At 41.6% G+C, this 57,671-nt stretch carries 43 protein-coding genes (1 of these 43 only partly in view); 17 read left to right on the top strand and 26 right to left on the bottom strand.

Annotation, left to right across the window (positions count from 1 at the left end):
- The 4 genes in view from QYZ87_05490 to ispF are tightly spaced (at most 22 nt apart) and all read left to right on the top strand, a layout consistent with a single transcriptional unit that may run on beyond the window.
- A protein-coding gene (locus tag QYZ87_05490; protein MDN4753985.1) for a redox-sensing transcriptional repressor Rex crosses the window boundary here: on the top strand, positions 1 to 157 show its 3' portion. 491 nt of this gene lie to the left of the window's left edge; 157 of the gene's 648 nt are visible here — the last part of the coding sequence; its start codon lies beyond the left edge, outside the window; the stop codon is at positions 155 to 157.
- 4 nt (positions 158 to 161) lie between these two features.
- A complete protein-coding gene (locus QYZ87_05485) occupies positions 162 to 752 on the top strand; it encodes a hypothetical protein (protein ID MDN4753984.1) in 591 nt (196 codons plus the stop codon).
- Positions 753 to 774: 22 nt separating this feature from the next.
- Positions 775 to 1,941 carry a type IX secretion system outer membrane channel protein PorV gene (porV, locus tag QYZ87_05480; GenBank protein MDN4753983.1) on the top strand — a complete coding sequence of 389 codons (1,167 nt, stop codon included), beginning with the start codon at positions 775 to 777 and terminating at the stop codon, positions 1,939 to 1,941.
- A 22-nt stretch (positions 1,942 to 1,963) separates the two neighbouring features.
- Entirely contained in the window at positions 1,964 to 2,440 is a 477-nt protein-coding gene (gene ispF / locus QYZ87_05475) for a 2-C-methyl-D-erythritol 2,4-cyclodiphosphate synthase (protein MDN4753982.1), read from the top strand.
- A gap of 341 nt (positions 2,441 to 2,781) precedes the next feature.
- Here ispF and hemL read toward each other — a convergent pair whose 3' ends face one another.
- From hemL to QYZ87_05390, 17 genes are all read right to left on the bottom strand, one after another.
- Entirely contained in the window at positions 2,782 to 4,068 is a 1,287-nt protein-coding gene (gene hemL, locus QYZ87_05470; protein ID MDN4753981.1) for a glutamate-1-semialdehyde 2,1-aminomutase, read from the bottom strand.
- Positions 4,069 to 4,080: 12 nt separating this feature from the next.
- The gene (gene hemB / locus QYZ87_05465; protein MDN4753980.1) at positions 4,081 to 5,061 is read right to left on the bottom strand and encodes a porphobilinogen synthase; all 981 of its coding nucleotides are present in this window, start codon (positions 5,059 to 5,061) and stop codon (positions 4,081 to 4,083) included.
- Between the two features lie 26 nt (positions 5,062 to 5,087).
- On the bottom strand, positions 5,088 to 5,804 hold the full coding sequence (locus QYZ87_05460; protein MDN4753979.1) for a uroporphyrinogen-III synthase: 717 nt from the start codon (positions 5,802 to 5,804) through the stop codon (positions 5,088 to 5,090).
- 2 nt (positions 5,805 to 5,806) lie between these two features.
- Complete coding sequence (hemC, locus tag QYZ87_05455; protein MDN4753978.1) at positions 5,807 to 6,712, bottom strand: hydroxymethylbilane synthase; 906 nt, start codon at positions 6,710 to 6,712, stop codon at positions 5,807 to 5,809.
- Positions 6,709 to 7,989 (bottom strand): glutamyl-tRNA reductase, encoded by a 1,281-nt coding sequence (gene hemA, locus QYZ87_05450; protein MDN4753977.1) that lies wholly within the window; start codon positions 7,987 to 7,989, stop codon positions 6,709 to 6,711. Before hemA ends, hemC begins: the two co-directional genes overlap by 4 nt.
- Positions 7,990 to 8,108: 119 nt before the next feature.
- The gene (locus QYZ87_05445) at positions 8,109 to 8,834 is read right to left on the bottom strand and encodes a CDP-alcohol phosphatidyltransferase family protein (protein MDN4753976.1); all 726 of its coding nucleotides are present in this window, start codon (positions 8,832 to 8,834) and stop codon (positions 8,109 to 8,111) included.
- A gap of 18 nt (positions 8,835 to 8,852) precedes the next feature.
- Complete coding sequence (locus QYZ87_05440; protein ID MDN4753975.1) at positions 8,853 to 9,542, bottom strand: phosphatidylserine decarboxylase family protein; 690 nt, start codon at positions 9,540 to 9,542, stop codon at positions 8,853 to 8,855.
- Between the two features lie 35 nt (positions 9,543 to 9,577).
- Positions 9,578 to 10,294 (bottom strand): DUF5020 family protein, encoded by a 717-nt coding sequence (locus QYZ87_05435; GenBank protein MDN4753974.1) that lies wholly within the window; start codon positions 10,292 to 10,294, stop codon positions 9,578 to 9,580.
- 516 nt (positions 10,295 to 10,810) lie between these two features.
- Entirely contained in the window at positions 10,811 to 11,743 is a 933-nt protein-coding gene (gene cbiB, locus QYZ87_05430; GenBank protein MDN4753973.1) for an adenosylcobinamide-phosphate synthase CbiB, read from the bottom strand.
- Positions 11,728 to 12,744 carry an aminotransferase class I/II-fold pyridoxal phosphate-dependent enzyme gene (locus tag QYZ87_05425; GenBank protein ID MDN4753972.1) on the bottom strand — a complete coding sequence of 339 codons (1,017 nt, stop codon included), beginning with the start codon at positions 12,742 to 12,744 and terminating at the stop codon, positions 11,728 to 11,730. The genes cbiB and QYZ87_05425 overlap by 16 nt, the downstream gene beginning before the upstream one ends.
- Positions 12,737 to 13,606 (bottom strand): cobyric acid synthase, encoded by an 870-nt coding sequence (locus QYZ87_05420; GenBank protein ID MDN4753971.1) that lies wholly within the window; start codon positions 13,604 to 13,606, stop codon positions 12,737 to 12,739. The genes QYZ87_05425 and QYZ87_05420 overlap by 8 nt, the downstream gene beginning before the upstream one ends.
- A 26-nt stretch (positions 13,607 to 13,632) precedes the next feature.
- On the bottom strand, positions 13,633 to 15,483 hold the full coding sequence (locus tag QYZ87_05415) for a hypothetical protein (GenBank protein ID MDN4753970.1): 1,851 nt from the start codon (positions 15,481 to 15,483) through the stop codon (positions 13,633 to 13,635).
- A 26-nt stretch (positions 15,484 to 15,509) separates the two neighbouring features.
- Positions 15,510 to 18,509, bottom strand: coding sequence for a tetratricopeptide repeat protein (locus QYZ87_05410; protein MDN4753969.1), 3,000 nt, complete (start codon positions 18,507 to 18,509; stop codon positions 15,510 to 15,512).
- 64 nt (positions 18,510 to 18,573) lie between these two features.
- A complete protein-coding gene (locus tag QYZ87_05405) occupies positions 18,574 to 19,185 on the bottom strand; it encodes a Maf family nucleotide pyrophosphatase (GenBank protein MDN4753968.1) in 612 nt (203 codons plus the stop codon).
- A 28-nt stretch (positions 19,186 to 19,213) separates the two neighbouring features.
- Positions 19,214 to 19,738, bottom strand: coding sequence for an HAD hydrolase family protein (locus tag QYZ87_05400; GenBank protein MDN4753967.1), 525 nt, complete (start codon positions 19,736 to 19,738; stop codon positions 19,214 to 19,216).
- Entirely contained in the window at positions 19,738 to 20,520 is a 783-nt protein-coding gene (locus QYZ87_05395; protein MDN4753966.1) for a F420-dependent NADP oxidoreductase, read from the bottom strand. The genes QYZ87_05400 and QYZ87_05395 overlap by 1 nt, the downstream gene beginning before the upstream one ends.
- A complete protein-coding gene (locus tag QYZ87_05390) occupies positions 20,513 to 21,067 on the bottom strand; it encodes a nitroreductase family protein (protein MDN4753965.1) in 555 nt (184 codons plus the stop codon). The genes QYZ87_05395 and QYZ87_05390 overlap by 8 nt, the downstream gene beginning before the upstream one ends.
- A gap of 666 nt (positions 21,068 to 21,733) precedes the next feature.
- Between QYZ87_05390 and QYZ87_05385 the strand changes: the two genes are divergently transcribed.
- The 4 genes from QYZ87_05385 (at position 21,734) to QYZ87_05370 (ending at position 25,306) form a co-directional block, all read left to right on the top strand.
- The gene (locus QYZ87_05385; GenBank protein MDN4753964.1) at positions 21,734 to 23,170 is read left to right on the top strand and encodes a TlpA disulfide reductase family protein; all 1,437 of its coding nucleotides are present in this window, start codon (positions 21,734 to 21,736) and stop codon (positions 23,168 to 23,170) included.
- 293 nt (positions 23,171 to 23,463) lie between these two features.
- Entirely contained in the window at positions 23,464 to 24,579 is a 1,116-nt protein-coding gene (gene meaB / locus QYZ87_05380) for a methylmalonyl Co-A mutase-associated GTPase MeaB (protein ID MDN4753963.1), read from the top strand.
- Positions 24,572 to 24,898: a hypothetical protein gene (locus tag QYZ87_05375; protein MDN4753962.1), complete on the top strand. Its 327-nt coding sequence runs from the start codon at positions 24,572 to 24,574 to the stop codon at positions 24,896 to 24,898. The genes meaB and QYZ87_05375 overlap by 8 nt, the downstream gene beginning before the upstream one ends.
- A gap of 144 nt (positions 24,899 to 25,042) precedes the next feature.
- Positions 25,043 to 25,306, top strand: coding sequence for a DUF1294 domain-containing protein (locus QYZ87_05370; protein MDN4753961.1), 264 nt, complete (start codon positions 25,043 to 25,045; stop codon positions 25,304 to 25,306).
- A gap of 75 nt (positions 25,307 to 25,381) precedes the next feature.
- Here QYZ87_05370 and rfbC read toward each other — a convergent pair whose 3' ends face one another.
- The 6 genes from rfbC to gyrB form a co-directional block, all read right to left on the bottom strand.
- Positions 25,382 to 25,921, bottom strand: a complete 540-nt coding sequence (gene rfbC / locus QYZ87_05365; GenBank protein ID MDN4753960.1) for a dTDP-4-dehydrorhamnose 3,5-epimerase — start codon at positions 25,919 to 25,921, stop codon at positions 25,382 to 25,384.
- Positions 25,922 to 25,940: 19 nt separating this feature from the next.
- A complete protein-coding gene (ispG, locus tag QYZ87_05360) occupies positions 25,941 to 27,584 on the bottom strand; it encodes a (E)-4-hydroxy-3-methylbut-2-enyl-diphosphate synthase (protein ID MDN4753959.1) in 1,644 nt (547 codons plus the stop codon).
- 256 nt (positions 27,585 to 27,840) lie between these two features.
- Positions 27,841 to 29,322 carry an NADPH-dependent glutamate synthase gene (gene gltA, locus QYZ87_05355; GenBank protein ID MDN4753958.1) on the bottom strand — a complete coding sequence of 494 codons (1,482 nt, stop codon included), beginning with the start codon at positions 29,320 to 29,322 and terminating at the stop codon, positions 27,841 to 27,843.
- 11 nt (positions 29,323 to 29,333) lie between these two features.
- On the bottom strand, positions 29,334 to 30,134 hold the full coding sequence (locus QYZ87_05350) for a sulfide/dihydroorotate dehydrogenase-like FAD/NAD-binding protein (protein ID MDN4753957.1): 801 nt from the start codon (positions 30,132 to 30,134) through the stop codon (positions 29,334 to 29,336).
- A 49-nt stretch (positions 30,135 to 30,183) separates the two neighbouring features.
- On the bottom strand, positions 30,184 to 31,962 hold the full coding sequence (locus QYZ87_05345; protein ID MDN4753956.1) for a membrane dipeptidase: 1,779 nt from the start codon (positions 31,960 to 31,962) through the stop codon (positions 30,184 to 30,186).
- A 104-nt stretch (positions 31,963 to 32,066) separates the two neighbouring features.
- Positions 32,067 to 34,040, bottom strand: a complete 1,974-nt coding sequence (gyrB, locus tag QYZ87_05340) for a DNA topoisomerase (ATP-hydrolyzing) subunit B (protein MDN4753955.1) — start codon at positions 34,038 to 34,040, stop codon at positions 32,067 to 32,069.
- A 652-nt stretch (positions 34,041 to 34,692) separates the two neighbouring features.
- Between gyrB and QYZ87_05335 the strand changes: the two genes are divergently transcribed.
- The 7 genes from QYZ87_05335 (at position 34,693) to QYZ87_05305 (ending at position 48,581) form a co-directional block, all read left to right on the top strand.
- Positions 34,693 to 35,238: an FKBP-type peptidyl-prolyl cis-trans isomerase gene (locus QYZ87_05335; protein MDN4753954.1), complete on the top strand. Its 546-nt coding sequence runs from the start codon at positions 34,693 to 34,695 to the stop codon at positions 35,236 to 35,238.
- 297 nt (positions 35,239 to 35,535) lie between these two features.
- Positions 35,536 to 38,319: a TonB-dependent receptor gene (locus QYZ87_05330; GenBank protein MDN4753953.1), complete on the top strand. Its 2,784-nt coding sequence runs from the start codon at positions 35,536 to 35,538 to the stop codon at positions 38,317 to 38,319.
- 39 nt (positions 38,320 to 38,358) lie between these two features.
- A complete protein-coding gene (locus QYZ87_05325; protein ID MDN4753952.1) occupies positions 38,359 to 39,519 on the top strand; it encodes a hypothetical protein in 1,161 nt (386 codons plus the stop codon).
- Positions 39,520 to 39,716: 197 nt separating this feature from the next.
- Positions 39,717 to 41,384 carry an AMP-binding protein gene (locus tag QYZ87_05320; GenBank protein MDN4753951.1) on the top strand — a complete coding sequence of 556 codons (1,668 nt, stop codon included), beginning with the start codon at positions 39,717 to 39,719 and terminating at the stop codon, positions 41,382 to 41,384.
- A 222-nt stretch (positions 41,385 to 41,606) separates the two neighbouring features.
- Positions 41,607 to 43,274 carry an AMP-binding protein gene (locus QYZ87_05315; GenBank protein ID MDN4753950.1) on the top strand — a complete coding sequence of 556 codons (1,668 nt, stop codon included), beginning with the start codon at positions 41,607 to 41,609 and terminating at the stop codon, positions 43,272 to 43,274.
- Positions 43,275 to 43,754: 480 nt separating this feature from the next.
- A complete protein-coding gene (locus tag QYZ87_05310; protein ID MDN4753949.1) occupies positions 43,755 to 46,946 on the top strand; it encodes a TonB-dependent receptor in 3,192 nt (1,063 codons plus the stop codon).
- A 15-nt stretch (positions 46,947 to 46,961) separates the two neighbouring features.
- Positions 46,962 to 48,581 carry a RagB/SusD family nutrient uptake outer membrane protein gene (locus QYZ87_05305; GenBank protein MDN4753948.1) on the top strand — a complete coding sequence of 540 codons (1,620 nt, stop codon included), beginning with the start codon at positions 46,962 to 46,964 and terminating at the stop codon, positions 48,579 to 48,581.
- Positions 48,582 to 50,165: 1,584 nt separating this feature from the next.
- Here the strand turns inward: QYZ87_05305 and QYZ87_05300 are convergent.
- Complete coding sequence (locus tag QYZ87_05300) at positions 50,166 to 50,303, bottom strand: hypothetical protein (protein ID MDN4753947.1); 138 nt, start codon at positions 50,301 to 50,303, stop codon at positions 50,166 to 50,168.
- 183 nt (positions 50,304 to 50,486) lie between these two features.
- On the opposite strand from QYZ87_05300, the gene QYZ87_05295 reads away from it, so the two are divergent.
- Positions 50,487 to 51,629: an IS256 family transposase gene (locus QYZ87_05295; GenBank protein MDN4753946.1), complete on the top strand. Its 1,143-nt coding sequence runs from the start codon at positions 50,487 to 50,489 to the stop codon at positions 51,627 to 51,629.
- A gap of 95 nt (positions 51,630 to 51,724) precedes the next feature.
- Positions 51,725 to 52,867, top strand: coding sequence for an IS256 family transposase (locus tag QYZ87_05290; GenBank protein MDN4753945.1), 1,143 nt, complete (start codon positions 51,725 to 51,727; stop codon positions 52,865 to 52,867).
- 608 nt (positions 52,868 to 53,475) lie between these two features.
- Here the strand turns inward: QYZ87_05290 and scpA are convergent.
- Positions 53,476 to 55,623 (bottom strand): methylmalonyl-CoA mutase, encoded by a 2,148-nt coding sequence (scpA, locus tag QYZ87_05285; protein ID MDN4753944.1) that lies wholly within the window; start codon positions 55,621 to 55,623, stop codon positions 53,476 to 53,478.
- Between the two features lie 15 nt (positions 55,624 to 55,638).
- Positions 55,639 to 57,498, bottom strand: a complete 1,860-nt coding sequence (gene mutA / locus QYZ87_05280) for a methylmalonyl-CoA mutase small subunit (GenBank protein ID MDN4753943.1) — start codon at positions 57,496 to 57,498, stop codon at positions 55,639 to 55,641.
- Positions 57,499 to 57,671 lie beyond the last annotated feature (173 nt).

Genomic DNA, 57,671 nt, shown 5'->3' with positions numbered 1-57,671 from the left:
AGAGGTGACTGATAAAATAGTATCCGCTGGGATTGAGAATATCTGGAACTTTACTCCATTTAGGATTATTGTGCCTGATGACGTGGTAGTTCAGAATACTTCTATCTACTCACACTTGGCTGTGATGTTTCATAGGATCAGGGAAGCTAAGGAATAGGAGGATGAAGCTTTTTTTATTACCACCTCTCGGAGAAGATCACAATTTGTCCATTTCTGAGATAAGAGTGCTTCCTGATAATGTCATTATCAATTCGGGAAAGCAGTTATTTAAGCCTGAGTGGATACGTGACCTTTACTACACACCGGTTCTCTTGGTTAGAATGGAGAAGGTGGCGAAGTCGTTAGAGTCAAGGTTTGCAGGGCGATATTATGAGAAGGGAGCACTCGGTCTCTCGTTTATTGCTGACGCGGTCGATGAGGGTATTCCTGAGCAACTCATATACAGCTTTGATGATAGCATAGTGCGTGGGGATGACTGGCGTAATATAGGAGACCTCTCTCAGATGACTTTGAGTGTGGTTCAGGTGGAGGGTGCTACACCCCTTTCTGACAATGCTCTTCCACCACTGGAATTTCCCGATGTCCCAATGATAGAGGAAAGCATTTCGTATATCAGCAAGTACTTTATGCTTAAGATAGGTGATTTGATGGCTTTCCCACTGTGGTCTAGACGTGAACTGATCAGGCCTGAACAGGGCGTTTTTGTCACAGACTCGAATGAAAAAGAGCTCCTCTTCTGTGGAGTTAAATAAAGGATAGATCTATAGTGTTATTATGAAGAAGTTTAGACTATTATCATTTGTCTTGATGGTCGTTGTGATGATTATCCCACTTTATGCACAGTCAAATGATAATTCGTCCGCCAAAGGGCCTGAGTTTTTTAATCCTATAATTACGGGAGGGAACCTTTTTACCATCACGCCAGATGCTAGGTCGGCGGGGATGGGTGAGATTGGCTTGACTACTAGTGCTGATGCGTATTCGCAGTTTCATAATATCTCCAAGCTTCCTTTTATAGATAAGACATGGGGTGTCTCTATTAGTTATACCCCATGGATGAGTGAGATTACTAAGGATATTAATCTCTCATACCTTACGGGATATTATACATGGGGGGCAGATAATGGGCTTAAGCATGCAGTGTCAGCGTCTTTTAGGTATTTTAATATTGGAGAAGGTGTCGCTTTTTTCAACCATCTTTACGAACCGATTGCTATAAAGCCTTATGAGCTGTCTTTTGATTTAGGATATGCATTGCGATTTTATGAGCATTGGAGCGTAGGGCTAGGGATGAAGTATCTTCGTTCGGATTATAACTTTTCATCTCAAGGATTAAAGGGGGTGGTCAATGCTATTTTGTTTGATCTCTCATCCACTTATCAGACTAAGTTTGCTTGGGGGACAGATCGGATCGCTACCCTAAGGGCGGCTTTAGCACTTAATAACTTGGGAGGTAAGATGAGTTACGACGGGGGTAAGAGTTATTTGTACTCACCAGCTATCTTCAGATTAGGAGTCGGGGTGAGTAGCGAAGTGGAGCCTCTGCATAAGGTAGGTGTGCACTTCGAAATGAGTAAAATGATGGCTCCGACCTATCCCATGCGAGGAGAGGATGATTATGAGGAACACCTTAAGAAGTATAAGGAACAGAGTGCTTTATCAGGTATCTTCAACTCTTGGAGCGATGCACCTGGTGGTTTCTCAGAGGAGCTAAAGGAGATGATATTTTCGATAGGAGCTGAGTATATCTATGATGATAGGTTCTTTGCTCGTGCAGGTTATAGACATCAGGATAAAAGTAAGGGTACTGGGGCTGGATTTACTCTTGGAGCAGGATTGGAGTATAAGATGCTAACGTTTGATTTTTCATATTTTCTAGCTTCTCAGGCTAAGTCTCCACTGAATAATACGTTACGCTTCACATTAGGTATAGACTTCTAACCGATCGATGATGATGAGTAAAATACCAGTTAGAGTAGGATCGGGATATGATGTCCATCGTTTTGAGGAGGGTCGTGAGCTTTGGTTGGGTGGGATCCTTATCCCTTTTGAAAAGGGACTAAAGGGACACTCTGATGCTGATGTCCTTCTTCATGCCATAGCAGACGCTATGCTGGGAGCTCTCGCTCTTCGTGATATCGGCTATCACTTCCCAGATACTAGTGAAGACTTTCTGGGTATTGACTCTAAGGTGCTTCTAGGTAAAGTTAACGAGTTGATTGGAAAATCTGGCTATCGGATTGGCAACATAGATGCTACTATCGTAGCTGAACGGCCTAAAATCAATCCTCATATCCCTAAGATGCAACAAACTATTGCTGAGGTGTTGGCTATTGAGCCAGATCAAGTATCCATAAAAGCGACTACCAATGAGAGGATGGGGGCTATCGGAAGGGAAGAAGGAATCATGGCACTTGCGACGGTACTGCTGTATGCCTAATGAGTTTTTGCTGAAAACGATATCATATAGACTCACGTTTGATAGAATTTCCTTAAATTGCATTTGTGTAAGTCTCATCTTCTTGTTTATCTTTTGTGTTTCAACTTTTCAAAGATAACATTCTTGGGACTTACACACTTTTTCGGGACAGTATCTAATTTATAATCACACTGAAATATTAAATTATTTATGAAAAATGACATGTTGATTAATTTAGTTGCATGCGATCCTAAAATTGGAATAGAGAATATTGATGAATTAGAAATTATTGGTGTCCGATAAATATAAAAAGAGGTTCTGCCTAATAGAGCAGAACCTCTTCGCTTGTTATTAGAGCTAGTTTAGAAAAGGGTCTTAAGAGTCTTTTCTAATGCCGTAAATGTTTTGTCAAAATCCTCTTTTGTGTGTGCCGCAGAGACGAAGATAGCTTCGAACTGTGATGGAGGAAGGTAAATTCCTTCCTGAATCATGGCACGGAAGTACTTAGCGTAAAGCTCTGTATTGCATGCACGAGAGCTTTCCGCATCTGTTACAGGCTTATTGGTAAAGAAGATTGTTGATAGTGTCCCAGATATGTTGTATTGGATATGCTCACTGTATGGAGCTACTATCTCTTTGACTCCGTCGGAAAAGTATTGTCCATTCCTTTCAATCATTGGGTAAGTCTCTGGCCGCTCTAGCATTTTTAGCATTGCTAATCCTGCTGAGAGTGCTAGTGGATTGCCTGAGAGTGTCCCAGCTTGATAGACAGCACCTATTGGGGATAGCTTAGACATAATCTCACGCTTCCCACCAAAGGCTCCCACTGGTAATCCTCCGCCAATAATCTTGCCCAGGCATGTTAGGTCAGGATCGATACCATAATATTTTTGGGCCCCACCCTTGGATAGTCTTAATCCTGTGATGACTTCATCAAATATCAGTAAAGCTCCTTCTTTTGTACACAGTTCTCTTAATTCCTTTAGGAAACCATCCTTTGGAAGGATGACTCCCATGTTGCCCATGACAGGCTCTAGGATGACGGCGGCTATTTTCTCTGGGTGAGCTTCGAACAGAGCCTTTACACTATCAATATCATTGTAGTTAGCGATGAGCGTCTCACTAACCGCACTCTTAGTCACTCCATTATTTTGGACTGACGCAAATGTTTGGACCCCACTACCGGCCTGAACGAGGAATGCGTCAGAGTGCCCGTGATAGCAACCATCAAACTTAATTATCAGAGGTCGTTCAGTATATCCGCGAGCTAGACGGACGGCACTCATGGTCGCTTCTGTTCCAGAGTTCACCATTCTGACCATATCCATGGAAGGGAAAAACCTCTTGATAGTCTCCGCCATTTCAATCTCAAGGGGGATGCAAGCCCCAAAGCTAGTACCCTTGGATGCTGTAGTATTTATAGCCTCAATGATTTCTGGCTTTGCATGACCCAAGATATGTGGTCCCCATGAGGAAACGAAATCAATAAATTCGTTACCATCAACATCAAAGATATGACCTTCCTCTCCTCTCTCAATATATAGAGGTGACATTCCTACGGACTTAAATGCACGTACAGGGCTATTGACTCCACCAGGAATATGCTTCTCTGCTTCAGAAAAAAGATTTTGAGATTTATTAAAGTTCATCTTCATAATTGATTAGAATTTTCCTTCGTTCAATAGTTTGGCAGCCTCCTTAGCGTGATAGGTTAGAATCATTTTCGCGCCCGCACGACGAATGGATAGCAAGCTTTCCATCATTACACGATCGTGGTCTATCCAGCCCTTAGCTGCTGCAGCCTTAATCATAGAGTACTCACCACTAACATGGTAGGCAGCTAATGGTAGATCACATCTCTGAGACGCTTCATGAAGGATATCTAAGTAAGCCATGGCGGGCTTCACCATAATGATGTCTGCACCCTCGATTATATCTTGCTCGATCTCCCTCATGGCTTCACGTCCATTTGCTGGGTCCATTTGGTAGCCTCTTCTATCACCAAAGGATGGAGCTGAGTCTGCAGCATCACGGAAAGGTCCGTAGAATGAAGAACTAAACTTAGCGGCGTAGGACATGATCGGAATGTTCGTAAATCCTGCTTCGTCCAGCCCCTGACGAATAGCAGCTACACGGCCATCCATCATATCTGATGGAGCGACCATCTTAGCTCCTGCTTGAGCCATGCTCACTGACTGTTTTACCAAATATTCGAGAGTAGCATCGTTATTAACCTCGTGCCCGTTCAAGATTCCACAGTGTCCATGGTCGGTGTACTCACACATACAGATGTCTGCAATTGTCACGAGATCAGGTAACTCTTCATTAAGAGCCCTCATCGCTTGCTGTACGATTCCATGCTCATCAAGAGCCTCGCTACCTATAGCGTCCTTATGATCAGGGATGCCGAATAGTATGACACTCTTTACCCCTTCAGCATAGATTTCCTTACACTCCTCTACCAGCTTATCGACAGATAGATGATACTGTCCTGGCATGGATGGAATTTCTTTCTTGTACCCCTCGCCATGGACCACAAATAGTGGGTGAATGAAATCAACAGGTCTCAAATGTGTTTCGCGAACCATATCCCGTAGGTTTTCGGTTGCTCTAAGTCGTCTAAGTCTTTGTTCTGGAAACATAGTCTTTATCTCTTTATATTTAGTTTTTATATTATATAGTTCTTTGTTATCGTCCTGATAATATCTATCTCATGTGGGCTGTCGCTTTCATGTATCTCGATCCAACCTTCTTTCTCCAGTTCTTTCGTTGTCACAGGTCCTATACTAAATGCTAGTGGCCTTGAAGAGGAGACCTCAGACCATGCACGTACGCCGCTCGGGCTATAAAAGAGAACCCACTCCGGAGGAGTCTCAAGTAGCGATAATTGACGCTTCAGTTCAGGGTTAGACTGTACCTCATAGGTGACTAGTCGGGTATATTCGAAGCCCTTCTCCTTGAAGAAGTCATACAGGTAATGCCCGGCAATATTGCTACTTGGCTGTATGATATGAAATTGTTGGGTCTGAACCGTGATGTACTGTAAAAGCTCTGGTGCCATCCCCCTTGCGTTTTCTATAGGACTTGTAAAGTGAGGCTCATGACCAATGTCGCATAAGGCTTTAGTGGTCGCAAATCCGATAGAGGCAATCAATGCCTCCTTAGGTAGTGTTGCTTTTTTGAAGAAGATCTCCACATTCCTAGGGGATGTGAAGAGATAGAGCGGAGTCTTTCTGGGAGTTGGGAGTTCAAAGGGAACCTCTATAGTAGTAATAAAAGGAATGCATCGCACTTCAAGACTATGAAATGTGGCAGAAAGTTGATCTCTTATCTGCTTACTTCTCATTAATTCACGACCTATTATGGCGAACTTTCCTTTACTCATAATTATTTGATACTTGCTTTAAGTTTTTCCGAAAAAGACCTCAACTCCTCATGTAAGTTATCTATCTCGCATATGGTCTCAAGGCGACTAGCTCTATTAAGATCTTGGCTAGCAAAAACAGCTGATAGCTTAATCTTCTCCTCATTAATTACCTCGCATAAAGCACCTAGAGGGAGTGCACACCCACCACCTAGTGCTAGGAGTAGTTGTCTCTCTGTGCTGGTCTCCAACATTGATTTCTCGTCATTGATGAGGGACGCATAATGGCAGGCCACCTCATTAGATGTAGCACACTGTACAGCTACGGATGCTTGCCCTGGTGCCGGAAGCATACTATCAAGTGGCAGGTACATAGCGACTTCGTCTTGGAGTCCAAGTCGCTCAATACCAGCAGCAGCCATTATGAGGCTATCATAATCCCCATCCCTAAGTTTTTTTATTCGGGTCTTAACATTGCCTCTAATAGGTTGATACTTAGTAGAGTCATCTAATAAACTCTTCAACTGAGCCACACGTCTAGGGCTAGAAGTGCCGATGAGGTGTCCAGAGAGGTCTGATAACTTCTCTATCTTATGATTGGATAGAACTACGTCTCGAGGGTCCGCACGCTTAAGGACGGCACTTAGGGTTAGTCCCTCCTCCATATCTACTGGTAAATCTTTGAGACTATGCACAGCAAAGTCTATTTCTCCTGAGCGAAGATCTCGTTCTAGCTCTTCAGTAAATAGTCCTTTCGATAGATTATTAGAGTGCAGAGCAATCTCCAGCCGTTCATCTCCACGAGTAGAGATTATTTTGACCTCCACTTCCTTGTCGCATACAGCCAATAACGCATCACGAACGGTGTAAGCCTGCCATAACGCCAGTTCGCTACCCCTTGTCCCTATGATTAATTTATTGTCGATCATGTGGTTAGAATTTTCTTAAGAGCATCTGCATACATGGTATCTTTCGTCTCATCTACCACATGGCGTAGTCTCGCAATCATGGTTGATGAATATGCTTTGAGTAGCTGCTTATTGTATGATTTGAGTGCTGACATAGTCTCTTCATCTAGTCCACTCACTTTATTATATTCATTATCTAGGAAGCTCTCAATGTCATCTTTGATAATGCTATAGACATCCCTTATTTGTTGAGTTTTGAGCCAAGTTAGGTACTCCTCAGTTGTTTCATTAACCAGAGTGACCACCTCTTCGGGTATGATATTAGACACAGGGTTGTCTTTATCATCGAGGTCATCAAGGCAGTATAGCTGAACGCCCTTCACGGTTCCGACATCTTCCGATACATTACGTGGGAGGCCGAGGTCGAAGATAGAGAGATCCTTAATCGTTTCTACTAGAGTAGTCCTTGTTATGATAGGAGATGAAGCACTTGTAGCGACCCATATATAATCAATTCCAGTCATCGCTTCATTAAGCTCATCTTCACTGTAAATGTCCGTGATACCATAGGCTTCTCCAAATTTCTCAGCACGTTCGGGGGTCCTATTGTAGAGGCGGACCTCATTAATCTTCATGGCACGAAGGGATTGTATCAGGGTCACTGCCATCTGACCAGCACCAAGGATTAGATGCTTACGACTTTGAAGTGTTTCGACACCATGCTTGTCTGCTAATAGCGTTACGGCTGCACTTCCCGCAGACTTATTCACAGCAAAGATCTGTTGTGAACTCCTTACCTTCTTTGCTACCTCATACGCTTTATCAAATAACCTAAGGAGGCTATTTGTACTATTCCCACTCGTTCTCGCTATTTGTACCGCTTCCTTGATTTGTCCCAAGATCTGGGTCTCCCCACGAACCATACTAAGATAGCCAGATGCTAGATAGAATAGATGGTGAATCGCTTCTTCATGTGAAGTGAATTCAAAGTACTTATTATGAGTATTTGGCAGTCTCTTGTATTCAAGCACAAAACGACCTAGATGCTCTTTAAGTTCATGTGGTGCTAGTGAGCTTTCTACAAAAAGAGACATCCTATTACAGGTTGAAAGCAATACACCGCCCTTGATTAGACCTATAGAGCGTGTACGTTTCAGAAAGTCGCTTGCCTCGCTTGGCTCAAAGGCCAACGCCTCTCTAATATTTATCGGAGCGGTAGTGTGGTTAACCGTTAGAGTAGCTATCGTTAGTTGTTCTGATTGTTCTGATGTATTATCTATCTCGATATTTGAATTCATCCTATCTATTTATATTTGAGCTATATCCAATAATATGACTGTTACAGAAGTGTTGCAACAAAATTAATAAAAATAATGGCCATCCCTATCACTATGATTAGTGAAAAAGCTTATCTAGCCTATGGAATGCGTTTTTTCAAGAAGCTGAATAGGTTGATCAATAGATACGCTAAGATTGCGATGGCAAAACCTGTGAATCGCCACAAAATTACTGATACGAGACCTATCACAATGACAGCACCAACTTTTATTAATTGTTTCTTCTTAGCCGATGGATCCTTATCCGAACTCCCTTTTAGTGAAAACATCGGGACTTCGCTGATAAGTAAGTAGCTCATCAATAGTAATGTCACCACGTACATGGGATAGACCTTATACTCTGTCATGATGGGGAGGTGCATGATCTGCGAAGAGTGCGAGAAGGTCCAGTATGCCAATCCCGCAAAAAACAGTGCATTTGCTGGGGTTGGGAGTCCAATGAAGGAGGTCGTCTGTCTAGAGTCGTTATTGAACTTAGCTAGGCGGTACACCGAAGCTGGAACGATGATAAATGCAATTTGCGGTACGTGAAATCCTATCGCCGCCAAAGCCACGGACATCATCGCTGCTGGTGCCATCCCGAATGAGATAACATCAGCCAGGGAGTCAATATCCTTTCCTAATGGTGAATAGACTTTCATCGCTCGTGCTGTAAAGCCATCAAAGAAGTCAAAGATGGCACTTGCTAGCATAAAGTAGATGGCTAATGGAATATTGCTATCAACAAGAGCATAATAGGTGGCTATACTTCCGCACAGGGCGTTGAGTAAGCTGATTAGATTGGGTATATGCTTTTTGAGTTTCATTACAATATCGAAATATATTTATAATCTAGCAATCACATCTCTATTGCCTCTGACTTGGTTGTCCAGATGGACTAAAACCTCACTACTTAGAGGGAGGTACAGATCTACACGCGAACCAAATTTGATGAACCCTAAGGGGTCCCCGATTTCGCAATCGTCACCTACCTCAGCGTATGTGACGATTCTTCGAGCTACCGCACCAGCCACTTGACGGATCAGGATTTCATCCCCTTCGGGAGTCTCGAATACTACGCTAGAGCGTTCGTTCTCTACACTACTTTTAGGCAGATATGCCGACATGAATCGACCTTCGTGATGCTTTAGGTAGGTGATCTTCCCCTTTACTGGTACCCATTGTGCATGAACGTTAAATATAGTCATAAAGATGGATACCTGTATGCATTCTCGCTTTAGCACCTCCGGTTCGTAAACCTTCTCAATGACCACAACCCTACCGTCCGTTGGGCAGATTACAAACCCTTTTGGGTCTAGTGGAAATCGCCTGTTCGGAAATCGAAAAAAGTTGATGCTGAGCCCTATTAATACTATGGTAATGGGCATCCATATCCAAAAAGCAACTTTGCTCTCAAATGCATAGTAGAGGTAGGCATCTGAGATGAAGAAAAGGATGATAATGCTCACTAAGAAGCTAGTCCCCTCCTCGTGCATCTTAAGACGCTTGTATCTTCTTCTAGAAGGTTTCGACATCTCTATCTCTGTCTTTATTATGAATGCTGTAGGGCTTACTTAAAGGTCCACTTAAGTGCTAATGTAGGACGTACCAGGAACTTATCGGGTGATAAGAAGTTGTATGAGACCTTGATCTCGCTACCAATGCTGAGGTTGAAGTCATCGTGAACGCCTTGGAACTGATTGAGGTTCATCCATATTTGAGGCTCAGAGAGGAGTACTACGCCACTCTTGATGCCCTCAATTCGTTGGGTCCAGAGGTCAAGGAATCCTGATAGAGTCCAAACTTTATTCCAACTGGTCCAGCACCAATTAGTAGTCAGTTGCATGTTGTGTGGACGTTCATGCTTCTGATCGTGACGATAGGACATGGTTACACCCAGATTGAACTGCTTTTCTAGATTGACATAGCTCCAATTTACCCCGACTAAGTAAGCATGGTTCATAATGAAGCTTTGGTTTAGTCCCCCATTGTATTCAAAATGTAGAGCTATTGGTTCCTCCCAAAATTTAAGGTTCCGAAAGATCTCAAAATAGGCCTCGGACATATTATTACCCCCCATCAGGAAGTCAACAAAGAAGAGGTTGTTTCCCCATGGGTCAGCCGAAAAGTGCTGAACCGTTATGAGAGAGCCCGGATCATTTTTCCTATCTTCGTAAAGGTGTTTGCCGAAATTATAGTGGTACTCGACAGATGTTTGGCCCATAACTTTACTTACCAAACAAGTCAATACCAATGCTAGTATCGTAATAGTCAGCTTTCTTTTCATTTCTTTATTTGTTGTTTGTTTAAAATTTTCCAAATGTGAGGTTTTTCAATAAATGTCCGATAGACATCCACAAACTTAATAAATTTAGCTCATTTCTTCTATCATTAAGAGGACTATTCTACAGAGACTCTTTCTGCACTCTCTTGTGATAGGTAGTATTTGCTCTTGGACTAGTGTTACTGGCGAATTTTATTTGTGTTTTTTATGACTTAGGAATGTGTCTCCTTTAGTGCCGATTTTGATGGACAGAAGCAAGGCGAAATTTTAGTTATATAAAAAGAGAAACGTTTCCTATAGGAAGAATATTTTCTTCTCATAGGACGAAGAACGGTATCCTATAGGAAAAAAATCTACGTGATATTTAGACCGCACATCCTGAAGAGTATTCTTTATTTCGATAACTATAAGTCAAAGCTTTTAGCTTTACTAAAAAAAGAGTACGAGATTGTTAATGGTAATTCAGGGATGCCCTTTCTTTACTTTTCTCTAGTAGGGTAGATACGTTTGGTTAGACTCTTAGAAAAGATAAAGTATGAGTAGGGTTAGCGAGAGTATGAGGACAGCATACTCTTCAGCTCGGCGATTAGTACGGATCGCGAAGAGAAGATCGTTGTAGGTTAAAGGACGTGGATTATATCCAATTGTCGGCTTTTCTACTATCTTTCCGAAGTAATTGTGTGCTCCACCAAATTGACAGTCCAGCAACAGGGCTAGAGCAGCCTCTGGGTAACCAGAGCATGGGCTTAGGTGCTTACGTCCCTCCTCAAATACAGCTTTGCGTAAATCTAACCGATTATTTGCCATGAGCATAAGGAATGCAGTAATACGGGCTGGGATGTAATTAGCTAGGTCATCCAGCTTCGCAGCATAGTAGCCAAACTCTGCATACCGTTCATTCTTATACCCTATCATGGAGTCGAAGGTGTTGATGATTTTGTACATCACGATTCCTGGAATACCTAATACTCCAAGCCAAAACAAGGGGGCTATGACGCCATCAGATAGGTTCTCCGCTAGGGTCTCTAAGGCTGCTGTTTTGCATTCCTGAGCAGAGAGACTCTGGGTGTCCCTCCCTACGATTCTTGCTACTTGATTTCGTCCTGCTTCGAGTGATACCTCTAGTGCTTTGAAGACTGCTCGAACTTCCTTAATGAGAGTAGTACCTGCAAGGCAGTAAAATATCAATAGACTACCTAGTATTATCTTGGGGATGAGAGATAGACTACCCATCAATAGATAAGTGAGGTAGGGGATACCAGCGACCATTAGGATGACGAGCAAGAGCCCTTTTTCTCTTCGCTGATCTCCCTTATTAAGTTTCTTTTCGCCAAAAGAGATGAGTTTGCCAAACCCAACAATCAGATGTGGCATATTTGGTGGATCTCCAACTATCCTATCTGCAATCCAAGCGATCAGTAGGGAGATGAGTAATATTATATTTGAGTCCATTTGATAAGTGAACTAATGAGTCGATTATTGTCTTCTGGCGATTGAATGGCAATCCTGAAGTGATGAGGGGTTAGGGTAGGGAAGTTATCAGCATTCCGAATCAAGATCGCTTCATGGAGGACCAGCCAATCCTTTAGCTCCTGAGCTGTAGCTCCTGTTGGTGGCAACTGAGCTAGGAAATAGTGAGTATCAGTGGGATGTATCTGGATATTGGTGTGGGCTTCTATCTCCGAGGTCACCCGAAGGCGTTCGTCTAAAAGATCATTCAGCTTCCAAAACGTATCACGATGGAGTAGAAAATGGCCCGCTTCGATAGCCAGAGCATTGACGCTCCACGGCATCCTTAATCTCCTAATTTCTTGGGCAATTCTCTTCGAGGTAACTAAGTACCCTAGCCTCAGTCCCGGTAGAGCATATTTTTTTGTAAGCGAAAAGATTGCGATGACGTTTGGCCGAGCGGTTACTTCCTGATGACTTATCACTTCCTTGGGAGTAAAGGAGTGATAGGACTGATCGTAAATGAATGTCGTCTCGGGGGCGGAGTCCACGGTCTCGATTAGCTTTTGGTGCTCCCATGTAGTACCTGTAGGGTTATTGGGATTGCAGCACCATATCGCATCCAGATCCCCACTCGTCTCATATGGACTCTTGAGTATCTGAATACGATGCTGATAGAGCATAGCCGCATCCATATATTCAGAAAATGTTGGTTGTACTATTCCGGAGTTTTTGCCCTTTAGCAAGTGGGCTACTAGGAAAATAGCCTCAGTGGCTCCGTTAGTTACGAGCACGCACTGAGGATCTATATCATACTTCTTAGCAATCTCAGCCTCTAGTGTGTATGGCTCTGGCTCCGGGTACCTACTGATGATATCCTGATGCTCATTGAGATGAGCCCAAAGCGCTGAATGGTCAGGATGAGCAGGTACATTGGAGCTAAAGTCATATCGTATGTTTATTTCTGGATATAAGTGTCGATCGTCACCGTGTCCGCTAGTCATTTTGTGTTAGAATAGAATAGAACTTATCCATATCTAAATGATCTCTGAAGTGTGCTGCTACTTGGTCAAATGCCTCGTCGTATCCGCTGAGATCATCGATGGTGTAACTTACCTTAGAGGGGCCTTTGTCGCTGAGTGTATCTTCGCTAGGAAAATCGACTTGATCAAGGTACGGTATAACCCCTAGTACAGGTACTCCACAAAGCTCCTCTATCATCTCTCTTGCAGGAGTGAATAGATCTATGTCTCCTCTGAACTTATTGATGATCACCCCTTTGATCAGCTTGCGGTGTTCAGGTTTTTGGAGCATGATAGATCCATAAATGGATGCGAATACGCCGCCACGCTCGATATCAGCAATCAGTATTACCGCTGCATTGGCATGTTCAGCCATAGGCATATTGACAAAGTCCGTATCTAGGAGATTGAGTTCGGTAACACTTCCTGCACCCTCTAGGACGACTGGGTTATATGCTTGGCGAAGTTTATCGTAGGCACCCCACGCGGCTTTTCTCAACTTCTCCTTACCTTCAGATTGCTTGAAGTAATCTCTTGCATGATGATTTCCACAATCTTCTCCAAGGCATATAACCTTGGCGTTAGTTACACTTGCTGGCATCATCAGCACTGGATTCATCAGTGCTGTAGGAGCTAGCCCTGCAGCCTTTGCTTGAATAGCTTGTGCGATGCTGATCATTTCGCCACTTGGTGTCGTGTAGTAATAGGGTGCCATGTTTTGAGCCTTGAAAGGTGCGGGCTCATACCCATCTTGAAGTAGAATACGGCAGATAGCTGTAGTGACTAGGCTTTTGCCTACGTCACTACCTGTTCCTGCTAGCATTACTGAGCGAAGTTTGCTCATAAAATTATTTATATTAAATTGTTAACTTATAGGTTGAAGGTGATCGCTCCAACAATTGTAGCTCCTGGACGCTCATAGAATGCCCAGCGTGCAGATTTATTATTAAATATATTTTTACCAATCACAGAGAGCCCGATATTCTTATGAACTTTGTACGATACACGAGCGTCTAGCTCTGGGATAAAGGACATCTTTATTTCCTCACGCTTCCCATTGATGTTTTGGTAAAAGTTAATGCCACTTAGTCCATTGAAACTCGCTCCAGCGGATAGCTTTTCAGTGAATGCATAGTCTGCATTAATACTCATCTCCATTGATGGCAGTCCTTGTATGGGAGCTGTCTCCACGCCTTCAACTTCCTTACGAGTATATTTATTGTATTTCAACGCTGCTGAAAGGTCTAGCCCTATATAAGAGACGTAGCGAGCCAATGCACTGACAAATATCTGATTAGCACCTCCTTTATTAACCCGATTGAATGTAACCACATCATATGGGTCATGAGCAATGGTAGGGTGCATCGGTGCTTCGGTATATTTAATATCCCAGTCTGAAAAAGCTAGATAGTCAGCATACCCAGCATTTATATCGAGAGAAAAGCCATCGTAGTTGCCTACCAGAATACCGAGAAGTGCTCGGTATTGCGTGATATTATAGCCTCTATATGCTGAGCTAGCTTCGGCATATCTATTTACCTGATATAACTCCCTTAGCCCCATGAGTTCAGCTCCACCATCTGCCACGGCATAAAGAGAGAATAGGGGTGTTGCCTTCCAGCGTAACTCTACGTCTGGAGTAGCGAGAAAAGTCTTCTCTCCACGATTGAGCATCTGAAGCTTAGCCCCAGCTTTGATAAGTAAGTTAGGGCTATTATATTGGAAGTATGGGTTGGCAGAGAAGATATAACCTGCCTTCATATTCTCTGATACATTAAGCTCTGACAATGAAAGTAATTGATACTTCCCATCAACGCCAAAGCCCCAGTCGGTACCTGCAAAGTTGTATCCTAGGTTCCCTTCCAAATTTAGATTCAGTTCGTTGATAGCCTTACCATCATTAGCGTCTCTACCATTACCATCAAAAGAGATAATAGGGACTATTTCATTCATATAGAAAGGCTGTGCCTTATTACTAATTCCCACATTAGCCTTGGCACTGTATTGCCAGCCTGAAAGCAAGGATAGTGGAGTTGGGGACAGCGAAACTGATAGCTCCCCACCTGTTAGTCTGAATAGCTTATACTTCTCTTGGAAATCCTCATCCCCCTTAAGTTGACTATTCAGATTACCGAGAGGACTTTTTTCGGCATGTCCGTAAATCGTATTGAGGTGGTTATATACCTCTATGCCTATATTCAGTAATCGACTCTCAAGAGCTTGAGTGTACTTCAAGCCTATTTCACTATCATGTGTCGTATTTTGTGGGTCAAAAGGAGTAACGCTCCCACGTACAGTGTTCATTCTACTTGCGTGATCGAGCCCAAGTAAGAGAGAGCCTTTTTCGCCAATCCTCCCTGCGAAGCCAATATTAGCCCCTGCATATATTGGATATCCCCCGAAAAGCCTCGCATGAAACACACTCATAGGATGGTTCGGTGCCAGTGGATTTTGGATGGGCTCAAATAGCTTTGGCTTCACATTCATGCCTACCTGGTAGGTGTTTTTGGCAAATTCAATAGGGGTTAGTGATGCTTTACCTCTAGTATCAAGTGGATTGAAAGTGGTTCGCTCCGCTTGATGACCTACGGGGACATACTCTTTCTGTAGTGTTAGCTCTCTTTGAAGTGAGTCTGCAACATAGGGAGAAGAGTTGTACGCACGAGCAGCACCAATGGACGATGCTGTGAAAATCAGGAGGAGTAAAATATATCGTTTCATCTTATTACTATTCATTCTAATATTACTTATAGCTTTGATAGTCTTTCATTAACTAAATCCAGAATCCCGTCGGAGCTGTTTTTATAACTCCCCTTGACGCTCTCAAGATAAGCTTTAGCCGTCTCTTTATCACCTTGTTTGTTATAGCTGTCCGCTAGTAAAATGAAGGCTCTCGCTAACCAATAGCCATCTGTAGAACCCTTTTGGGTTACTTTACCCATCAAGTTTTGTACTTCCTTGTACTTACCTTGGTCCATAAGATCCAACCCGATGATGGTATTTGCCATCGTATGTTTACCATAATCAGGTAGGGAGAGCACCTTTTGGGCATACGCCAATGCTGTTGATTTTTGATTGTTACGAGCGTAAAGATCAGCTGCATAAGCGAAGACCATGCTCTTAGCTTCGTCATTCACATCCATAGAACCATTAGCAACATCTCCTGCCATTCCGTAAATGAATTGCTGGCTATTGCTCTTAAATGCACGATCAGCGGCGGCAATCACCCAATTGCTACGATCCTTGGAGTTTGTCGTTAGGGTGGCCAGATTTAGATATGCTTCTGCTGCTCGTCCCGTTTCCTTAAGTCTATCGTAGCTTGAGGCGAGTAAGCGATAACTATCTATTGCTAGCTTACCCTTAAATCTAGGAGCGAGAGGCTGGATGATAGCTGTAGCTTCTCTATAATTTCCGTCATTGTATTGGAGCAGTGCCTTATTGTATTGGGCATTATTAACGAACGCTCCATTAGGATATTGTTGTAGATATTCATCAAGAGCTTGATTGGCCTTTTCAGAACTACCCTCCGATACCACTCGCTCAGCAGCGAGGAATGAGAGGGAGTCCATCTCAGTACGAGAAATAGCACTTGATGTACCGGTGGATGATATCAGGTCATTGAATTCTTTTACTCTATTGAGCTGGACACTAATACTCTTAAGGTCTTGAACGGCACTCTTTGCTTCTGGCGTTCTTGGATAGTCTCGGATGACTCTCTCATAAACCTTAGCCGCTTCGTCTAGATTTCCTTCATTGAAGTATGAAAGTGCCCATTGGATTCCCACCTTAGGGGCTACTTTATCACGGCTGTATTGATTAAAGAAGCGTTCGAATACGTTTCGGGCACCGCTATTATTCCCCATTAGTGCTAAGCTACGTCCCTGCTCATACATCGCCTCAGGTACAAGTTTAGAATTAGGGTATCTGTTGATTAAGTTACCTAGGATAGTACTTTTTCCTTGATAGTCTCTTTGCAATCCTTTAATCATCCCCTGATTAAATATAGCAAAGTCTGTCTCAGCACCACCAGCCAGTTCTGACTTCTGATAATAGTTCATCGCAGATTCGTATGACTTTCTCTGCATCTGAATATCTCCAAGACGATTATTTACAGCACTCTTTTCATCAGGAGTGGGGGTTGGTTTGAGTCTAATGTATTCATGGAAGTTACGCTCTGCGTTATCGTACTGTCGTAGATTATAGTATGCGTATCCTAGCGTGTAGTATGCGTTAGGGTTAAGTTCCAGTTCGCTAGGTCTGGTCCTCAAATAACTTTCGGTACTATTAATGGCTGTTTTGAAATCACCAGAGCGATATGCAGCTTCGCCTTTCCATAAATGTGCCTCAGCTACACTCGCAGCATCCCCAGCAGTACGGATAATATCATCATATTGCTTGGTTGCGGATGCTGTCTTACCACTATTAAGAGCTCTATTGGCTTGCTTGAGCCTGACACGTTCTCTCGTCTTTACCAACTCTTTTGGAAGCGGAGAGAACTTGTTCATCTCAGAAATGGCTACGTCAGAGTTAGGTTCATTAAGGAAAGCATCGGATAGATAATTGATGACCTTATTCCGATACTCACTTCGAGGGAATTCAGAGAGGAAGGATGACATCCTTTGGCTGCCAGCACCCACCTTGCCTGGGGTTTGTGCGTATGCTGCTAAAGCTCCATTGTATGCTGCTGCCTCTGTTACTGGAGGATGGTAAGCGATAGCCTTAGCTTGGTCAAAAGAGATAATAGCTTGCTGAGGTTGCTTCATGGATAAGTACCCCAGACCCATGTAGTATAGTGACAACTGGCTCATGAAGTCCTTCTCGCCGTTACTCACGTTTTGTAGATAACTGATGGACTCTCTGTGCCTACCTAGTTCGAAAAGATTCTTTCCTAGAGTTAATTGTTCTATTCGTCCTGGTGTGTTGGATAGCTTCATGTAATTCTCAAGGAAATCAGTAGAAGCATGAACCTGACCTAGATTAGCTGAAGCTAAGCCAGCTGTTCTAAATAGCGAGACCTTCACCTCCTGCGGAAGATTGTGAGTATTCAGAGCATCTACAGCATTCTGAAGGGCTTCGCTATATTTCATTTTTGAGAGCTGAGCCTCAGCCAAGTAAGCCTTAGCATACGGACCATAGAGGCGATGATTATTGACCTTCTTCAGATACAATTCAGCTTCATCGATTTGTCCCTCTTTCATCATGAGGTAACCAGTATAAAAGGCTGCATCATCCCTAAATTGAGGTGCATAGGTCAGCGGTTTGAATATTCTGATAGCATCCTCGTAACGTTTCTCAGCCATCAATGAGTAGGCGTGGTAGTAGTCATTAGCTATAGCCATCTCCTCCGGAAGCAATTCAGAATCTACCTGCTTAAACCAGTAGGATGCACTTCCATACTGTCCCCTAATGTAATACAATTCGCCCATTCTACTCATCGCATGATGAATATATGCAGAGTGGGGGTGTCCTTCTATGAAGTGCAAAAGCTTTAGCTCAGCATCTCCACTATTAAGTATGCTTTTAGCTAGAGCATCCAAGTACCGAGCCTCCTCGTTTTGGTCTGTTAACTTCCAATGATCCTTATGTATTGGAGCAAGAGCCTCTAAGACACCCACAGGGCTCTGAAGATGTAGGGCTTCTTTTGCAATAAAGATTTTTTGCTGATTCGGTGAAATCTCTTGAGCCGTACTTGGCAATAATGACCCACCAAGTAGCAACCCAGCTATAACGATTATTTTTTTATTCATGCTATCAAACACTCATTTACAATTTTGTTACCAAAGATACTAAAAATGACTGCCATCCGTCCCTTTATTCTTCTAAAAACTTCTTAAGTCTGTGATAAATACTACAGGTTGGCAGTCCCATCACATTGTGATATGAGCCTTTAATCTCGGATACCCCCATGAGCCCAATCCAGTCTTGTACGCCATAGGCACCAGCTTTGTCCAGGACCTCATACGCTTGGGTATAGTATTCGATCTCTGATTCTGTTAGTTTCATAAATAGAATCTCACTCCGTACACTCTCAGAGAATTGCTTTTCCTTCGTTGTCAGAGTATATCCTGTGATTACACTATGCCAGCTATCCGATAATGAGCGAAGATATGCTTTAGCATCCTCGATGTCTTTGGGTTTGCCCAGCACTTTATCATCGTGAATAACGATGGTATCTGCTGTGATTAAAAGTTCATCAGATGAGAGGGTATGGATCAGTGAGCGAGCTTTCAGTTCGGATAAAAAGATAGGAATTTCGTAAGGCGAAAGTTCCTCACTGAATTGCTCGTCAGCATCCGAAGGTCTGACCTCAAAGTCCAGCCCTAGTTCCTGGAGCAATTGTACTCTTCTTGGCGACTTAGAGCCGAGAACCAACTTTCGGCCTTTTAGCGATTCGGCTAGAGGGTGTAGTTTGTGTATAGACATAATTATTATTCCTAATTATCATGCATTTTTACCAGCCAAAGGCATGTTCGTCCTTCATCCAAAGTCCTTTCATCTTGAGGATTTCTTCGATTACAGCTCTGGCTACCCCTTCGCCTCCATTAACGGGGAGGATCTGTTTTGCAATGGCTTTCACCTCAGGGGCTGCATCAGCAGGGGCAACGGCGTACCCACACTCTTCCATGACGGGGATGTCTGGGATGTCGTCTCCACAGAATAGGCAGGCTTCAGAGGGTATTCCTGTTTTTTTCTGAAAATCCCGAAACGCCTCCATCTTATTCGCTGCCTGCATATAGATATGTTCTACACCCAGTGGGCTAAACCTCCTAGGGATACAATCTGAAGTGCCACCAGAAATAATCCCGATAACCACCCCTCGCTTCACTGCTTCACGGATGGCATATCCATCGCGTACGTTAGCAGTCCTGAGAGGGATTCCTTCTTCGCTTAGTGTCACGGTAACCTTAGATAATACACCATCAACATCAAATAGGATGGCTTGGATATGACTAAGATCTACTGGAAATTTACTCATTATTTATGTTCTTGTCTGTATATGGATTCGCTTAATATCTTATAGAGCTCTTGATAATCAGGATGATTTTCGAGCAGAGAGATATGTCGATCCATCGTTTTTTTATCTCCTCTTAGGGCAGGACCAGTCTGCACATCTTTAGGAGGATATGAGAGGGCTTTATTAAGTGTCTCCTCTAATAAAGGTTGCAAAATGCCAAAGTCCAGCCCGATCTCTCGTAACACTTGGTCCGAAATGGCGTAGAGGTGATTGGTGAAGTTGCAGGCAAAAACACTTGCTAGATGTAGCCGACCTCGGTTATCGCTAGATAGAGGATGTACATCTTCGGCTCCTATTTGTTTTGTAATTTCTAGGAGCAATTTTTCTGAAACCTCGTCATTTGTTTCGATGAAAAATGGTACTTCCTCTATCTTAATCACTCTATCTTTCGAGAAGGTCTGCATCGGATAGAGTACGCCATAGTGCTTTACTCGGTCCAGAACCTCGATAGGTGTACTCCCAGAGGTATGGAAGAGAGGTTGTGTGTAATCGCTTGGGAAGGCTTGTATCACATCGCTCAAGGCATCGTCCTTAATGGAGAGTAGCACGAAGTCCACATCAGCCTTAGTGACCAACGATAGGTTATCGACAGCCATGCTTTGGACTTGCTCTGCCAGTTCTTCTGCATGGCTAAGAGTAGGACTATAAACCACTACGCACTCCATGCCACTACGTACTAATGCTGGTGCTAGATGGTGTGCTACCCTACCACTACCAATCATAGCAAAGCGTAACTTACTCATGTTCGCTGTGTTCTTGGTAGGTTTCGATGTGAGTCCTTTCCCACTCAATATTGCGTTGACGAGGCTCAAGCATTCCATATTCTGCTACTTCTCCCACACCAAGTATGCAGAGAACTCTACTGCTCTCGGGGAGGTTAAGTAAGTCCTTGACATACTCCTGAGCAGACTTTTCCCCAGCTCCTGGCGTATCCTCGATATGACACCAGCAAGACCCCAAGTCATTGTCCGTGATGGCTAGTTGCATGTAAGAGGCCGCAATAGCACAGTCGGAATATGGTCGAGCACTTTTTTCTGCGTTACTACATACGACAATAGCTAACGCTGCACCCGCCAGGAATGAGGAACCATGCTTACGGCATTCGCTGAGCTGCTGAAGCTTATCCTTATCTTCCACTAGTATGAAATGGGTACTCCTATTGTTTTTAGACGTTGGTGCTCTTAATCCAGCCTCCAGTATATCTTGAATTGCTTCGGGAGCAATTTTGTGGTCTGCATATTTACGTACACTTCGACGTTTGGACGTCAGAAAATTAAGATGTGAAGCCATAAGTTAATCTTTCTTTACTTGATTTTTAATGAATTATATTTACCTCAAATGTACCCAAAAATCGCTTTATTATCTAATTTTGTTAATGGAGGAACTCAGAAAGAGGTCACCTCCATTTTTCCATTTTAGATGTTTTTTCAATTCTCCATTTTTATTACATGAAGGTCTCACCATATTTATTAAGATTTGTAAAAAGATTTGATGAATAAATTGATCGATTTTAACGTATTGTCGGTAAGGAAGTTTTCGCCATTTGTTCACAACCCTGTAAGTTATGACCACGATACTTATACTTTTCTGATTTTTGTGATACAAATACTTCTGTTAATGGTGATTGCCATGTATTTTGAAATGCCATGAGATACATTTTCTATACCTCATATATGCCTCCTTATTTTTAGTTATATAGAAAAGAATTTTTTCCTATGAGACAAAGAATTTCTTCTCATAGGAAACATATATCGTTTTCAGAGGAAGAATTTACGCCTATTTTTTTACCTCTATTCTATACTTTGACTTGATTATTTTCCTCGTAAATATTTTGCAATTAATGAATGATATTGCTTTTTTTTGTAAATTACTTGAGGTTTTTAAGTGAAATCATAACCTGCCTTACAGTATATGACACCTATAGCGTAATATTATGAATTAAATAATCCAATAATTATGAGAAAAATATTCTGGGCATTTGTCTTTATGGGTTTATTAGCATCTTGTGCTAATAATAAGGAGATTGTAATATCTGGTACCGTACAGAACTTGGACGGGCAAACTCTTTTGTATTATACATCAGTAGGGGGCATGTTTGATGCTCAGTTGGGAGATACTTTGCAGATACAGGCAGATAGTACCTTTATCTTGAGACTTCCTGCAAGTGAGTATGAGCGTGTACGTTTTACTTTATGGGGAAAAGGGCATTTAGGTACATTGATATTGAAGGATGGCAAAGTACAAGTAGACTTGGATGGATCAGCAGATACTGGTATGAATGTCAGTGGTGTGAGTGAGAGTAAGCTTCGCGTAGCTCGTATGCTCAGTCAGTTAGAGAAGGATGTCTCTGCCCAACGAAGGGGCAACGGTGATCTATGGGATACTATTAAGGATACCGTGCCAAGTTCCGTAGCTCAGAAGCTTAGAGTTACAGCTGAAAAGATGGAGCTGCAGTTAGAAGGGGTGGATAAAGAGTTGGTCTCAAAAGCTCGCCAAGATATTCGGATGCAGATTTTTAGTGTCTTTCTAGATAATGCATTTGAGGCGATTTCAGATCCATCTGGCTTTACTACTCAAGAGTGGATTAAGGAGATTGATCAGATGTTAGACTTTGTTCAAATAGATCATCCTGATAATTCATTTTCTCCAGCCTTTTTAGATGTCATCATGAATCTGGCAGGTTATCGGTATTACCTCAAAGGGGTGGATCTCCCAGAAGGGATAAAGGAAGGTCCAGAGCTATTTTTCTATGATTTTGAACATCATCTAGCGGGGAAGAACCAAGAAGCTGCAATGGCACAATTGATATTGAGAGACGAGTTGGAAGAGCAATATGATCCAAGCATCATCACATTGACGGAGCGATTCTATGAGTTGTACCCCAATAGCCCATGGCGATCTAAGGTAGATGAAGCGTTGGCAAAAAATAAAGCGATTAATGAGATTGAGATTCCAGATTACATACATTTCCCTGATATAGAGCATGTCAAGACGTTGAAGGGGGTTACAGATATGTACAAAGGGAAAGTGATATTCCTGGATATATGGGCGACATGGTGTGGACCTTGTCGGGCATCCTTTGCCTATGTAAAGCCACTTCAAGAATATGCCAAAGAGCACGATGTGGTTCTGCTGTATCTTTCGCTTGATAATCCAGAGGATGAGGAGCTATGGAGAAAAATGGTAGCACATCATGACTTAATGGGAGAACACATTCGTATCCAGAAAGCCTTTGAAACTGAGATTTACACGACTTTCTGTCATGATGATGGTCTGATGCATATTCCACATTATGCGATCCTTGACAGAGGGGGAGAGATCCGGTATCAGTCAGCATCTTCTCCAGAAGAGATGGATAAGCTAATAACTGAATTGGAGGTGGCTGCGAAGTAGAGTCAAGAGTCAAATGTGTGTATCCTCTAAGCTGACACAATATATTAGCAAGTCGTTCTGAGTTATTAAGGGCTAGTTTCCAATGTGCAAACTAGCCCTTTTATTAAACTTATGAATATGACACCCTGCCCCTTTTTAGCCCTCCTTAGCACATGCCATTGATTATTTCTGGAGTACTCTGCATATTTTCAACTCCTGATAAGTTGGCATAAGAGACGGGGCTGCAGGGCTAATGAATTGCAAAGATTTTTTGTAAGTTTGTAGAAAGTAGTAATGCGAAGATATATCTGAATATGAAATACGATCATCCAGAAAATTGTGGAGACTATAAAGGACTAAAAGTTAACTCTGGCGTTAATAACGTGCCTATTGTTAACCCTAACTTCAAACCGCGTAAACGTCGTGAAATTACCGTAGATGAGTATGTTGAAGGGATTCTATCGGGTAACATTGGAATGCTTTCCCAAGCCGTTACCCTCGTAGAGAGTCGCTTGCCACGTCATCGTGCAAAGGCCCAAGAAGTGATAGAAAAGTGTTTGCCTTACTCAGGAAAGTCTATCCGAGTGGGTATCACGGGGGTGCCTGGTGCTGGTAAGAGTACTTCCATAGACGCCTTTGGTATGCACCTACTTAAGGATGGTCACAAATTAGCTGTACTAGCGATAGACCCATCTAGCGAGCGTACTCAGGGTAGTATCTTGGGCGATAAAACTCGTATGGAACGACTTTCAAGGGAGGAAAATGCGTTTATTCGCCCTAGTCCATCAGCTGGTTCTCTTGGTGGTGTTGCCCGTAAGACGCGCGAGAGTATTATTCTTTGCGAGGCGGCTGGATTTGACTACATCATCGTTGAGACCGTTGGGGTAGGGCAGTCCGAGACTGCAGTGCACTCTATGGTGGACTTCTTCCTATTGATTCAATTGGCTGGAACAGGGGATGAGTTGCAGGGGATTAAACGTGGTATCATGGAGATGGCTGATGGTATCGTCATCAATAAAGCAGATGGGGATAATATTAAGCCAGCTGAGCTAGCAGCCTCACACTTCCGTAATGCATTACATCTATTCCCACCAGCAGAGAGTGGTTGGGTGCCTGAAGTTATGACCTATTCGGGATATTATGATCTCAATATAGATAAGGTCTGGGATATGGTAGGACGTTTCATGGCACACATTAAGGATAATGGATACTTTGAACATCACCGTCAGAAACAGGCGAAGTACTGGATGTATGAAAGTATTAACGAGGCTCTCCGTAATTCGTTCTACCAAAATCCTGAGGTCCAGGGTGAGATTAAATTTATCGAAAATGAAATCCTTAATGATAGGATGAGTTCATTTGTAGGAGCATCGAAGTTGCTGAATATCTTTTATAAGAGTATAGCAGATTTAGAGTACGAGGATGAATAATAAAAACTTCTTTATACTGATCTCTTTTGCAGCACTCATTGCAGCACTCATCACGCCTAGAGATTATGATTCACTCATGTATATCTTACAGATATTTATGTGTGGGGGTGCTTTTTATTATGTAGGCTATCACTTTAGGGAAAAGAAAAAATTCTCTTTGCTTCTGCTCCTTATGATCGCTATCGGGGTTTTAGTCAATCCGATTGTACCATTTCACTTTAGTGTTGGTCTCAATATAGTCCTAAACCTTGTGGCTGCTTTTGTCTTTTATTGGACCTCCTACAAAGTAGATACAAGTAAAAAAAGTCCTAAAGCTTAGGACTTTAACTGTGAATATTATTTTTTTAGTTTACAAGATAACTAATAGGTGTGTAGCACATCCTTAACCCTGTTATTGTATGCCGAATTAGCTATATCTTGGCTATTCGGCATACAATGCTTTATATAAATGATTCTCAATCTTATGTATGATAAGCTCCTATATTACTTGATCATTATCAATCTCCTCACTTTTATAATTTTTGGAGTGGATAAATGGAGAGCAAAAGCTGGGAAGTGGAGGATCTCAGAGATCAACCTACTTCTGCTAGTCGTTATGGGTGGTGGGATAGGTGCTGTACTAGGAATGAGGGTGTGGCGACACAAGACGAAGCATAAAAAGTTCACCTTAGGTGTCCCAATTATCCTCCTAATACAGGTCTTAGTATATATACTACTGCAAAACTAGGGTCATACTACTTCTCAATTAGAGCATCGTTTCTCGAACTCCTATAGCACATTTACCCTTTTTTACACACATCAATTAGCCATCAATCAGCTGTGGAGCTATGAGATCTTTATCTGAGATGATTAGCTGATCAGGCTGGATGAACTTCTGTACCATGGCTAGGATGGTTGGGTGTGAAAAGTGATAGGCTTGCTCGTGACTAGGCATATAGGGGGCATCTACCTTATATAGGACTCTGCTATCATCCTCTAGTGCCACAAAGCCGTGTGCATAATTACCAGGAATATAAAGGGCTCTGCAATCATCAGCGACTAGCTCTACTCCTACAGCTTCGCCAAATGTATCAGATGCAGGGCTCACGTCAAGTGCAAAGTCTATGACTCTACCGCTAACGGCACGCACTAGCTTGGCCTGAGCATAAGGGGCTTTCTGAAGATGCATTCCACGAAAGACACCCCTCTGGGAACAAGATAGATTATCTTGAATGAATGCAGGGAACCCCTCTTTCATCAACTCTTCAGCCTTGAATAGCTCTGTGAAGAAGCCCCTCTCGTCATCATACCTTTTTCCTTCCACCAGTTTCACGCCTGGTAGTGATAGTTCCGTAATTTTCATCTCTTTATTATCAATAGTGTTATTTTTCTGGCTCATGCCAATCTCCATGTTCTTTGATCAGTTCTATCAACTGACTCACGGCCTCCTCTTGTGGGATTCCTTTTCGAATGCACTCTTTTTGTTTGTATAGACTAATCCTACCAGGTCCTGCTCCAACGTAGCCGTAATCTGCATCAGCCATTTCACCAGGACCGTTCACGATACAGCCCATGACTCCGATCTTAAGACCCCGAAGATGATTTGTAGCTTCTTTGACTTTGGCGACCGTGCTTTGTAAGTCAAATAGTGTACGTCCACAGCCAGGACATGAGATATATTCTGTTCGAGAAATCCGCCTGCGTGAGGCTTGTAATAGTCCAAAAGCAATGCTATTTAGCTCACTAGGTTGAACACTTTCGGATCGCAAGTATATTCCAGAGCCTTGTCCCCGCATGAGGGCTCCGCCTAAATGAAATCCAAGCAACGTCGGTAAGTCATGAGCGGGTACACCTTTCATATCCATACCAATGATATAAGGGACTTTCATTCGTAGGTCTAAGGCTCTTAGCATCAGTGCCGCATTCTTGTTATTCGTAATCATGACCACTAGCTTTTCAGACGGAGTCAATTCGTATGTCCCCATTTCTAAAGCTTCAAGGTCGGAAACAAACTTGAATGAATTGCTTTCCGAGAGATAGAGGTCAGGTCGTTCTTCATCTGCTACGTGCTCTAACCCTTCAGGTGACTCTGCGATAACTAATGGCTTCTCCTCTGTCCGAAGAGGGTCAACGACTTTATCCAATGTGATGGGTGTAGATGATTCTAGTCCATGCACAGCTTCGACTAAGCACCGAGCTACTGGGATCTCGTACTCTGGCTCTTCACTTAGTGAGACTCTAATCGTATCTCCAATCCCTTCAGTTAATAATGCCCCAATTCCTACGGCACTCTTGATACGTCCATCCTCACCGTCACCCGCTTCAGTAACTCCTAAATGCAGTGGATATGCCATAGACTCAGACTCCATACGCTTTACTAATAGTCGTACGGTCTTGGTCATCACTAGAGGGTTAGAGCTCTTGATAGAGATCACCACGTCATTAAAATTTGTTCTTTGGCATACTGATAAAAATTCCATGCAGCTCTCCACCATTCCCTCTGGAGTATCACCATAATGGCTCATAATCCTATCGGAGAGAGAGCCATGGTTGACACCAATCCTTATAGCAGTATGATGTTGCTTGCAGTGTGTTAGGAACTCTTCAAAGCTGGCTTGTAGCTCTCTGACCTCTTCAGCATACTCTTCCTCGCTGTACTCAATATTGATGAACTTACGGGCAGGGTCGTAGAAGTTGCCAGGGTTGATACGTACCTTTTCTACATATTTGGCCGCTTCGTAGGCCGCTTTAGGGTTAAAGTGTATATCTGCCACTAGTGGTATATCACAGCCTACCTCCTTTAGCTTCATCTTGACTTCTCCTAAAGCTCTAGCTTCCTTAACGCCTTGGGCTGTGAATCGGACTAGGTCTGCACCAGCCTCTTGTAGTCGTAAGGTCTGGGCTACCCCTGCCTCTATGTTGTTAGTATCAACATTCGTCATGGACTGAATGACGATGGGTGCATCGCCACCGATAACTAACTTATCGACATGGGCAGGTGAAGTGGATCGCCGAGTATATTCTATCTTTTTCAATGATAAATGCGTTTTATTGTATCAATTCAATTAATCCCTCCTCACAAAGTTACCACTATTTTCACAGCTTACAAGATAGAGAATGACACATCTGGCACTAACCATCTTCATAATAGGATATAGGAGTTATAGATAACGTTTTATCCCAGAGTCCTAGTGGTATAAGCTTGGTATAAAAATAAATGCCTCGAATATCATCATTCGAGGCATTTATTTGATTTATGTCAATGTCTGTGGTATTAAGACATTAGTTTTCTTTCGAAGAAAGGTACTCATGAATACCTGCCGCACCTTTTCGTCCATCACCCATAGCTAAGATGACCGTAGCTCCTCCGCGTACGATGTCTCCACCAGCAAATAGGTTTGGAATACTACTCTGGCTATTATCATCATTCACCACAATGGTATGCCATTTACTCATCTCTAGCCCCTTGAAGTTATGAGGGATAATAGGATTAGGTGATACACCTACAGCTACAACGACCTGATCAACTGGTATCTCTTCAATGGCCCCTTCGATAGGTACTGGTCTGCGTCGTCCAGATGCATCAGGTTCACCTAATTCCATCTTTTGCAAACGCATCCCACATACTTTACCCTTACCATCATCGATATACTCAATAGGATTATGTAGGGTAAGGAACTCTACGCCCTCCTCTTTAGCATGATGTACCTCTTCCAGACGTGCAGGCATCTCATCTTCGCCACGACGATAAACGATCATAGCACGCTCAGCACCGAGTCGAAGCGCGGTACGGACAGAGTCCATAGCGGTATTACCACCACCTATAACAGCGACTCTCTTACCGTGTGATACTGGAGTGTCAGCACCTTCCTGTCCTGCCTGCATTAGGTTTACTCTGGTTAGGTACTCATTACTACTCATGATGCCCACGAGGTTTTCTCCTGGGATGCTCATGAAGCGTGGAAGCCCTGCACCACTTGCTACAAAGATGGCTTTAAAGCCCTCGTCCTCTAGATCTTGTTGAGAAATGGTCTTCCCGACGATTACATTTGTCTCAAACTTAATGCCCATCGCTTTGAGTTTATTAATCTCAAAATCTACGATGTCATTAGGTAAGCGAAATTCTGGAATTCCATAACGAAGCACACCTCCTAGCTCGTGAAGTGCCTCGAAGACAGTTACATCATACCCTAACTTAGCTAAGTCCCCTGCACATGATAGTCCTGATGGGCCACTACCTGCTATAGCTACTTTGATTCCATTTGGAGCAGCCATCTCAAGTTCTTCTTTTGCTTTGCCTGAAGTGAGTGCTTCACGCTCATAGTCAGATGCGAAACGCTCTAGGAAACCTATAGCGACAGCTGGTTTTTTGAGCTTTATAGTGTACATACACTTGGATTCACACTGCTTTTCCTGAGGGCAAACACGACCGCATACCCCAGGTAGAGAACTAGTTTCACGGATGACTCGTGCAGCCTCCAGATGTTCACCTCTCTCTATGTTTTTGACAAAAGTAGGAATGTGTATGCTTACAGGGCAACCCTCCATACAAGTAGGCTTAGGGCAGTCAATACATCTCCTAGCTTCCGCCATAGCCATCTCTTCTGTTAGTCCCTGACTTACTTCTTCGTGATTCGTTGCACGATACTTCCCATCCAGAGCAGGCATCTCTACACGAGTGAGCTTTAATCTGTCAGCTGTTTTGAGCGTCTGTCTCAGCTCCTCACGCCATGCTTCGTTACGTCTTTCTGTAATTAAATCCATGTATATATTGCTTATTTTATAGTCTCTTGTTCTCTAAATGCGTTCATACGAAGTAGCATCTCATCGAAATCCACTTTGTGTGCATCAAACTCAGGTCCATCAACGCAGACAAACTTAGTCTGTCCATCTACCGTTACTCGGCATGCACCGCACATCCCAGTGCCGTCCACCATAATAGTATTAAGGCTGGCATAGGTAGGAACGTCATATTTCTTAGTCAGATCAGCTACAAACTTCATCATGATAGCTGGACCAATAGTAACACATAGGTCTACATTCTCCCTTTTCAGGACATCCTCAATACCGACGGTAACGACGCCCTGCTTGCCATACGAGCCATCATCAGTCATGATGATTACTTCGTCTGAATTTTCTCTCATCTCTTTCTCAAGGATGATAAGGTCTTTAGTTCGAGCAGCCAAAACAACAATCACACGATTGCCAGCCTTGTGCATCGCTTGAACGATTGGAAATAGTGGAGCAACACCTACACCTCCACCTGCACAGACTACTGTGCCATACTTCTTAATGTTTGTAGCCTGGCCTAGAGGTCCTACGACGTCAGTCACATACTCACCGACCTCAAGAGCACAAAGCTTCTTAGAACTACGACCTACATTTTGTACCACTAAGGTAATGGTCCCTGCAGTAGTATCAGAATCAGCAATTGTTAAGGGAATTCTCTCTCCTTTTTCACCAACACGAACAATAACGAAATGCCCTGCTCTTCGGGATTTTGCAATACGTGGAGCTTCAATAACAAATTTAACCACTTTTTCAGAAAGAAACTCCTTTTCAATAATTTTATTCATCTTTTTTCCAATTTAGGATACAATGTAATATTTTCACAAAGGTAATTCTTTATTCCAATATTCTCAATATATTAGCTCCCCAAATTTTTCCAATTTGGCTTTTACTATATCCCCTCCTTATTAACTCCATCGTGATATGTATGATAGCTGAGGTATTCCTGCAGCCAATCACCTCTCCATCGCCATCAAAGTCAGTCCCAATACCTACGTGATTAACTCCTGCTACATTGATGGCATGTTCAATGTGATCCACAAAGTCCAACACGGTAGCTGTGTGTGCTTCCTCTTTGACAAACCCTGAGTACATGCAGAGCTGAATGACTCCGCCTTTTTCAGCAATTGCTCTCAGCAATTCGTCTGGAAGATTGCGGGGATGAGAGCACAAGCTTCTACAGCTGGAATGACTAGCTATAATAGGTTTGGTTGAGATATTCAATACATCCATGATCGTATCGTCTGAAGCATGGGAAATATCTACCGTGATGCCCAATCTATTCATTTCTTTTACGACCTCTTCACCATAAGGACTCAGACCGCCATGGGTCCTCTGACTCCTCGATGCTGAATCACAGATGAGGTTATCTCCATTATGGCAGAGAGTGATGTATTTCACTCCCTTTTCTTTGAATTCCTTAAGACGTTCCAACTGATCCCCAATGGCGTAACCATTTTCAATTGCTTTGAGGAGACTCTTCTTTCGCTGGATCTTATTAGCCATGAGGTGCTGAATATCCTTGACGACCTCCACCTTGCCATCACTCTCGGACGCCATTTGTTCAGTGGCATCAAACATTTTGAGAACCTTCTCATAAGCTGTGTTATGTTCTTCTAGGGTGAGTCCCCTTTGAGGAACATATGCTGCCATGATTACGGCATCAAGCTGCCCTGCCACCATCTTGGGATAGTCCACTAATGCTTTTCGAGAGTATTGCATGAAGTCAAATGTCTCGTCACGGACAGCGATAGACGGGGTATCCACATGCGAGTCAAGAGTCAATATGTGACTATGAAGTGAGCGTGCAGATGAGTAGAGTGAAGATTCATGGACGAGGTGTTTGAAAAGATTAAAATGCACCGTTTTGCCTTCACAAGCTAATGCCTCAGGGTGCCACTGGACCCCCATAGCATGATGTTCAGGATAAAAGTCTATCGCTTCGATGGTTCCATCTCCAGCTCTTGCCGAGATGACACCGCTAGGAGCTACTTCTTTTATCGCTTGATGGTGAAAGGAGTTGATGAGGACTTCATCAGAGTTATCTAGAATGCATTTTAGTCTCCCTTCGTCCAGAATGAAGGCTTTCTGCCACACTTCATACCGTGTTGCGGTTTGAGAGTGCTCATCGACATCACTACGTTCTGCGGGGAGATCTTGGATTAACGTGCCTCCTAATGCAACATTGAGTAATTGCATGCCTCGACATATTCCAAGGATGGGCATCCCGAGGCTAAGGGCACCCTTGATGAGTACAAGGTCATAATAATCCTTGAGAGTGTCGATTTTTCCAACCTTGTAATGAGGGTCATCCCCAAGCCAGAGCGGATGAATATCTCCTCCGCCTGACATTATCAATCCGTCACACTTGCGTAATGATGATAGTAGTTCATGAACATCACACCCCATTGGTATAATTAGCGGGATCCCTCCAGCAGCCCGAACGCAATTAGCATAGGTGTCCGTAAGAGTGTTTTCATCGACATGATTATGATTAGTGCTAATCCCAATGATAGGGGCATCAATGGCGATCTCACTAATATGATCGACCACCTCTTTTTCAAGACTTTTTAGAGAAAAGTCTATTTCCCTGAGTTTCTCACGTTTGGATATCATAGACAAAAAATGGTTTTCTTACTTTACATACAAAAGATGCTACTAGCAACCTATGACTGGGGTACTAATAGCATCTCAAAAATATCTTGGATGAATGTTGTCAATTACGCATCTATGCTGGCATAGGTCGCATTCTCTTCAATGAACTGTCTGCGAGGCTCTACGTCTTCTCCCATTAACATGCTAAAGATGACGTCAGCTTCAGCTGCACTCTCTATCTGCACTTGTTTGAGGAAACGCTGTTCTGGATCCATCGTTGTAGTCCAAAGCTGGTCGTGATTCATTTCCCCAAGACCTTTGTAGCGTTGTGTACTAATATTGCTCTCAACACCATCAGCATATTTGTCAATAAATCTCTGACGATCTACATCAGACCAGCAATACTCTACGATATCGCCTTTCCTGCACTGATATAGAGGAGGAGTGGCTATATATACATATCCCCTCTCAATAAGCACGCGCATGTGACGGAAGAAGAAGGTCAGTAATAGGGTGGCAATGTGACTTCCATCCACATCGGCATCGGTCATGATGATAATCTTGTGGTACCTTAGCTTATTTATGTTAAGAGCTTTAGGGTCATCCTCAGTCCCGATTGAGACGCCTAATGCGGTGTACATTGACTGAATCTCATTATTGTCCAGCACGCGATGTAACATCGCTTTTTCGACATTAATAATCTTACCTCTAAGAGGCAAAATAGCTTGGTACATAGAGTCTCTACCCTGTTTAGCAGTACCTCCCGCAGAGTCACCCTCGACGAGGAACAGCTCACATAGTTCAGGATTACGACTCCGGCAGTCTGCTAGCTTACCTGGTAAGCCTCCAGCAAACATAGGTCCTTTGCGTTGTACCAATTCTCTAGCTCTCTTAGCTGCCATACGAGCCTTAGCAGCCAGGACTACTTTCTCAACCACCATACGAGCTTCCTTAGGATGCTCTTCGAGATAGATCTGAAGTGCATTGCTGACGGCAGAATCCACGAAGGCAGCTACTTCTGAGTTACCCAACTTAGTCTTGGTCTGCCCTTCAAACTGAGGCTCTTGTACTTTTATAGAAATGACAGCGGTTAAGCCTTCACGGAAGTCGTCACCCTGCACCTCTACTTTTTCTTTCTCTAGGAATCCAGACTCATCAGCATATTTCTTAAGGGTCCTCGTGAGAGCACGACGAAAACCAGTTAAGTGTGTACCGCCCTCAATGGTGTTGATGTTATTGACGTAAGAATAGACATTCTCATTGAATGTTGTATTGTAGGTCATCGCTACCTCGACAGGGACTTCACCGTCTGGTGCTTGGATATGAATAATATCCATCATCAGATTTTCCTTAGAGCTATCTAAGTAGGAGACAAATTCCTTTAACCCTTCTTCGGACAAGAATGTCTGAGAGATTGGGTTGCCGTCTTCATCACGCTGTCTGAAGTCTGTGATCTGAAGTTTTATGCCCGCATTAAGGAAGGATAACTCTCTTAATCGATCAGAGAGAATCTTATAGTCATATTCAGTGACGGTAAATATAGTGTCATCTGGAAGGAATGTGATAGATGTACCGCTCCTCTCTCCAGCCTCTCCTATCTCACGCACATCGCTTTGAGGGATACCACGTTTGTACTCTTGCATATAGATCTTACCGTCTCTATACACTTCTGCACGAAGGTGAGAGGATAGGGCATTAACACAGGAAACCCCAACACCGTGAAGTCCTCCAGATACCTTGTATGAGCCTTTATCGAACTTACCTCCAGCATGCAATACTGTCATCACCACTTCGAGAGCACTTTTGCCCATCTTTTCGTGCATGTCCACAGGAATACCACGTCCATTATCGTGTACGGAGATGGAGTTGTCCTCATTGATTTCAAGTTCAATGTGAGTGGCATAGCCAGCCATGGCTTCGTCAATTGAATTGTCCAGCACCTCGCTTACCAAGTGGTGTAATCCCTTGACACTGATATCTCCAATGTACATGGCAGGGCGTTTGCGTACCGCTTCTAGACCCTCAAGTACTTGGATGTTGGTCGAATCATAATGTTCATTATTCTTCATCAGCTCATTAGCCTGAATTTCTTCACTCATATCCTTTGTCTTAGTTGTTTTTTGAATTTACCCTATACCCCCATAATTCACACAAAGATACCCAAATTTGTTGACATTTCAGAATGTTTTTATTCCCTTATTATCTTGACAAAGAGGCCCCTTTTTTTTGAGAATCTTTTGATGATGTTGGTTATAGGAGCTGTCGAGTTTGTCGCTAGTAATAAAATGAAAGGTGCTTTTCAGAAAAAGAGCCTAGGGGTAGAGAATTTATTTCCTATAGGAAAGGGATTTTCTTCTCATAGGAAAAAATAATTTCTCTTATGAGAAGCATTTTTGTTTCATATAACTAAATTTTAGCCTGTCTTTATGAGTTAATTTAGTGCCTTTATAAGAGTCTTATTTCTCTCTGTACCATTTTGTATATCAGTGTTTTATGAGTGTTTATCCGATGAAAGTGGTGCGGTCTATATAAACGTCCAATCATCACTTACAAAACGTAAGGCTAACCACTAAAATATTCTTTTTGAACCGCTTTTGTGGGGATATTTTCCGAATAGTAATGATGATTTTGAATGCCTCTGTGCGTACTTCAGATAGTTTTATTATTTATTTAGATGCTGGGGGAACCTTTTTTTACTACCTTTGTTACTTAAATGTACAAAGAATATAATTTTTTAATTTGAATAACGGTATGAGAGTAAATAAAGGAACGCTGGTAACTTTGCAATATAAGCTGTATGACGCAGAGGAAAAAGATTTGATAGAGGAAACAACTCCTGATAACCCTTTGAGATATATACAGGGTATGGGTCTGATGCTTCCTTCATTCGAAGCTGCATTAGTAGGCTTAGAGGCAGGTGAAAAGTTTGACTTCACACTTAGTGCAGAAGAGGCATACGGCGAAGCACGCGAAGATCTATTAATTACCCTTCCTAAAGAGTCTTTCCTTGTGGATGGAAAATTTGATGATGAAATAGTATATGAGGGGGCTCAGGTACCCATGGCTACATCTGATGGTCAGCAAGTAACAGGTCTCGTCCAAGAGATTAATGAGAATGAAGTGGTTATGGATTTCAATCATGCTTTAGCTGGATGTTCATTACACTTTGTTGGTAATATTGAAGAGGTTCGTGAAGCTACTGAGGAAGAAGTACAAGAGTTCTTCGCTCCAGCTGGAGGTGGCTGTGGTGGCTGCTCGGGTCATTGCGACGATGATAGCTGTGGTGGTTGTCATTAATAGGTAGCTATATGTAGTTTTACATAGAGAATAATTATACGAGAGAGGGCGTTACCAAATTGCTTGGTAACGCCCTCTCTCTGTATCTGTTTGTGGTTTCTTTGGAGTTAAGGATTGATTACCGTATCCTAAACTTCACGATGCGTTAACAAGGTTGTAATAGGGTTAGAGCAACTTTGCTCCGTGGATTGAAGAGGGGATTTATATATAGCCATTGTGCATGGTTCTTAATTCATTCTGCGGTAGATAAATAATTTGTCAAGTAAGAACTAAGACACATAGACACAAGAGAATCGTATGAATAGAAGTTTGCGCACTCATTTTACGCTAAGGGTGCTTTTCGTATTCGGAATGCTTATGCTCGCAATAGCCGCGATGGCTAGTACAGATGCTGGGGAGGGAGATATCAAAGGCGTTGTTTTTGATAAAGAGATGAAGGAGCCGTTGGTAGGAGCAAGAGTAAGAGTGGTAGGTACTAGCCTTGGTGCTGTTACAAATGTTGATGGTGTTTTTGTTTTAAAAAATGTTCCTGAAGGAGCTATAACACTCGAGGTGAGCTACATCTCCTTTGAGACCCAAAAGATCGAAGATATTGAGATCAAGAAAGGGGAGGTTAAGACCCTCGAAATCCAGCTCGTTTCAGATGATAGGGTCCTAGATGAAGTCGTGGTATTGGCAAAGGCTAGCCGTGCTTCTGAGATTCAGTTACTAAAGGACCAACGGACGTTGGTCGTTGCCACTCAGGCCATCGGTGCTAATGAACTTTCTCGTAAAGGCATCGGTAATGCTGAGGCTGCAGTTGCTCAGGTCTCGGGCGTCAGTAAGCAAGAAGGGGTAAAGAATGTTTTCGTACGGGGGCTAAGTGATAGGTACAATGCCACCTACTTAAATGGCTTTCCGATTCCTTCGGATGATCCTGAGTATAAGAATATCGCTTTGGAGATGTTTGATACAGATATGATTCAGAGCGTGGGGGTTCAGAAAGCATTTAGTGCTACTCAGGGTGGCGATGTTGGTGGTGCGATTATAGATATAAAGTCTCAAGAGCTATTTGGTGAGAGTTTATTAGAAGTCGGTGCCTCTGGTGGTGCTAATAGTTCTGCTCTTGGAAATACCTTTTACAAGCAAGATGGAACCGGTTACTTCGGTAACACCCGCAGTGAGCAGCCCAATGTGGAGCAGAAAAATGTATATCCATTTCTAAATAAGTTACAGCCATCAGTCCTTAAAACGCCAATTAATCACGGCTTTAACATTGCTGCTGGTAAGAAGTTAATCTTAGGTGACGGGCGATTCCCTCTTGCTCTCTATATGGTAGCTAATCATTCTAAGGGGTATTCACACTCAGAACGCACGAGTCGTTCATTAGCTCCGATTGGAGGACTGGCTGCTGAGATGAAGGGTCCAGACTCATCCATCTCAACAAGGCAGATGTTGCTGGGAAATGCTACTCTAGGTATAGATTATAAACATGAGCTGAGGTACAACCTTTTATTGGTCCACTCAAATAATGAGTATGTCAATATGCTTACAGGGATGGACAAGGAAAAGAACCAAGAGGAGGATAATGAGCATAGAATACGCTCATATCGTCAGCAGGCTAATGAAAATATATTATTGGTAAATCAACTTGATAGTGATTGGAAGCTGGCGGATCGCCTTTTACTTAATGCGGGAGTGTCATACAATTTGATTGATGCTAAAGAACCAGATAGACGTACAAACTTCCTGAAAGGTGAGCCTATTGGGGATGATGAGAGGTGGTCTCTTCTGATGGATACTAATAAGAGGTTCTATTCTAGCCTTAAGGAGCATGATGTGAATGTCAAGACGAAGCTCAACTGGACTCTTTCGGAGACATTGTCACTAAGTGCAGGCTATACCGGACGATTTACTGATCATAAGTTTGAAGCTGTTGAATATGACCATAAAGGTCCAATAGATGCCAGCATTATGGAGTCCGATTTTGATTCAATGGATTGGGATCAGAAGTTCTTTAATGAGCAAAATATGAAGACCGATACTAAGCCTTATGGATTTGAGGTTCGCAAGGGGACTAATTATTGGTATTCATCTAATAAATTTATTCACAATGGCTTTTTAGAAGCTGTCTGGCAGGTGAGTCCTAGCTTCCTGATACAAGGTGGGTTGAGAGTGGATTATGCTCAGATGGACGTGGAATATAGGCAAGACGATGCTCTGATGAATGATAATAAGATTAATCAGCTTTATTGGTTGCCTAGCCTTAACCTAAAGTATGATGTGAACGAAAAGCATGCCCTTAGATTAAGTTTCTCGAAAAGTTACACATTACCACAAGTAAAAGAAATTTCTCCATATCAGTATGTGAATATTGGCTTTACTAGTCAGGGTAATGAAAACCTTAAGCCTACCGAACTTTGGAATATAGACTTGAAGTGGGATTGGTATCTTTCACCTAGTGAATTATTAGCTGTGACCCTTTTCTATAAGGATATTACTAACCCGATCGCAAGAGTTAATGAGTACAATAGTGCAAATGTTCTTAAGTATATGAATCCAGCAGAGAAAGCTGAGGTTGCCGGAATCGAGCTAGAGCTGAGAAAGAGTTTATTAAATCAAGAAGCGGCAAGTGGGCTTTATCATAAGCTGTCATTAGGATTGAGCGGATCTTATATATACTCTAATATCAATTTGGGGATAGATGAGGATTCTAAACGGAATGTAGCTCTCGAGGGATCATCTCCATGGTTATTTAATACAGATCTGACCTATACTATCAATAAGGATGAACAAAGCTATTCAATAGCGATACTTGCTAGTTACTTTAGTGATCGAATTCATACTTATGGCTCTGCTGGTATCGCAGGAAAGGGTATAAAGTATGACGCGATAGAGAAAGGCATGCTAAAGCTTGATGCTGTAGCTTCAGCTAAATTAACGGAGCACTTCTCGCTAAAATTCAAAGCCAATAATCTTCTGAATCAGGCTTATAAGAGAACACAAAAAGAAAATAATAGCGTGAATGGTGATCAACCTATCGTTATATCAGAATATTATAAAGGTACGAGCTTTAGCCTTGGTGCTAAGTGGACCTTTTAATTAAATAGAATGTTTTATCAATTCAATAGATTAAAAAAAATGAAAACAAAAAGATTTTTTATCGTCATGCTTTGCATGGCAATGGTTGCTACCATTTTTACTAACTGTGATAGTGAGAATGATGATCCTAATATACCTGGAACAGGTGGGTTAGAAGCTGGTGACCTACCAGGTGTTATCTCAAGTGATATTAGCCTAAAAGCAGGAGAAACTTATAACCTGACTGGTAAACTAGAAGTGAAGAAGGGTGCTAAGCTAACCATTCCTGCTGGGGTAACAATCAAAGCTAAGAAAGGCTTCAATAGCTATATCTTGGTGGAGCAAGGTGGTAAGATTTTTATCAATGGTACCGCATCACAACCTGTAAAGATGACTGCTGATATTGATAATGCTAAGTCAGGTCACTGGGGTGGTCTAGTTATTAATGGTTTCGCTCCAATTACTGGTGGTAAAACAAATAATACAGAGATCGATCCAAGTAAGCCTTATGGTGGTGATAATCCTTCAGATAACTCTGGTGTGATTAATTACTTGATACTAGAATACACTGGTGCTCAGAATAATGACAATGTAGAGCATAACGGACTTACACTTAATGCCGTAGGGAATGGTACTAAGATTGAGAATATCTATGTCCCATACGGTGCTGATGATGCTGTGGAATTCTTCGGTGGCTCAGTAAATGTGACTAACATTCTTTCTGTTAACGCGGATGATGATATGTTTGATTTCACTGAAGGCTATTCAGGAACTCTTAAAAATGCATATGGTGTATGGGAAGATGGTCACTTGAGTACAGAAAAGGATCCACGTGGTGTGGAAGCTGATGGTAATCATGATGGTCTTTCACCAAACGATAAGCCACAGTCTAACTTTAAGATTATGGATATGACTATTGATCTTAAGATGAAACCAAGTACTAATGATGGCCTCTACATGCATGATGTGATGAAGATTCGTCGTGGTGCTCGTGCAGAGATTACTAATGTATTAGTAAAAGGTCAGGGTCAAGCTAAGGACTTTATCGATATGACTGATGGTAAGGGTGATGGAGATGATTCTTCTATTATCGAATATACAAACAAGTTAACTACACCTTTGACTGGCAAACTTATTAATGGTACAGCTAAGGTTACAGGTAAGGATGGTCTTACTGGTGCAGATGCTTCTAAGTTCTCATGGACTAATTATAAATTCTAATTTCACGCAATATATCTAATTTAGGATTATTAGGATCCTCCAAGTTAACTTGGAGGATCCTTTTTTATCTGTTTATGATAGGATATACTTCTTTTTGCACATTTTGCGTGTAATTGTGTTGTTTCATTCCGTATTTATGGCTATTTTTGCACACAAATTTAAAATGTGTGTAGTGCGAATAAGAAGTTGTAAAAATAATGATAGAACTTAATTTTATAAAGCTCATAGAAGGAGCACTCAAAGATAATTGGTCATTGCCAATCTTTACTAACTATGGTGAGGGGGAAACTTATACCGCTGCTGATGTCGCCAAGTATGTGGCAAAAGTACATTTGATGCTTTCTTCAACTGGTGTGGAGCGTGGAGATAAGGTAGTATTAGTGGCTAAGGACAGTGCTGAATGGTGTATGGTTTGGGTCGGAATAGTGACCTATGGATGTGTTGTCGTTCCTATTTTGCCTGATTTTCATGCGGATAATATTCGTAACATCATACATCATAGTGATGCTAAGGTTGTTTATGTTGGAAAAGAACACATAAAGTATCTGGATACAGAGGCAATGCCTGGTGTTAAAGCCGTGTTTACAGTCAAAGACTTGACCCCCATTTCTTCGTTGACCTCTCATCCTATATCTTCGACTCTTGATGCTAATAAGCTATTCAATAATCAATATCCTAATGGGTTTGATCGGAGTCATATACAGTATCCTGAGATTAGTAATGATACATTGATGGTCATAAGTTATACTTCAGGTACTTCAGGCTTTAGTAAAGGCGTGATGACTACTGCTAATAACCTAGCTGCAAATATTAAAGTGACACTCTCTTTTGAACAGTTTGAGCGAGGGAAGTCAATCTTGAGCTTTATACCTAATGCACATGCATATGGTTGTGCATTTAATTTCTTGCTGTCCATGATTGTTGGCTGTCATGTGTACATATTAGGGGCAAAACCAGTTCCGAGACTCTTATTAAAAGCTTTCAAGGAAGTAAGACCTCACATGATCCTGACAGTGCCATTAGTTCTAGAGAAGATTTATAAGAATGTTATTGTCCCAAAGATAGATAAACCTGCTATCAAACTAGCTCTTAAGATTCCAGGTCTGAATAGCATTATTTACCGAAAAATCGGGACGGCACTAAAAGAAGCTTTAGGCGGAAACGTTAAGGGTGTCATCATCGGAGGTGCTGCTTTAAATAGAGAAGTGGATGAATTTCTCTCAAAGGCAAAATTTCCATATACCGTAGGGTATGGTATGACGGAATGTGCTCCTCTTATGGCTTATTCTGTTAAGTCGGAGTTTGTTGTCGGTTCGTGTGGTAAAGTATTGGATATGATAGAGGAGGTACGTATCTATGAGCCACGTGAAGATAATGGCTTAATGGTCGGGGAGGTCCAAGTAAGAGGTGAGAATGTGTGTAAGGGTTACTACAAGGAGCCAAAATTAACCGAGGAGCTTTTTACCGCTGACGGTTGGATGCGTACTGGTGATCTTGGTTATCTGGATAAGTCTAATAATCTCTTCTTACGAGGTCGTTCTAAGTCTATGATTTTAGGACCTAACGGTCAGAATATATATCCGGAAGAGATCGAGGCAAAGATTGCGATGTTGCCATATATGTCCGAAGCCATTGTCGTACCACGAAGTGATACTTCCATAGTGGCCATTGTGACTCTAGATAAAGTGACATTAAAACAAGATGGCAAAGATAATGACGAAGCGATAAAAGAAATACTGAAAGAGAATAAAGTCGCTCTAAATCAAAGTCTTTCGTCTTTTGCTGCTATTTCTAATTTTGAGGTCTTAGATGGAGAGTTTCAGAAGACTCCTAAGCAATCTATCAAGCGTTACTTATATGAGTAAATAAATGATTCTCTGGTTTTTACCAAAGAGATAAAGAATCCGCATCGTTTTTCTTGAGAGGAAGAATGGTGCGGATTCTTTATTTCTATGAGGCGGTTCATGTGTTTATTTTTCATTGCAGAAGAATAGATTTTTTAGCAGGAAATTTGACTCCTTGAGCTTTTATATCTATTTTTACGAACGATTTTAAACGATTGTTACTTCAATTTGCGAATTATAAATATGATAGAACAGAATTTTATAAAGTTTTTTGAGACCTCCTTCAAGGAGAATTGGTCATTACCAGCATTTACCAACTACGAGGAAGCAAAGACATATAGTATAGCTGATGTAGCTAAGTGGGTCGCAAAGGTGCACTTATTATTGGATAATATCGGGGTGGAGCAGGAAGATAAGATTTCACTTATCGCAAAAGATAGTGCGGAATGGTGTATGACATGGCTAGGAATAGTTACTTACGGAGCGGTGATAGTTCCTATATTACCAGCCTTTCATGGGGAAGATATTAGGCACATCATTCGGCATAGTGATTCAAAATATGTCTTTGTTGGAGAAGAGCATAAAAAGCTGTTGCAACTAGAGGCAATGTCCGATGTCATAGCTACATTTGATGTAAAGACGCTCAAGCCTATTGCTGAATTGACCAGATCGTCACAGGCTGTTGAGCTAGATGCAGATCAATTATATTCTAATCGCTATCCTAATGGTTTGCAAAGAGACGAGATTCAATTGCCAGAGATATCTAATGACAGAGTTGTCGTTATTAGCTATACATCAGGAACATCAGGTTTTAGCAAGGGTGTTATGACCACCGCGAATAACTTAGCGGCTAATATCGTCTATGCTTTGACTCAGAATATTATTAAGACTGGAAGACCACTACTTTGTTTCCTTCCTAATGCACATGCTTATGGATGTGCATTTAATTTCTTACTCCCCGTTATCAAAGGAGCACATGCCTATATATTAGACTCCAAACCTACTCCTACAGTCCTAATGAAAGCCTTTAAGGATGTACGTCCACATGCTATCTTAATGGTTCCATTGGTATTGGAGAAAATTTACAAGAATGCTATTGCTCCAAAGCTTAAAAAGAAGTCCGTTAGATTTGGTCTTAAAGTACCGATCATTAATAAAATTATCTATAAGAAAATTCGAGAATCACTTATAGAGGTTATGGGAGGTGATGTAGAAGAAGTAATTATCGGAGGTGCTCCACTAAATGACGAGGTGGCATATTTCTTATCGAAGGCGAAATTTCCATATATGGTAGGATACGGTATGACTGAGTGTGCACCACTTGTATGTTATGCTAAGCACGAAGTCTTTGTTGCAGGATCATGTGGAAAAGTCCTAGATCTAATAGAAGAGGTCAGACTTTATGATCCCGAGGAGGTTGATGGTCATATGGTCGGTGAAGTTCAGGTAAGGGGTGAGAACGTCTGTAAGGGATATTATAACGACCCAAAGAAGACTGAGGAGCTCTTTACGGCAGATGGCTGGATGCGAACAGGAGATTCGGGATACTTGGATAAGAATCGTAACTTATTTTTGCGTGGCCGAAAAAAATCTATGATTTTAGGAGCTAATGGACAAAATATCTATCCAGAGGAGATAGAAGCTAAGATTTCATTGCTACCATATATGTCTGAATCAATACTAGTATCCAGGGATGGGCATAAGAGGGTCGCTATTGTGACCATGGACGAAGTTGCTCTAAAAAGAGACGGACTAGATAACCCCCAAGATAGAGAGAGGATCTTGAAGGAAAACAGACTTTCTCTTAATCAAAATATAGCTTCATTTGCGTCTGTAGCTGCATTTGAATTACTCGACGGGGATTTTGAGAAAACGCCAAAGCAATCTATTAAGCGTTATTTGTATGAATAATTTGATTTTGCCAAAATTATTATTTGAAGTTGATTGAGATAGTTTGCTTTTAATATATTTATTATGCTTGGCTTATTACTTTGTTGTAAGTGGTCAAGAAGTGTTCTTGTTGTGTGTTTTTTTTTATATTATTTCAGTGAAGATTACAAAATGATTGTTTTTTGTAATCACATTTGAAATGAACTTAACAGAAAAGAAAGAAAGACTTAAGTTTGTTTGGCAGTTTCATAATTTTAATTATCTTTGTGGTTGAAGGTTAATATATGTTGTCTTAGTTAAGATGTAATGAAAATGACTAATGGCTAGGGTTTTAGCCTATCGTGGTGATCTTTTAACTGAAAAATAGCTTAGCGGATATTACGTTGACTTTAGTGAATTTTGAGAATAATAGTATATTTATAACCCGTCTGCAGCTAAGCGACCTAGTTAAGCTGTAGAGAAAAACAAAAGAAGAATAATTAACAATTTAATGTGAATGGTATGAAAAGTAAGATTCTAATGCTATCAACCCTCCTCCTATTAGCGGTGGGTACGGCTTTAGGGCAGACCATCAATGTGAAAGGTGTCGTTTTTGATGAAAATGGCGAACCGATGATTGGTGCGACTGTTCGTGCAAAGAATGATGCATCTAATGGTGCTCAGACCAATTTTGATGGTGAATTCGCACTGCCAAAAGCGGTGAAGCAAGGCGAAATCATCATTATTAGTAGTGTAGGTTATAAGACCCAAGAGCTTCCTGCTGCTACTGATATGAAAGTAAATATGAAGGCAGATTCAGAGCTTCTTGATGAAGTTGTAGTTGTAGCTTATGGTACTGCTAAAAAGGAATCTCTAACGGGTGCTATTGCTGTTGTTGATTCTAAGGAACTGGATAAGCGTGTTTCCACCAGTGTGACTGCTGCTTTGGAAGGTACGGCTTCTGGTGTTCAGGTGAATAGTACATATGGTGAGCCAGGAGCTGCACCTAAGATACGAATTAGAGGTATTGGTACTCTTGGTGCACAAAGTCCTCTATATGTTGTGGATGGTGTTCCTTTTGAGGGTAATATTGCTGAGCTCAACTCTAATGATATCGCAAATATGTCCATCCTAAAAGATGCTGCATCCACTGCTTTGTACGGAAATCGTGCAGCTAATGGTGTTGTTATGATTACTACTAAGAGTGGTAAGCGTTCAGTTCCATCGGTTAATGTGTCGTTTAACCAAGGTTTGTATCAAAGAGGACTTCCAGAATATGATCGTCTTGATCCAACTTCATGGATGGAGGCTGGCTGGAATGCTATGAGAAATTATGCAATTAGTAATGGTAGTTTGGGTATGACACCTGAAAATGCTGCCAAATATGCATCTGAAAATTTGATGAATGACTATGTTAAGCGCAATATCTTTGATAAGCCTAGTGATCAACTTTTTGATGCAAATGGAAACTTTTTGGGTAAGGTTCTACCTGGATATACTGATTTGAATTGGGCTGACGCGTTAGAGCGTCTCGGAGCTAGATCCGATTACAATATCTCTGGTAGCTACTCTAATGATAAGATGAATGTATATGCTTCAGTTGGTTATTTAAATGAGAAAGGGTATATCATTGCTTCTGACTACGAGCGGTTTACAGGACGTATTAATACTGGATTTACACCAAACGAGTGGTTGAGTTTAGGTATTAATTTAAGTGCTGCACATACAAATCGTAATTATAATGATAATGCATCTGGTTCTATGTATAAGAACCCTTTTAGCCAAGCACGATATATGGCGCCTGTCTATCCAATCTATGAACACGATGAAAAAGGTGAAATAGTAGTGGATGAGAATGGCGATAAGGTATATGATACTACATCTCCGTATTTAAGTAACAGACACATTGTGTATGAGTTGCTTAATGATAGAGAAAATAGTAAGAGAAATGTAATGGGGCTTCAAACCTATGCTACATTTGAACTTCCTTATGGTCTTTCAGCAACTATTAGAGGTGATCTTAATAAGTCAACTACTAATAGTATGAAATATGATAATAAGTCAATTGGAGATGGACAGCCTAATGGACGTCTAACAGAATACGCTTACCAATATACAAATTACACGTTACAGCAGTTGCTAAATTGGAATTATACATTTGATGATGCTCATAATGTTGAATTCTTATTTGGTCACGAAAACTTTAACTCCGACAGTCATTTCTTGTATGGGATGAATACTGATATGGCAGTTGATGGTCCTCTAGTGATGAATAACTTTTTAACTAATTCATACTTCAACGGCTACGAAAATGTATATCGGACAGAGTCATATTTCTCTAGATTGAAATATAATTACTTGAGTAAATACATTATTGAGGGATCCTTTAGACGAGATGGCTCTTCAAGATTCCATCCAGATAATAGGTGGGGTAACTTCTATTCTGTCGGTGGTAGTTGGAATATTTCACAAGAAGACTTTATGCAAGATGTGAACTGGGTTGACTTCCTTAAATTAAGAGCTTCTTATGGAGAGGTAGGTAACGATGCTAGTGTTGGATTGTACGGACATATGGCTTTATATGATATTGATAAGAATGGCGGAAAGCCAGCTCTTGTGAAAAAGTCATTGAGTGCCCATGATATAAAGTGGGAAACTACCCAGACTTTTGATATAGGTGTGGACGGACGTCTTTTTAACCAGCTTGATTTTTCTCTTGGTTACTTCGATAAAAGATCTTTAGATTTACTATTTGAGGTGAAATTACCACTTTCTGCAGGTTCCTATCCTCATGATGACGCACAAAGAAATATGGTGATATGGCAAAATATTGGCTCTATTTCTAATAGAGGAGTCGAACTAAGTCTTAATTGGGATATATTTAACAGGGAAGACTTTGCATGGTCTATAGGAACTGAAGCTACATTTATTAAAAATAAGGTGCTTAAGTTACCTAATGGTGAGGAGATCCCAAGTGGTAGTCTGAGAAGGATCGCTGAAGGGCACTCCATTTATGAGTTCCATACTTACCATTTTGAAGGAGTCGACCAACTAACTGGTCGTTCACTTTACACGCTTGACCCAGAAAAAAAGGAAAACGCTATTAAAGATGGTCAGCTAGTGACAATCAATGGAACTGACTATACTATGGATACTTCCTTTGGTCTTAGAGACTGGAGAGGCTCCGCAATACCAAAGTTCTATGGGTCTTTTAATACGAATCTGAGCTGGAAAGGTTTTGGTCTTTATATGCTCTTTACTTATAGTGTAGGTGGCAAGACTTATGATGGTAGTTATGCATCATTGATGAGTACTCCGTCTGCATCTTCTGCCAGTGCTATCCACGTAGATGTTAAGAACTCTTGGGATGGAGCACCAGAGGGTATGAAAGAGGATTCACCAAATCGTATTGATCCTAATGGTACACCTGCTTTAGATTTCTTCTATAGTAATAGAAACAATGCACTCAGTGATAGATGGTTAGTAGACTCTTCATACTTGGTATTCAAGAATCTCAATCTTACCTATGATTTGCCAACACAGTGGGTTGAAAAGCTTGGTTTAGCTAACGTTCAGCTTTCTTTTGGTGCTGAAAACCTATTTACTCTGACAGCAAGAAAGGGTATGAATCCTCAGTACTCATTTAGTGGAGGGCAAGATGATACCTATGTTACAGCCAGAGTATATAACTTTGGTTTGAAATTTAAATTCTAAATTATATTGAAGATTATGAAGAAAATATATATATTAGGCTTTGTACTTGCTGCTTTTGTATTAGGAGCATGTAAGAATGATTACCTTACCACCGAGCCTTCTGACTCTGTTGGAAGTGGTACGGCTGTGGCGACTACAGAAAATGCTTACAAAGGATTAAATGGTATAGCACTTTCAATGGCCTCTCAGCATTATTCATATAGCCAAGGTTGTGCTGGTGAGAATAAGATTTATGCTCATTATGAAAATTATCCTTCAGAGAACTATCTGTTTAACAGGTATGCTGCTGGTTGGGCAGATCTTCACAATATGGAGTTGTTCCTTAATGACCAAACATCTTATAATCATTATGCTTGGTACTATTATTATCAATTAATAGGTAGTGCAAATACTATTATTGCTAAAATTGACGACGCTACTGGTCCAGATAACGAGAAAGCTTTTATCAAGGCTTCTGCACTTACATTTAGGGCATACTCGTATGAGAAACTAACAAGATATTTTTGCTATAGATGGACAGACTCTAATAATGGTGCTTCTGAAGGTTTGCCATTAAGACTAGATGAGTCTACAGGAGATCTTCCTAAGTCAACACTTGGAGAAACATTCGCTCAGATTTATAAAGATTGTGAAGAAGCAATATCTTTATTCAACTCATCTGATTTTAAGCGTCCTCAAACTGATGTGTGGATTCCTAATGTAAATGTAGCTCACGCTGTTTACGCAAGAGCTGCACTATCAAAACATGACTATGACACAGCTAAGGCACAAGCAAAACTTGCAAAAGCCGGCTTCCCATTAATGACTAACGCAGATTATAAGGCTGGTTTTGCAGCTCCTACGTCTGAGTGGATTTTTGGTTCATATGGATCTTCAAGTGAAAACCAATGGTATTGGTCGTATGGTACACAGTATTCAGCTAATGGATATTATGCTACTAAGGCCGATACTGGAGCTGGACAGATTGGGCGTTTATTGATTAATAGAATACCGAATGATGATGTCCGCAAGTCATTGTTTATTACAGAGGATAAGTTTCCTACTTTAGATTGGTCTGATGAAAATGTTCTTAATCCTACCTATGCAATGATTGGTTTTAATGATAATAAGATATCTAGTCAAGAAGCTTGGGATGCTGTAGATAAATATATTAATAGCATGACTCCAGCAGGGTTTACTGCACCATATAGTGCTGGATTCCGTTATTTAGGAGGACACTTAAAGTTCTGGGTAACTGATATGCCTGGTGTAAGTTATTTGCCTTTCATACGTACTTCAGAGATGGTATTGATTGAAGCTGAGGCTGCATATCAATTAGGTGATGAACCTGGTGCTATTGCCGCTCTTAATGAATTGAATAAGACATCAGGTCGTAATCCTTCATATGTGTGTACAAAGACTGGTGATGCTCTGTGGAACGAGATTATGGACTATAGAGAACTTGAGCTTTGGGGTGAAGGTACAGCATGGAGCGACTATAAGAGATGGGGACGAGCTATTGATAGAAAGTCCATCGCTGATGGTGGAAATGCCCACGCTACTGTAGCTGTTCGTATTGAGCCAGATGAAAAGAACAAGTGGACATGGGTTACTCCTCAACTTGAAACTGACTTTAATGGTGCTATTGATAAATAATAGTGTTTAGAGTTTAATACTTAGTTTATAATAAGGGTGCATAAAAACTATAGTTTTTATGCACCCTTATTTTGAGATGAAAATCATCTTTGTTTGATCTTGTTAGATAATATACTATAAAAGTGTATAATGAGGTGTCGCAATCGCAGATTTGATGCGGTTGTGACTCTCATTTTTTTACCCAATCCACACTAATCAAAAAGAGAGGGCAATGAAGGCTTTTACTTTGTTACAGCATGCTTCCCAGTCTTTTTCTTGATGATTAAAGAGGCTCAGAAGTACAAGTAGTAGATTTCCGATATTTTACTAAACATCGTTTAAGGTACTCAAAATCTCTTTGAGCATCTTAATCCACTTTTCATTAACATTAAAAACAGATTAGCTATCAGTGCTACCCATATCTGGATCTTAGGAGTATTGAAGTTCTCTTCATACTAATATCTCAAGGGATGGTTTTGCTTTAATTGTTTGAAATGTAATTCTATCTCTCATCTCTTCCGATAGATATCAATATTCACTTTAGGAGGGAACTTCATATCATTGGTAAGCAAAGAGATAAGTTTTCGATTCTTCTCATCCGAATAAGAAGTATTCCCAAATGTGTGCAATCTGTTGAACGCTTCTTAAATACCAAGTGAGCATGTTTTTTGCGTTTTATCCGTAAACAATATAGTGTATATCTATCAGGTTTTCAATTGTTTATTTTCCTCATCCACATGTTAAATCTCCTATTCTTTTTCTTAGATGGTCGCATTTATTTCTATACTCCCGATCAGTTGCAGAGCAGACTCTAAACTAGTGAGAGCACACTTATATGAATTACTTTCTTTACTTGTCTATTGAATTGCTCTATTTGATTTTGCTAAGAATGTGCTTGCGTACGCTCACATCATATTTAAGGTAAGTGATGTGTTATTTTATTCGTTTTTCGTTAGCTTTTTTTCTTGAGTAAGGAATACTTTTACTCGATCTTTTTTCAAAGATTGTAAAAGAATTCAAAACATCAGAGGAGCTCTTTTTGATGCATTCTTTCTAAACTCTTCTTGAAGATCACTTGCTATAGCAAACTTGTCCCTCGGTCGTACTTTTCGAATGATCTCCCTCTCTAGGTGTACTGTACAGAGCTGAACCTCTACTCCTATGAAGTGTTCCCGAGCGACCTCCTCAATACTATTTAGTCCATCTGAAATAATGAGTCCTACTTCTTGGAGACCTCGGTTCTTTAAATCCTCTAAGAACTCGCCCCAGATGCCACTTCCCTCTGTGGGATTGTTTAGATCCCAATAATGCTAGATGTCCATCGCTTTCTAAGCTCATAACCATAAAGAAGCCCTCCTTGCTCACACTATCGCCTCTGCGGACTGGAATGAATGTGGTATCTATGATAAGTGCCGGAGAGAACTTGGTAGAAGTAGATATTACCACTCTCTTGAGCTCTTTTATTGATAGAGAAGGAGATTAGTTTGGCTTGCACTGCACTCTTACCATACAGTCTCTCAAACACCCAGAGATCTTATCCAATGTATACCACGCTATAGTGATAACCAACCAATTCGTCCATCTCCTTCTATTAGTCTCCTAGGATCATTCGCATAAAGCCACTCTGACGGTTCCTTGGTACTCGTAATTCATCATATTCACACTTGTATAAATACGACGTGGGCGGTATCCGTTATTCACACCGCCAATATCCTCTTTGTATAGTTCTCGCTCTCCTTCCATCGTTATCTAGATGATCTAGTCCATTAACCGAGCGACACCATTTGACTCACTCAGCTCATTTGAATGAATTACCTTAAATTCCGTTCGTATAAGATACTGTCCCCAAAAAGTGTGTAAGTCCCAAGAATGTTATCTTTGAAAAGTTAAAAACAAAAGATAAACAAGAAGATGAGACTTACACAAATGCAATTTAATGAAATTCTATCAAACTTGATGACAGAGCCAAATGGAGTTGGCCGTTTAATGGAGTTAATCATCGAAATAGCGATGCAAGGGGAGAGGGAACTGTATAAAGAAGATAGTGGCGATGTGAGCAATGGATACCGCTCCCGTCGCATCTTTGCGAGTGGTAATATGCTAGAATTACGAGTACCCCGAACTCGACAGCAGGGCTTCATGCCCTTGATTTTAGGCGTTCTCAAAGATCAAGAGAAAGAGATGGGAGAACTAGCAGGTTATCTATATAGCTGCGGTAATACGATGGAGGATATCTCTGGAGTATTCGAGCGTTTGTATGGTAAACGTTATAGTACGAGTCAAATCAATCGTCTCTCCTTATCGACCCAAGAAGCAGTAGAAGAGTGGCGTCAAAGACGTCTACCGAGGACTTTAGAGGCACTTGTTATCGATGCTACATATCTTCCTGTACGGAGAGGAGAAAGTGTGAGCAAGGAGGCATTTTTTGTAGTGATGAGTTTAGATAGCGAAGGACGTCGAGACATCGTGGGTGTCTATAATAATCCAACAGAGGGAAGCGGCATCTGGGGCGAGTTTTTTGAGGATCTAAAAAGCCGAGGACTCGAAGAGGTAGGACTAATCATTTCAGACGGGTTGAATAACATTGAAGAGGTTGCACGTGAGCACTTTACAGAAGTGGAAGTCCAGCTCTGCACGGTGCATCTACAGCGAGAAATAACTCGAAAGATACGCCCTCGAGATAAGTCAGCCATCGCAAGTGATCTACAGGAGGTCTTTAGTAAAGACGGCTCAAGAAGCTCACCTTTAGATGGCCTAGAGAGCTTTAAAAACTTTGCGTTCAGATGGCGTAAGAGCTATCCTTTTCTCACAAAAATAGCTAACGGTCAGAGGATAGAGTATTACTTCACATACCTAAAATACGACGTCAGTGTTCGCAAGTACATTCATAGTACTAACTGGATAGAACGCTTCAATAGACAGGTAAAGAAAGGGGCTCGATATAAATGTGCATTACCTAGCGTAGAATCCGCTCTACACTTGATAGGTAGTATTGCAATCAATGCAAACTATCTGAAGAAAAGAATAGGAGATCTAACTCTTGGACTTAGGAAGAACAATGAAAAGTAAATAAGATACTGTCCCCAAAAAGTGTGTAAGTCCCAAGAATGTTATCTTTGAAAAGTTAAAAACAAAAGATAAACAAGAAGATGAGACTTACACAAATGCAATTTAAGGAAATTCTATCAAACGTGATGACAGAGCCAAATGGAGTTGGTCGTTTAATGGAGTTAATCATCGAAATAGCGATGCAAGGGGAGAGGGAACTGTATAAAGAAGATAGTGGCGATGTGAGCAATGGATACCGCCCCCGTCGCATCTTTGCGAGTGGTAATATGCTAGAATTACGAGTACCCCGAACTCGGCAGCAGGGCTTCATGCCCTTGATTTTAGGCGTTCTCAAAGATCAAGAGAAAGAGATGGGAGAACTAGCAGGTTATCTATATAGCTGCGGTAATACGATGGAGGATATCTCTGGAGTATTCGAGCGTTTGTATGGTAAACGTTATAGTACGAGTCAAATCAATCGTCTCTCCTTATCAACCCAAGAAGCAGTAGAAGAGTGGCGTCAAAGACGTCTACCGAGGACTTTAGAGGCACTTGTTATCGATGCTACATATCTTCCTGTACGGAGAGGAGAAAGTGTGAGCAAGGAGGCATTCTTTGTGGTGATGAGTTTAGATAGCGAAGGACGTCGAGACATCGTTGGTGTCTATAATAATCCAACAGAGGGGAGTGGTATCTGGGGAGAGTTTTTTGAGGACCTAAAAAGCAGAGGATTAGAGGAGGTGGGATTGATTATTTCAGATGGTCTGAATAACATTGAAGAGGTTGCTCGAGAGCACTTTACAGAAGTAGACGTACAGCTTTGTACCGTTCATTTACAGCGAGAAATAACTCGAAAGATACGCCCTCGAGATAAGTCAGCCATCGCAAGTGATCTACAGGAGGTCTTTAGTAAAGACGGCTCAAGAAGCTCACCTTTAGATGGCCTAGAGAGCTTTAAAAACTTTGCGTTCAGATGGCGTAAGAGCTATCCTTTTCTCACAAAAATAGCTAACGGTCAGAGGATAGAGTATTACTTCACATACCTAAAATACGACGTCAGTGTTCGCAAGTACATTCATAGTACTAACTGGATAGAACGCTTCAATAGACAGGTAAAGAAAGGGGCTCGATATAAATGTGCATTACCTAGCGTAGAATCCGCTCTACACTTGATAGGTAGTATTGCAATCAATGCAACCTATCTGAAGAAAAGAATAGGAGATCTAACTCTTGGACTTAGGAAGAACAATGAAAAGTAAATAACAACAATGTGCTTTATTTTCCAACACAAAGATATCAACCTAAAAGAATACGGCAAGGCGGTGTCTCCGCGGTGCTACGACAGCCTTGCCTTAATTCTTTATTGGTCTATCTTTAATGTTTATGGAAAACAAAGCGAAAAAATATGTAGGTTTGCTTTTCAGAGACGCATTCTGGCGTACACACTTTTGGGGACACTACCGTAAATAACAACAATGTGCTTTATTTTCCAACACAAAGATATCAACCTAAAAGAATACGGCAAGGCGGTGTCTCCGCGGTGCTACGACAGCCTTGCCTTAATTCTTTATTGGTCTATCTTTAATGTTTATGGAAAACAAAGCGAAAAAATATGTAGGTTTGCTTTTCAGAGACGCATTCTGCCGTACACACTTTTGGGGACACTACCTCGTATAAATATCATTGTGATTTGTCTTCTGTATTTTTAATATATTCAATGATGTCATTCTTGAATCTCACACACTTTTGGGGATACTACCGCGGTAAAGCGAGTAGGTTGCGTCTCTGTGAATAGCGTGTATGTAATAAAAAAAGGAGATGGTACAAAATACCATCTCCCTTTATTGTAAATATGATTTCTGAATTACTATTCAGCTAGAAGAATGTGCATCAGCTCAATAGCAGCTTTCGCTACAGAGGTACCAGGACCAAAAATTGCAGCTACGCCAGATTCATACAAGAAGTCATAGTCTTGTGCAGGGATTACACCTCCAGCTATTACTATAATGTCTTCTCTACCTAGCTTCTTTAGCTCATTGATAACTTGAGGTACTAGAGTCTTATGACCTGCTGCAAGCGATGATACCCCTAGGATATTAACGTCATTCTCTACAGCTTGTCTTGCAGATTCCGCTGGAGTCTGGAATAGAGGACCCATATCCACGTCAAAGCCCACATCAGCATATCCAGTAGCTACTACCTTAGCACCACGGTCGTGACCATCCTGACCCATCTTAGCGATCATGATACGAGGCTGACGACCTTCTTTTTTAGCAAATTCAGATACCAGACGGCTAGCCTCTACAAAGTCTGGATCATTCTTAGTTTCTGATGAATACACGCCTGAAATAGTTCTAATTACAGCCTTATAACGACCAACAACATCCTCACATGCATCTGAGATCTCTCCAAGAGAAGCTCTCAACTGTGCTGCCTTAACGGCTAGATCAAGTAGGTTGCCCTTCTTTGTACGAACAGCTTCAGTGATATCAGCAAGAGCTTTTTTCACTGCTTCTTCATCACGATTATCACGCAACTCCTGTAGGCGAGATACCTGTTGTACACGCACAGCAGTATTATCAACCTCTAGGATATCGATAGGATCTTCTTTGTCAAGTCTGTAGTGGTTTACACCGATAATGATCTGGTTGCCTGAGTCAATCCTAGCTTGAGTACGAGCAGCAGCCTCTTCAATTCTCATCTTAGGTAAGCCACTTTCGATAGCCTTAGCCATGCCACCCATACTCTCGACCTCCTGAATCAAGTCCCATGCCTTATGAACCAGTTCATTAGTAAGAGTTTCTACATAATATGAACCTGCCCAAGGATCCACTTGCTTAGTGATCATGGTCTCTTCTTGGATATAGATCTGAGTATTACGAGCAATACGAGCAGAGAAGTCAGTAGGTAGTGCGATCGCTTCGTCCAAGGCGTTAGTGTGAAGTGATTGAGTGTGACCTAAAGCTGCACCCATCGCCTCAATACATGTACGACCTACGTTATTAAATGGATCTTGCTCGGTTAGAGACCAACCTGAAGTCTGTGAGTGTGTACGAAGCATCATTGACTTAGGGTTCTTCGCACCATACTTCTTGGTGATCTTAGCCCAAATCATACGTGCAGCTCTCATCTTAGCAATCTCCATGAAGTGATTCATTCCAATCGCCCAGAAGAATGAGAGGCGAGGCGCGAACTTATCGATGTCAATGCCTGCTTTCATTCCAGCACGGAGATACTCCATACCATCAGCAATGGTATAAGCCATCTCAATATCTGCAGTAGCACCAGCCTCCTGCATGTGATATCCAGAAATGGAGATAGAGTTGAACTTAGGCATATTTTGTGAGGTGTACTCAAAAATATCGGCAATAATACGCATAGAGAATTCAGGTGGATAGATGTATGTGTTACGCACCATAAACTCCTTAAGGATATCATTCTGGATAGTTCCTGCCATCTCCTCTTGCTTAGCTCCCTGCTCTAGACCAGCTACGATGTAGAAGGCTAGGATTGGAAGTACAGCACCATTCATGGTCATTGATACGGACATCTTATTTAGTGGGATACCATCAAATAGGATCTTCATATCTTCGATAGAGCAGATAGATACACCAGCCTTACCAACGTCACCTTCTACACGCTCATTATCGGCATTGTATCCACGGTGAGTAGGGAGGTCAAACGCCACAGAAAGACCCTTCTGACCAGACGCAAGGTTACGACGGTAGAAAGCATTACTTTCCTCTGCAGTTGAAAAACCCGCATACTGACGAATAGTCCAAGGTCTCATGGCATACATCGTACTGTATGGTCCACGTAAGAAGGGCTCTACACCTGCTGCATAGTTAAGGTGCTCCATCCCCTCTAAGTCCTCACGAGTGTAAGTCCCCTTAACATCAATCAGTTCAGGAGTCTTCCAATCATAAGCAATATTATTTTGTTTATTATACTCTTCCACTGATGGTTGAGACCAACCACCTTTGAGAATGTTTATATCTTTATATGTCTGTTTCATTCGTAATCTCCTTTCTTACTTGTCCAGTAATCCTAACATTCTACTGAAATTCTGCATCGTCTCAAGTACATTGACCTTGACATGTACAAAGTGCTCTATACCCTTAGCTTTAAGTTCCTCCATACATGCAGGAGCACCAGCAATCACTAATGGCATCTCTCCAGCAATTTCATCATAAGCTTGAGGTCCAAACTCTGCATATTCATCATCGCTAGAACATAGACAGATGATATCCGCACCAGCTTTTCTAGCTGCATCGACACCCTCTTTTACGGTTTGGAAGCCTAGGTTATCAATGATTTGATATCCTGCTACACCAAAGAAGTTGGAAGAGAATTGCGAACGAGCTAATCTCATGGCCAAGTTACCAATGGTCAGCATGAATACCTTTGGTGTTTTTTCTGAACGTTCAGTAGCCATTCGAAGGGCTTCAAAGTCAGAAGCACCACGGCTCTTATTTAGAGCTGCTACGTTGCCACCCTCAACTGGAGTGAAGTTTACAGCTAATTTTTCAGCTGTAGCAGTTTCAGTTATATTTGGGAATATGTTAGTTCCTAGTAAGCTTTCACGACGAGTCGCAATGGCTTTGTGACGTTTTGCATTACTGCTATTAACAGCCTCTTGGACGTTACCTGCAGCAGCTGCAACAGCAAAGCCACCCATTTCTTCGACTTCTAAGAAGAGTTTCCAAGCCTGCTCAGCGATAGAGTTAGTTAGATGCTCTACATAATATGAGCCTCCTGCTGGATCCACCACCTTATCGAAGTGGCTCTCTTCCTTAAGTAGTAATTGTTGATTACGAGCGATACGCTCAGAGAATGCACTGCCTTCAGAGAAGGTCTTATCAAATGGCACTACGGTTAGAGAGTGTACGCCCCCCAATATAGCACTCATACTCTCAGTCTGAGTACGAAGCAAATTAACATAAGCATCATAGATGGTCTTATTCCATAGTCCAGTCTCGGCATGAACAAGAGCTTTCGCATCTTCATCGCAGGTGTTATCATCATTAGCCTTAACGATAGTCGCCCATAGCCAACGCATTGCACGGAATTTAGCTATCTCCATGAAGTAGTTAGTTCCGACACCCATGTCGAATCTCATCCTGCGAGCTACGTCACCAATGCTAGCACCGCTCTTTTCTGAGATCTTTTCAAGTAAATCAGCTCCAGCAGCCAATGAGTAACCTAGCTCTTGGTAAATATATGCACCAGCATTAACCAAGTCAACAGCACGGAAAGTAATACCCGTAAAGTTCTTAAGAGGCTTGATCGCGTTAAGTACTTCCACTGAGTTAGTCAGCCAGTTTTCACATTCAATACCCTTATTCAGTATTTTACGGAAAGGGTTAAAGTTAATTGAGCCTCTAGCTGTATCCAAGTTAACCCCTAATGCCTTGTAAGCTTCCACTACAGCCTCTGCCAAAGTCACAGCGAAACGGTTACAAGAGTAGTAATTCACCTCTAGCTGATCTAGAGAGATTCCATCAAGGACAGACTTTACAGTATCAACATTTACTGCGGACTTTTCAAAATGAAGACCTACAGCAGTAATCCCTCGAGTCATTAAGTCTTTCAACTTTGCGTTAATGACTTCAGGATTATCGCCCACCTCTATTTCCTGACGAACCAACCAATTGTTATCTGCTTTTGTCCCCCTTACATATGGGAAGACGCCAGGCAGCGTATTAATTGTTGGTAGATCTTCAATATCATCAGCTCTATAAAAAGGCATAAGCTCAAAGCCTTCATTGGTACGCCATACCAATTTTTTGTCAAACGGTTTCCCTTTCAGGTCCGCTGTCACCACTTCCATCCAACGCTCTCTCGAGACGGCTGGAAATTCTGTAAATAATTTCTCTCTTTTCTCTTTCATAATTCTTGACGTGCATTATAACACTTCACAGTATATATATGAATTAACACTGTGATAATTATTTCATTAAATGTATAGGGACCATTATCCATAAATTCATAAGATTCCTGCTATGCCCCTTTCCCATACCAGTGAAATGAGTAAATAAATCCCTATTTATTCATCCACAAAGT

This window comes from Porphyromonadaceae bacterium W3.11 (assembly GCA_030434245.1).
In the GTDB taxonomy this organism is placed as follows: Bacteria; Bacteroidota; Bacteroidia; order Bacteroidales; family Porphyromonadaceae; genus Porphyromonas_A.
Note: the sequence above shows the minus strand (reverse complement) of the source record. Positions and strands in the feature narration are given on the sequence as shown.

Coding starts and splice junctions, on each gene's coding strand:
- QYZ87_05330 (MDN4753953.1), top strand. CDS start 35,536: ATGAATAGAAGTTTGCGCACTCATTTTACGCTAAGGGTGCTTTTCGTA.
- QYZ87_05485 (MDN4753984.1), top strand. CDS start 162: ATGAAGCTTTTTTTATTACCACCTCTCGGAGAAGATCACAATTTGTCC.
- QYZ87_05420 (MDN4753971.1), bottom strand. CDS start 13,606: ATGAGCAAACTTCGCTCAGTAATGCTAGCAGGAACAGGTAGTGACGTA.
- mutA (MDN4753943.1), bottom strand. CDS start 57,498: ATGAAAGAGAAAAGAGAGAAATTATTTACAGAATTTCCAGCCGTCTCG.
- QYZ87_05325 (MDN4753952.1), top strand. CDS start 38,359: ATGAAAACAAAAAGATTTTTTATCGTCATGCTTTGCATGGCAATGGTT.
- QYZ87_05400 (MDN4753967.1), bottom strand. CDS start 19,738: ATGAGTAAATTTCCAGTAGATCTTAGTCATATCCAAGCCATCCTATTT.
- QYZ87_05295 (MDN4753946.1), top strand. CDS start 50,487: ATGCAATTTAATGAAATTCTATCAAACTTGATGACAGAGCCAAATGGA.
- QYZ87_05390 (MDN4753965.1), bottom strand. CDS start 21,067: ATGGCTTCACATCTTAATTTTCTGACGTCCAAACGTCGAAGTGTACGT.
- QYZ87_05410 (MDN4753969.1), bottom strand. CDS start 18,509: ATGAATAAAAAAATAATCGTTATAGCTGGGTTGCTACTTGGTGGGTCA.
- QYZ87_05415 (MDN4753970.1), bottom strand. CDS start 15,483: ATGAAACGATATATTTTACTCCTCCTGATTTTCACAGCATCGTCCATT.
- QYZ87_05425 (MDN4753972.1), bottom strand. CDS start 12,744: ATGACTAGCGGACACGGTGACGATCGACACTTATATCCAGAAATAAAC.
- QYZ87_05335 (MDN4753954.1), top strand. CDS start 34,693: ATGAGAGTAAATAAAGGAACGCTGGTAACTTTGCAATATAAGCTGTAT.
- gyrB (MDN4753955.1), bottom strand. CDS start 34,040: ATGAGTGAAGAAATTCAGGCTAATGAGCTGATGAAGAATAATGAACAT.
- porV (MDN4753983.1), top strand. CDS start 775: ATGAAGAAGTTTAGACTATTATCATTTGTCTTGATGGTCGTTGTGATG.
- QYZ87_05370 (MDN4753961.1), top strand. CDS start 25,043: ATGTATGATAAGCTCCTATATTACTTGATCATTATCAATCTCCTCACT.
- QYZ87_05300 (MDN4753947.1), bottom strand. CDS start 50,303: ATGGAAGGAGAGCGAGAACTATACAAAGAGGATATTGGCGGTGTGAAT.
- QYZ87_05350 (MDN4753957.1), bottom strand. CDS start 30,134: ATGAATAAAATTATTGAAAAGGAGTTTCTTTCTGAAAAAGTGGTTAAA.
- QYZ87_05320 (MDN4753951.1), top strand. CDS start 39,717: ATGATAGAACTTAATTTTATAAAGCTCATAGAAGGAGCACTCAAAGAT.
- QYZ87_05375 (MDN4753962.1), top strand. CDS start 24,572: ATGAATAATAAAAACTTCTTTATACTGATCTCTTTTGCAGCACTCATT.
- hemC (MDN4753978.1), bottom strand. CDS start 6,712: ATGATCGACAATAAATTAATCATAGGGACAAGGGGTAGCGAACTGGCG.
- QYZ87_05305 (MDN4753948.1), top strand. CDS start 46,962: ATGAAGAAAATATATATATTAGGCTTTGTACTTGCTGCTTTTGTATTA.
- QYZ87_05310 (MDN4753949.1), top strand. CDS start 43,755: ATGAAAAGTAAGATTCTAATGCTATCAACCCTCCTCCTATTAGCGGTG.
- QYZ87_05460 (MDN4753979.1), bottom strand. CDS start 5,804: ATGAGTAAAGGAAAGTTCGCCATAATAGGTCGTGAATTAATGAGAAGT.
- rfbC (MDN4753960.1), bottom strand. CDS start 25,921: ATGAAAATTACGGAACTATCACTACCAGGCGTGAAACTGGTGGAAGGA.
- hemL (MDN4753981.1), bottom strand. CDS start 4,068: ATGAACTTTAATAAATCTCAAAATCTTTTTTCTGAAGCAGAGAAGCAT.
- QYZ87_05435 (MDN4753974.1), bottom strand. CDS start 10,294: ATGAAAAGAAAGCTGACTATTACGATACTAGCATTGGTATTGACTTGT.
- QYZ87_05290 (MDN4753945.1), top strand. CDS start 51,725: ATGCAATTTAAGGAAATTCTATCAAACGTGATGACAGAGCCAAATGGA.
- hemA (MDN4753977.1), bottom strand. CDS start 7,989: ATGAATTCAAATATCGAGATAGATAATACATCAGAACAATCAGAACAA.
- QYZ87_05405 (MDN4753968.1), bottom strand. CDS start 19,185: ATGTCTATACACAAACTACACCCTCTAGCCGAATCGCTAAAAGGCCGA.
- QYZ87_05315 (MDN4753950.1), top strand. CDS start 41,607: ATGATAGAACAGAATTTTATAAAGTTTTTTGAGACCTCCTTCAAGGAG.
- QYZ87_05385 (MDN4753964.1), top strand. CDS start 21,734: ATGAGAAAAATATTCTGGGCATTTGTCTTTATGGGTTTATTAGCATCT.
- QYZ87_05345 (MDN4753956.1), bottom strand. CDS start 31,962: ATGATATCCAAACGTGAGAAACTCAGGGAAATAGACTTTTCTCTAAAA.
- gltA (MDN4753958.1), bottom strand. CDS start 29,322: ATGGATTTAATTACAGAAAGACGTAACGAAGCATGGCGTGAGGAGCTG.
- QYZ87_05395 (MDN4753966.1), bottom strand. CDS start 20,520: ATGAGTAAGTTACGCTTTGCTATGATTGGTAGTGGTAGGGTAGCACAC.
- scpA (MDN4753944.1), bottom strand. CDS start 55,623: ATGAAACAGACATATAAAGATATAAACATTCTCAAAGGTGGTTGGTCT.
- QYZ87_05440 (MDN4753975.1), bottom strand. CDS start 9,542: ATGTCGAAACCTTCTAGAAGAAGATACAAGCGTCTTAAGATGCACGAG.
- QYZ87_05445 (MDN4753976.1), bottom strand. CDS start 8,834: ATGAAACTCAAAAAGCATATACCCAATCTAATCAGCTTACTCAACGCC.
- hemB (MDN4753980.1), bottom strand. CDS start 5,061: ATGTTTCCAGAACAAAGACTTAGACGACTTAGAGCAACCGAAAACCTA.
- cbiB (MDN4753973.1), bottom strand. CDS start 11,743: ATGGACTCAAATATAATATTACTCATCTCCCTACTGATCGCTTGGATT.
- meaB (MDN4753963.1), top strand. CDS start 23,464: ATGAAATACGATCATCCAGAAAATTGTGGAGACTATAAAGGACTAAAA.